53 protein-coding genes are annotated in these 55,198 nt (G+C 62.1%); 23 read left to right on the top strand and 30 right to left on the bottom strand.

From position 1 onward, the window contains the following. Positions 1–829 precede the first annotated feature (829 nt). The 4 genes from P775_RS24785 to P775_RS24770 are packed head-to-tail and all read left to right on the top strand — an operon-like array spanning position 830 to position 5,205. Positions 830–1,774, top strand: a complete 945-nt coding sequence (locus P775_RS24785; RefSeq protein WP_099913490.1) for an ABC transporter permease — start codon at positions 830–832, stop codon at positions 1,772–1,774. After that, complete coding sequence (locus P775_RS24780) at positions 1,771–2,586, top strand: ABC transporter permease (protein WP_099913489.1); 816 nt, start codon at positions 1,771–1,773, stop codon at positions 2,584–2,586. The genes P775_RS24785 and P775_RS24780 overlap by 4 nt, the downstream gene beginning before the upstream one ends. Further along, positions 2,583–4,175 (top strand): ABC transporter ATP-binding protein, encoded by a 1,593-nt coding sequence (locus P775_RS24775; protein WP_099913488.1) that lies wholly within the window; start codon positions 2,583–2,585, stop codon positions 4,173–4,175. The genes P775_RS24780 and P775_RS24775 overlap by 4 nt, the downstream gene beginning before the upstream one ends. Positions 4,176–4,197: 22 nt before the next feature. After that, positions 4,198–5,205, top strand: a complete 1,008-nt coding sequence (locus P775_RS24770) for a P1 family peptidase (protein WP_099913487.1) — start codon at positions 4,198–4,200, stop codon at positions 5,203–5,205. 106 nt (positions 5,206–5,311) lie between these two features. Here P775_RS24770 and P775_RS24765 read toward each other — a convergent pair whose 3' ends face one another. The 7 genes from P775_RS24765 to P775_RS24735 all read right to left on the bottom strand — a co-directional run bounded on the left by P775_RS24765 (position 5,312) and on the right by P775_RS24735 (position 11,155). Further along, a complete protein-coding gene (locus tag P775_RS24765) occupies positions 5,312–6,103 on the bottom strand; it encodes an SseB family protein (RefSeq protein ID WP_099913486.1) in 792 nt (263 codons plus the stop codon). Between the two features lie 169 nt (positions 6,104–6,272). Next, complete coding sequence (locus tag P775_RS24760; protein ID WP_099913485.1) at positions 6,273–6,848, bottom strand: c-type cytochrome; 576 nt, start codon at positions 6,846–6,848, stop codon at positions 6,273–6,275. After that, entirely contained in the window at positions 6,845–8,098 is a 1,254-nt protein-coding gene (locus P775_RS24755) for a PQQ-dependent sugar dehydrogenase (protein ID WP_099913484.1), read from the bottom strand. Before P775_RS24755 ends, P775_RS24760 begins: the two co-directional genes overlap by 4 nt. Before the next feature lie 74 nt (positions 8,099–8,172). After that, positions 8,173–9,744 (bottom strand): GMC family oxidoreductase, encoded by a 1,572-nt coding sequence (locus P775_RS24750; RefSeq protein ID WP_099913483.1) that lies wholly within the window; start codon positions 9,742–9,744, stop codon positions 8,173–8,175. A 15-nt stretch (positions 9,745–9,759) separates the two neighbouring features. Next, a complete protein-coding gene (locus P775_RS24745; RefSeq protein WP_099913482.1) occupies positions 9,760–10,287 on the bottom strand; it encodes a Twin-arginine translocation pathway signal in 528 nt (175 codons plus the stop codon). A gap of 74 nt (positions 10,288–10,361) precedes the next feature. Then, positions 10,362–10,757 carry a VOC family protein gene (locus P775_RS24740; protein ID WP_099913481.1) on the bottom strand — a complete coding sequence of 132 codons (396 nt, stop codon included), beginning with the start codon at positions 10,755–10,757 and terminating at the stop codon, positions 10,362–10,364. A gap of 92 nt (positions 10,758–10,849) precedes the next feature. Further along, complete coding sequence (locus P775_RS24735) at positions 10,850–11,155, bottom strand: ribbon-helix-helix domain-containing protein (RefSeq protein WP_099913480.1); 306 nt, start codon at positions 11,153–11,155, stop codon at positions 10,850–10,852. A 211-nt stretch (positions 11,156–11,366) separates the two neighbouring features. Between P775_RS24735 and P775_RS27775 the strand changes: the two genes are divergently transcribed. From P775_RS27775 to P775_RS29515, 4 genes are all read left to right on the top strand, one after another. Next, positions 11,367–11,708: a hypothetical protein gene (locus P775_RS27775; protein ID WP_143520995.1), complete on the top strand. Its 342-nt coding sequence runs from the start codon at positions 11,367–11,369 to the stop codon at positions 11,706–11,708. 105 nt (positions 11,709–11,813) lie between these two features. Continuing rightward, positions 11,814–11,966, top strand: coding sequence for a hypothetical protein (locus tag P775_RS28275; RefSeq protein ID WP_180287570.1), 153 nt, complete (start codon positions 11,814–11,816; stop codon positions 11,964–11,966). Positions 11,967–12,035: 69 nt separating this feature from the next. After that, positions 12,036–12,293, top strand: coding sequence for a type 2 periplasmic-binding domain-containing protein (locus P775_RS24725; RefSeq protein ID WP_245875850.1), 258 nt, complete (start codon positions 12,036–12,038; stop codon positions 12,291–12,293). Between the two features lie 248 nt (positions 12,294–12,541). Next, entirely contained in the window at positions 12,542–12,673 is a 132-nt protein-coding gene (locus P775_RS29515; protein ID WP_281256120.1) for a hypothetical protein, read from the top strand. 189 nt (positions 12,674–12,862) lie between these two features. On the opposite strand, the gene P775_RS24710 is transcribed toward P775_RS29515, so the two are convergent. The 10 genes from P775_RS24710 to P775_RS24665 form a co-directional block, all read right to left on the bottom strand. Next, positions 12,863–14,509 (bottom strand): hypothetical protein, encoded by a 1,647-nt coding sequence (locus P775_RS24710; protein WP_099913478.1) that lies wholly within the window; start codon positions 14,507–14,509, stop codon positions 12,863–12,865. A gap of 185 nt (positions 14,510–14,694) precedes the next feature. Next, on the bottom strand, positions 14,695–16,488 hold the full coding sequence (locus tag P775_RS24705) for a PhoX family protein (protein WP_099913477.1): 1,794 nt from the start codon (positions 16,486–16,488) through the stop codon (positions 14,695–14,697). 193 nt (positions 16,489–16,681) lie between these two features. Next, a complete protein-coding gene (locus P775_RS24700; RefSeq protein WP_099913476.1) occupies positions 16,682–17,977 on the bottom strand; it encodes an alpha/beta hydrolase family protein in 1,296 nt (431 codons plus the stop codon). Between the two features lie 167 nt (positions 17,978–18,144). Next, entirely contained in the window at positions 18,145–19,536 is a 1,392-nt protein-coding gene (locus P775_RS24695) for a M20 family metallopeptidase (protein ID WP_099913475.1), read from the bottom strand. After that, complete coding sequence (locus P775_RS24690) at positions 19,533–21,110, bottom strand: gamma-glutamyltransferase family protein (RefSeq protein WP_099913474.1); 1,578 nt, start codon at positions 21,108–21,110, stop codon at positions 19,533–19,535. Before P775_RS24690 ends, P775_RS24695 begins: the two co-directional genes overlap by 4 nt. Positions 21,111–21,113: 3 nt before the next feature. Further along, complete coding sequence (locus P775_RS24685) at positions 21,114–22,100, bottom strand: ABC transporter ATP-binding protein (RefSeq protein WP_099913473.1); 987 nt, start codon at positions 22,098–22,100, stop codon at positions 21,114–21,116. Further along, on the bottom strand, positions 22,097–23,095 hold the full coding sequence (locus tag P775_RS24680; protein ID WP_099913472.1) for an ABC transporter ATP-binding protein: 999 nt from the start codon (positions 23,093–23,095) through the stop codon (positions 22,097–22,099). Before P775_RS24680 ends, P775_RS24685 begins: the two co-directional genes overlap by 4 nt. A 4-nt stretch (positions 23,096–23,099) precedes the next feature. Then, a complete protein-coding gene (locus P775_RS24675) occupies positions 23,100–23,996 on the bottom strand; it encodes an ABC transporter permease (protein WP_099913471.1) in 897 nt (298 codons plus the stop codon). A gap of 1 nt (position 23,997) precedes the next feature. Further along, the gene (locus P775_RS24670; protein WP_099913470.1) at positions 23,998–24,915 is read right to left on the bottom strand and encodes an ABC transporter permease; all 918 of its coding nucleotides are present in this window, start codon (positions 24,913–24,915) and stop codon (positions 23,998–24,000) included. Positions 24,916–25,023: 108 nt separating this feature from the next. Next, positions 25,024–26,541 carry an ABC transporter substrate-binding protein gene (locus P775_RS24665; protein WP_099913469.1) on the bottom strand — a complete coding sequence of 506 codons (1,518 nt, stop codon included), beginning with the start codon at positions 26,539–26,541 and terminating at the stop codon, positions 25,024–25,026. Positions 26,542–26,697: 156 nt separating this feature from the next. Between P775_RS24665 and P775_RS24660 the strand changes: the two genes are divergently transcribed. Next, a complete protein-coding gene (locus P775_RS24660) occupies positions 26,698–27,474 on the top strand; it encodes an IclR family transcriptional regulator (protein ID WP_099913468.1) in 777 nt (258 codons plus the stop codon). A gap of 45 nt (positions 27,475–27,519) precedes the next feature. Here the strand turns inward: P775_RS24660 and P775_RS24655 are convergent, their stop codons facing one another. Continuing rightward, entirely contained in the window at positions 27,520–28,134 is a 615-nt protein-coding gene (locus tag P775_RS24655; RefSeq protein WP_099913467.1) for a response regulator transcription factor, read from the bottom strand. A gap of 235 nt (positions 28,135–28,369) precedes the next feature. On the opposite strand from P775_RS24655, the gene P775_RS24645 reads away from it, so the two are divergent. From P775_RS24645 to P775_RS24635, 3 genes are all read left to right on the top strand, one after another. After that, positions 28,370–29,221, top strand: coding sequence for a sugar transferase (locus P775_RS24645; RefSeq protein WP_099913465.1), 852 nt, complete (start codon positions 28,370–28,372; stop codon positions 29,219–29,221). A gap of 239 nt (positions 29,222–29,460) precedes the next feature. Next, positions 29,461–29,967: a putative pterin-binding protein gene (locus P775_RS24640; protein WP_099913464.1), complete on the top strand. Its 507-nt coding sequence runs from the start codon at positions 29,461–29,463 to the stop codon at positions 29,965–29,967. A 58-nt stretch (positions 29,968–30,025) separates the two neighbouring features. Next, entirely contained in the window at positions 30,026–32,602 is a 2,577-nt protein-coding gene (locus P775_RS24635; RefSeq protein ID WP_099913463.1) for an ATP-binding protein, read from the top strand. A 221-nt stretch (positions 32,603–32,823) separates the two neighbouring features. Here the strand turns inward: P775_RS24635 and P775_RS24630 are convergent, their stop codons facing one another. Together P775_RS24630 and P775_RS27770 are read right to left on the bottom strand one after the other, a co-directional pair. After that, positions 32,824–33,183 carry a DMT family protein gene (locus P775_RS24630; protein ID WP_099913500.1) on the bottom strand — a complete coding sequence of 120 codons (360 nt, stop codon included), beginning with the start codon at positions 33,181–33,183 and terminating at the stop codon, positions 32,824–32,826. 4 nt (positions 33,184–33,187) lie between these two features. Beyond that, on the bottom strand, positions 33,188–33,409 hold the full coding sequence (locus tag P775_RS27770) for a hypothetical protein (RefSeq protein WP_143520994.1): 222 nt from the start codon (positions 33,407–33,409) through the stop codon (positions 33,188–33,190). Positions 33,410–34,110: 701 nt separating this feature from the next. On the opposite strand from P775_RS27770, the gene P775_RS24625 reads away from it, so the two are divergent. The 5 genes from P775_RS24625 to P775_RS24605 all read left to right on the top strand — a co-directional run bounded on the left by P775_RS24625 (position 34,111) and on the right by P775_RS24605 (position 39,311). After that, entirely contained in the window at positions 34,111–35,136 is a 1,026-nt protein-coding gene (locus tag P775_RS24625; protein WP_099913462.1) for a LacI family DNA-binding transcriptional regulator, read from the top strand. A 3-nt stretch (positions 35,137–35,139) separates the two neighbouring features. Continuing rightward, a complete protein-coding gene (locus P775_RS24620) occupies positions 35,140–36,348 on the top strand; it encodes a winged helix-turn-helix domain-containing protein (RefSeq protein WP_099913461.1) in 1,209 nt (402 codons plus the stop codon). Between the two features lie 155 nt (positions 36,349–36,503). Then, positions 36,504–37,190, top strand: a complete 687-nt coding sequence (locus tag P775_RS24615; RefSeq protein ID WP_099913460.1) for a DUF1045 domain-containing protein — start codon at positions 36,504–36,506, stop codon at positions 37,188–37,190. Between the two features lie 109 nt (positions 37,191–37,299). Then, positions 37,300–38,007, top strand: coding sequence for a phosphonate metabolism transcriptional regulator PhnF (gene phnF / locus P775_RS24610; protein WP_099913499.1), 708 nt, complete (start codon positions 37,300–37,302; stop codon positions 38,005–38,007). A 185-nt stretch (positions 38,008–38,192) separates the two neighbouring features. Beyond that, positions 38,193–39,311 (top strand): amidohydrolase family protein, encoded by a 1,119-nt coding sequence (locus P775_RS24605; protein ID WP_099913459.1) that lies wholly within the window; start codon positions 38,193–38,195, stop codon positions 39,309–39,311. Between the two features lie 402 nt (positions 39,312–39,713). Here the strand turns inward: P775_RS24605 and P775_RS24600 are convergent, their stop codons facing one another. The 7 genes from P775_RS24600 to P775_RS24570 all read right to left on the bottom strand — a co-directional run bounded on the left by P775_RS24600 (position 39,714) and on the right by P775_RS24570 (position 46,671). Then, complete coding sequence (locus tag P775_RS24600; protein WP_099913498.1) at positions 39,714–40,691, bottom strand: ABC transporter substrate-binding protein; 978 nt, start codon at positions 40,689–40,691, stop codon at positions 39,714–39,716. 34 nt (positions 40,692–40,725) lie between these two features. Beyond that, a complete protein-coding gene (locus tag P775_RS24595) occupies positions 40,726–41,571 on the bottom strand; it encodes an ABC transporter permease (RefSeq protein ID WP_099913458.1) in 846 nt (281 codons plus the stop codon). Next, complete coding sequence (locus P775_RS24590; protein ID WP_099913457.1) at positions 41,568–42,428, bottom strand: ABC transporter permease; 861 nt, start codon at positions 42,426–42,428, stop codon at positions 41,568–41,570. The genes P775_RS24595 and P775_RS24590 overlap by 4 nt, the downstream gene beginning before the upstream one ends. Continuing rightward, entirely contained in the window at positions 42,425–43,012 is a 588-nt protein-coding gene (locus tag P775_RS24585; RefSeq protein WP_245875849.1) for a GNAT family N-acetyltransferase, read from the bottom strand. The genes P775_RS24590 and P775_RS24585 overlap by 4 nt, the downstream gene beginning before the upstream one ends. Positions 43,013–43,054: 42 nt before the next feature. Next, positions 43,055–43,849: an ABC transporter ATP-binding protein gene (locus tag P775_RS24580; RefSeq protein WP_099913456.1), complete on the bottom strand. Its 795-nt coding sequence runs from the start codon at positions 43,847–43,849 to the stop codon at positions 43,055–43,057. A 14-nt stretch (positions 43,850–43,863) separates the two neighbouring features. Next, a complete protein-coding gene (hydA, locus tag P775_RS24575) occupies positions 43,864–45,318 on the bottom strand; it encodes a dihydropyrimidinase (RefSeq protein WP_099913455.1) in 1,455 nt (484 codons plus the stop codon). 102 nt (positions 45,319–45,420) lie between these two features. Beyond that, positions 45,421–46,671, bottom strand: coding sequence for a Zn-dependent hydrolase (locus tag P775_RS24570; RefSeq protein WP_099913454.1), 1,251 nt, complete (start codon positions 46,669–46,671; stop codon positions 45,421–45,423). 190 nt (positions 46,672–46,861) lie between these two features. Here P775_RS24570 and P775_RS24565 point away from each other — a divergent pair, with 190 nt between their 5' ends. Together P775_RS24565 and P775_RS24560 are read left to right on the top strand one after the other, a co-directional pair. Beyond that, positions 46,862–47,488, top strand: coding sequence for a TetR family transcriptional regulator C-terminal domain-containing protein (locus tag P775_RS24565; RefSeq protein ID WP_099913453.1), 627 nt, complete (start codon positions 46,862–46,864; stop codon positions 47,486–47,488). A gap of 137 nt (positions 47,489–47,625) precedes the next feature. Continuing rightward, positions 47,626–47,817, top strand: coding sequence for a hypothetical protein (locus tag P775_RS24560; RefSeq protein ID WP_099913452.1), 192 nt, complete (start codon positions 47,626–47,628; stop codon positions 47,815–47,817). Between the two features lie 85 nt (positions 47,818–47,902). On the opposite strand, the gene preA is transcribed toward P775_RS24560, so the two are convergent. Next, complete coding sequence (gene preA, locus P775_RS24555) at positions 47,903–49,210, bottom strand: NAD-dependent dihydropyrimidine dehydrogenase subunit PreA (RefSeq protein WP_099913451.1); 1,308 nt, start codon at positions 49,208–49,210, stop codon at positions 47,903–47,905. A 12-nt stretch (positions 49,211–49,222) separates the two neighbouring features. Next, positions 49,223–50,557, bottom strand: coding sequence for an NAD(P)-dependent oxidoreductase (locus P775_RS24550; protein WP_099913450.1), 1,335 nt, complete (start codon positions 50,555–50,557; stop codon positions 49,223–49,225). 336 nt (positions 50,558–50,893) lie between these two features. Here P775_RS24550 and P775_RS24545 point away from each other — a divergent pair, with 336 nt between their 5' ends. Then, positions 50,894–51,115 carry a DUF1127 domain-containing protein gene (locus P775_RS24545; protein WP_099913449.1) on the top strand — a complete coding sequence of 74 codons (222 nt, stop codon included), beginning with the start codon at positions 50,894–50,896 and terminating at the stop codon, positions 51,113–51,115. Positions 51,116–51,240: 125 nt separating this feature from the next. Here P775_RS24545 and rpsD read toward each other — a convergent pair whose 3' ends face one another. Beyond that, the gene (gene rpsD / locus P775_RS24540) at positions 51,241–51,861 is read right to left on the bottom strand and encodes a 30S ribosomal protein S4 (protein ID WP_099913448.1); all 621 of its coding nucleotides are present in this window, start codon (positions 51,859–51,861) and stop codon (positions 51,241–51,243) included. Positions 51,862–52,140: 279 nt separating this feature from the next. On the opposite strand from rpsD, the gene P775_RS24535 reads away from it, so the two are divergent. The 3 genes from P775_RS24535 (at position 52,141) to phbB (ending at position 55,157) form a co-directional block, all read left to right on the top strand. Continuing rightward, positions 52,141–52,962, top strand: coding sequence for an EAL domain-containing protein (locus P775_RS24535; RefSeq protein ID WP_099913447.1), 822 nt, complete (start codon positions 52,141–52,143; stop codon positions 52,960–52,962). A gap of 123 nt (positions 52,963–53,085) precedes the next feature. Continuing rightward, positions 53,086–54,261: an acetyl-CoA C-acetyltransferase gene (locus tag P775_RS24530; RefSeq protein WP_099913446.1), complete on the top strand. Its 1,176-nt coding sequence runs from the start codon at positions 53,086–53,088 to the stop codon at positions 54,259–54,261. A gap of 173 nt (positions 54,262–54,434) precedes the next feature. Then, a complete protein-coding gene (gene phbB / locus P775_RS24525) occupies positions 54,435–55,157 on the top strand; it encodes an acetoacetyl-CoA reductase (protein ID WP_099913445.1) in 723 nt (240 codons plus the stop codon). Positions 55,158–55,198: the final 41 nt, after the last annotated feature.

Here is a 55,198-nt window from a genome sequence, read left to right as displayed (position 1 = left end):
GCTCAGTTACCACATTGGATTAACCTAGTGAATCCCACGCAGGATTTGTGCAACAAGGCCGGTCCACCCAGAAAAGAGATCCCGAAATAACGTGCCGACAATTGCGCAAAAGACTGTAAAAAAGATACCCCGAAAAAAAGCGAGGCCAGAGCGCACAGCTCCGGCCTCGTCGGCACGATAAGGGTCCGGGCTCCTCTCCCATTCCCTCTCACACGCCGTATCCTCTGCGAATTGACGACTCGGGCTGCTGCCACGCTGTCGTTTCCGCGATATCACCGTGTCAGTTCGGACCGGTTTCCAAAACCGATCAACCCGCTTTGGCTGACTGGCCAGTTTAACCAGATCCGTTTACATAACGGTTACATTTTGGACATGCGCACATCAACCTGTCAAAATAAATCTCACTTTAACGGCAATTTAATTTTCAAGGCGGCGCGTTGAAATAAATGGCTTGCACGAGATGCGGAAATTTCAATCAAACGCCCGCATTTCAAGCGCCATTTCGCGCAAAATGACCGGGTGTTTTCAGCGGCCTGTCCGTCGCTCGCGCGCGGCACCTTTGCGTTTGTATGCCGTCGAACCCCGCCGAGTCGAGATATCTTGCAATGATTCTCCTGGGCGCCCCGCAGCGGTGCGGAGTGCGCTGCTGACGCCTGCGCAAATTGAAACCGGCACGGCCCTTTGCCACAGCTGCGGACAGAAAGGCCGCATTCCCGGCTCGGCGGCCCCATACCAGCCAGCCATACGCAAACCATACGCTTTCCATACGCCTTCCATATGGCGTTTTCCGCCTCTGGACCGCCCCGCCGAAGCCCCCTAACGTGCCCTCATGTTGCGCTATGCCCTCACCCGCCTGACCTCTCTTGCGATCAGCCTGCTGGTCGCCTCGGTGGTCATCTTTCTGGTGGTCGAGGTGGCCCCCGGCGACCCCGCCAGCTACATGCTCGGCCTCAATGCGCAGCCCGATACGCTAGCCGCGCTGCGGGTCGAACTCGGGCTGGATGTCCCAAAAATAACGCGATATTTCAATTGGATAACCGGTATGGTGTCCGGCGATTTCGGCATGTCTTACACCTATCGCACGCCCGTTTCGCAGATGGTGGCAGACCGGCTTTGGGTCTCTCTGCCCCTCGCGCTCTACGCTCTGGGTCTGGCCGTGGTCATTGCCTTTCCCGCCGGACTGTTCGCCGCCGCCCGTCGCGGAAAACCCTGTGATATCAGTGTGATGGGCGCCACGCAGCTGGGCATCGCCCTGCCGAACTTCTGGTTCGCCATGCTGCTGGTCCTGCTGTTTGCGATCAACCTGCGCTGGTTCGGTGCCGGCGGCTTCCCCGGCTGGTCCGATTTTCCCATTGGGATCAAGGCGCTAACCCTTCCCGCCGTGGCCCTCGCCTTGCCACAGGCCGCCATCCTGACCCGCGTTCTGCGCTCTGCCCTGCTCGATACACTGGACGAGGATTACATCCGCACCGCCCGTGCCAAGGGCCTGTCCCGCCGTCAGACCCTGTGGCGCCACGCCCTGCGTAACGCCTTGATTCCAGTGCTAACTATCATAGGCTTGCAGTTCTCATTTCTCCTAGCCGGGGCCATCATCATCGAACAGGTCTTCTACCTCCCCGGCCTTGGACGGCTGATTTTCCAGAGCATCAGCCAGCGCGATCTGATCGTCGTGGAATCCGTGGTCATGCTGCTGGTGTTTGCGGTGATCCTCGTCAACTTCCTCGTCGACCTCGCCTATGCCCTCGTCGACCCCCGCCTGCGGTCCCGCGCATGAGGCTGTCCCTCATCCTCGGCGCCACGCTCACCACGCTGTTTCTCGGCGCCGCGCTGCTGTCCTTTGTCTGGACACCCTACGGCATCACAGGGGTGGACATCGCCGCCCGCCTGCACCCGCCGGACATGACTAACCTCTTGGGAACAGATCATTTTGGCCGCGATATCCTCAGCATGATCATGGTCGGCGCGCGCACCTCCATCGCCGTGGCACTGGTCGCCGTGGGCATCGGCATGGGGCTTGGCGTGCCTCTCGGCCTTGCCGCCGCCGCCCGCTCCGGAGGCCTTCTGGACGAGCTCATCATGCGAGGCAACGACCTGATCTTTGCCTTTCCCAGCCTCGTGATCGCCATCCTGATCACCGCCGTTTTCGGCCCCGGCGCTGTGAATGCGATCATCGCCATCGGCATTTTCAACATCCCGGTCTTTGCCCGCCTGACGCGCGGCGGTGCCCTGTCGCTCTGGCAGCGCGACTTCATCCTCGCCGCCCGGGTGGCCGGCAAATCTGCCCCGCGGATCAGCCTCGAACATATCCTGCCCAACCTTGCCAACCTGTTGATTGTGCAGGGAACCATCCAATTCTCGCTGGGTATTCTGGCCGAGGCTGGCCTGTCCTACGTCGGCCTTGGCGCGCAACCGCCGATCCCCTCCTGGGGCCGGATGCTGGCCGATGCGCAGACCATGGTGGCGCTCGCTCCGCATGTGGCGATCATCCCCGGCATGGCGATTGTGCTCATGGTCCTGGGCCTCAACCTGCTGGGCGACGGGCTGCGCGACGCGCTCGATCCACGGCTGAAGGCCCGCGCGCCATGACCCTGCTCGACATCCGCAACCTGACCCTGTCGATCAGCGGCACACCCATCCTGCGCGATCTGTCGCTGACCATCGCCCCGGGCGAAATCCTTGCCCTCACCGGAGAATCCGGCTCGGGCAAGTCGATGACCGCCTTCGCCACCATGGGCCTTCTGCCGCAAGGCTCTGAAACCACGGGTGAAATCCTTCTCAACGGCACTGACCTGCTGGCCCTCACAGAACCGCAAATGTGCGCCCAGCGCGGCCGCAGGATGGGCATGGTGTTTCAGGAACCGATGACGGCGCTGAACCCGCTGCAGACCATCGGCCAGCAGGTGTCCGAAACCCTGCGCCTGTCGCGCAAGGGCGAGGCCGCGATGCCCCGCGCCGAGGTCAAAGAGCTGCTGCACCAGACCCTGACCCGCGTCGGCCTGCCCCCGGACAAGGTGCCCGCCACCCGCTATCCGCACCAGCTTTCGGGCGGTCAGCGCCAGCGCGTGGTCATCGCTATGGCCATCATCCGCCGCCCCGCCCTGCTGATCGCAGACGAGCCGACAACCGCGCTGGATGTCACCACACAGGCGCAGATCCTCGACCTGCTGCGTGATCTGGTGCAGGACTTCGGCATGGGCCTGCTGATGATCACCCATGATCTGGCGGTGGTCAGCCAGCTTGCCGACCGCATCGCGGTGATGCGCAAGGGCGAGATCGTCGAACAGGGCGCGACGCAGGCGGTGTTTGCGCAGCGCCGCCACCCCTACACCCGCGCCCTGTTCGACGCCTCGCGCCACCGCGCACAGCTTGACGAAATTCCGGCGCAGGCACCGCTTTTGCAGGTCCGCAACATCAGCCGCAGCTACCCGATGAAACGCCCCGGCCTGTTCCAGCCCCGCCCGCTGTTTTCTGCGCTCAAGGATGTGAGTTTCGAGATCCGGCGCGGCGAACGCCTTGGTCTTGTTGGAGAAAGCGGTTCTGGCAAATCCACCCTCACCCGCGCGATCCTTGGTCTCGATCCCATTGACGCGGGGCAGATCACCCTCGATGGCACCCCGGTCAGCGGCACGGACCCCACGACCCGGCGCAAGATGCAGGTGGTGTTTCAGGACCCCTACAGCAGCTTCAATCCCCGCCACCGGGTCGCGCGGCTGATCACGGAACCCTTCCATCTGATCGACGACGCCCCCACCGGTGCGGCGCGGAACACAGCTGTGGCCGAGGTGCTGACCGCTGTCGGCCTGTCCCCACGGGACGGTGACAAGTACATCCACGCCTTCTCGGGCGGGCAGCGCCAGCGCATCGCCATCGCCCGTGCACTGATCACCCGCCCCGATCTGATCCTGTTTGACGAGGCTGTCTCGGCACTTGATGTCCGCGTCCGGGCGCAGATCCTTGACCTGATCGCGGATCTGTCGCGGCGCTATGGCCTGAGCTATCTGTTCATCGGCCACGACCTGTCGGTGGTGCGCGGGATCACCGACCGTGTGATGGTGATGCAGGCGGGCCAGATCGTCGAACAGGGGCCGACCGAGCAGGTGTTTGACGCACCCACCCATCCCTATACCCGCAAACTGATCGCCGCCGCCCCGCGCCTGCCCGACTTTGGCGCCTGAACCCCACGGAAAGACCCCCAAGATGCAGCCCGGCCCCCTGAACCTGATCACCGACATCCCCGGCCTCAAGGTTGGCAATGCACAGGACGCGGCGCTGAACTCTGGCACCACGGTCCTGACCGCTGATGCGCCCTTTGCCTGCTCTTACGCCGTGCTGGGCGGTGCCCCAGGCACGCGCGAAACCGATCTGCTGGAACCCGACAAATCCGCGCCGGGGGTAGATGCGCTGGTCCTGTCGGGGGGCAGTGCCTTTGGCCTCGCCGCCGCACAAGGGGTGATGGACGCACTGCACACCGCGGGGCGCGGTTTTGCGGTGCACAGCGCCCGCGTGCCGCTGGTGCCCGCCGCAATCCTGTTTGATCTGCTGAACGGTGGCGACAAGGCCTGGGGCGAAAACCCTTATCCTGCGCTTGGCCGCGCGGCGCTGGCGGCGGCCCATACGCGCTTTGCCCTGGGCACAGCAGGCGCCGGGACGGGCGCGCAGACGGCGATGCACAAGGGGGGCCTTGGCTCGGCGTCTCTCGTGCTCGACGATGGCACCACCGTGGGCGCGCTGGTGGCAGTAAATCCGCTGGGCAGCGTCACAACCCCCGCGGGGCGAAATTTCTGGGCCGCACCGTTCGAGATGGGCGCAGAGTTCGGCGCTTTGGGCCCCGATCCGGCGCGCGGTTTTCAGCCCCCGCCGGACAGCCGCAAACTTGCTGCCATGGCCGCCCTCGGCAACACCACAATCGGCATCGTCGCCACGGATGCGGCGCTGGACAAGTCCCAGCTGAAGCGGATGGCTGTCGCCGCCCATGACGGCATTGCCCGCGCCATTGTGCCCGCCCACAGCCCGCATGACGGCGATCTGATCTTTGCCGTCTCGACCGGGGCTGTGGAGCTGACGGCTCCCCCCACGCAGCTGACCCAGATCGGCCATGCCGCCGCAATATGTCTGGCCCGAGCCATTGCCCGCGCGGTCTGGGAGGCGGTGGCAGCGCCCGGCGATCTGCTGCCGACTCTGCGGCAGGATCTTGGGCGGGTCTGAGGCGGGCGTGCCCTACTTTCGGTGTCGCGTTTCATGTGGCGCCGCGCGCAGCGCGCGCGTCGCTGTGCCTCCGGCGGGGATATTTAGGGACAGATGAAGGCGGGGCTCAGCGCAGGATCGGCGGTTTTTGCGGGTCCGATCCAGGGGCGGCCGGGGATAGGGTGTTGCGTTCCGCAGGCTGTGGCAGATCAAAGCGCAGCCCAACCCGGGCCAGCTTGGCCGTCAGCGGATCGCTGTCGGACAGGAAAACAACATCCAGCGCGCCCGCTTCGATCCCTGAAAAAACCAGCGCCTCGTTCACCGCCCGGGCCAGTGCGGATTCCGCCCCGGGCGCGGTGCCGGTCAGACCCAGCAGGTGACCCCGGCTGTCGTCGTCATAGACCACGGCGGCCAGATAGGCCTTGCGCGCAAGGCCCGAGGCGAGGCCGAGCTTTGTGTCGAGCGCGGTGATCAGACTGTCTGGCAAGCCTTTGGGGGCCAGCACCTCGACCGGTCTGGCCTCAGATTCCTCAGGCCCCTCACCCAGAGTCTGCACCAGCCAGTCGACCGCTGATCCCGGGATCAGGAACGAAGATGGCGCAACGTCGAGGTTCAGACCAAGGCCGATGTCCTGCCCCGTGAGCATACCGGCAATCGCGCGCCCCGACAGGGCAGCATAGGGCGCGGCATGGCCGGTGAAGGCGGTCAGGCGCTCCTCGCGGTCGAACACCAATACAAAGCGGCTGTCGGACAGTTCGAACAGCTCCGGCGTGACATTGTCGCCCTCGGGTTCCTGCGCCAGCAGCAGGAACAGTTCGCCATCTGCCAGCCGTTCATAAAACCGTAGGCGTGCCGAGGCATCCTCGGGCGCGGCCTCCATCGCGGCATGGGCCACATCCAGCGGGGTGTCTTCGCTCATCACATCTCTCCAAGTGCCACATTCACCAGGATGCGCGGATAGGTTCCGCGCCATCTTGCTTGGCCCCTGCGGTATTGTGTCAGGGCGGAGCCGGCAAGGGCGAAGGCACGGTCAGATGGTCACGCCAGCGGACCGTGACCGGATCGTCTGCGCGACGATGCCTGCCTGCTCACTCCGCCGCCGTGATCTCGACCCTGACCGAGGCATACCAATCCGCAGCCGCCCGGATGTCCTGATCCGTCAGATCGGCGGCGATGGCCGACATGACAGGATGCGTGCGTTTACCGCCGCGAAACGCCTTGAGCTGGGTGTCGATATAGATGTTCGTCTCACCCGACAGATTCGGCACATCCTCGGCCAGACCGATGCCGTTCTCGCCGTGACAGGCAACACAGACCACGGGCGCGCCCGCCGCATCTGCGGTCAGTGTCGCGGTCACAGTATGATCTGCATACCAGGCGGCCAGATCAGCAATCTGCTGGTCGGTGAGGGACTTGGCAACGACGCTCATCATTTCGTGCGTGCGGGTGCCATCGCGAAACGCGGTCAGTTGAGACATGATGTAGGGGGCCGGTTCCCCGCCGATATGCGGCGCGATGGGGATCTTGGCATAGCCGTCGATCCCGTGGCAGGTGCGGCATTGCCCCGCAAGCTTGCGCCCTTCGGCAGGGTCACCGGCCGTCTGGGCGGACACGGCCCCGGCGAGAAGAATCCCGCCGAGGCTGAACAGGGTTGCGCGGATCATTGGCCGTAGCTGATCCGATAGAGCGCGCCGGTCAGGTCGTCCGAGACCAGAAGCGAGCCATCGCGCAGGTTCGCCACATCGACGGGGCGGCCGAGGTATTCGCCGTTCTCGTCGATCCAGCCTTCGGCAAAGGGTGCGGTGGTGGCGTTGCCATCCGCATCAAGCGTTGTCACCATGACCCGTGCGCCAACCGGCGTGGTGCGGTTCCAGGACCCGTGCTGGGCCGAAAAGATCGCGCCCTGATACTTTTCCGGAAACGCCTTGCCCGTGTAGAACACCATGCCCAGATCGGCCGCATGGGCCACGGTTTGTGACGCTGGCATGGTGACCTCGACAGGCACCTCTTCGCCCTTGTATTCGTTCGTGCGCGTGTCGCCGCCGCCAAACCACGGATGGCCATAATGCAGGCCCACGGCGGTCATGTGGTTGATCTCGCCCGGCGGGATGTCATCCCCCATGCCGTCGACCTGATTGTCAGTGAACCACAGATCGCCCGTGGCGGGGTCAAAGTCCTGGCCGACCGAGTTGCGCACGCCCTGTGCGATGACTTCGCGGCCTGTGCCGTCGGTGTTCATGCGGATGATCCCGCCGATGCCGGTGTCCAGATACTTCTGGATCTTGTCGGGGGGCGTCACGTTGTGCGGCTGACCAAGCGAGATATAGAGCTTGCCATCCGGGCCGATGTCACAGACCCGCGCTGTGTGGTTGAAGCTTTCTTCGTCGGTCGGGATCAGATCGCCCTGTTTCACAACCTGACCAACCGCGACGTCGGGGGATTCATAAAAGAACTCGGCTGCCGGGAAGACCAGAACCCGGTTCTGCTCGGCGATATACAGGAACCCGTCCGGGCTGAAGCAGACACCGTTGGGGATGGTAAAGGTCAGCGAGGGCGCGAAATCCTTGACCTCATCGGCGATGCGATCCTTGTTGCGGTCGGTGACGGCCCAGACCTTGTCCTTGCGGGTGCCGACAAAGGTCACGACACCCTGCGGACCCACGGCGATGTGGCGGGCATCTGGAACGATGGCATAAAGCTCGATCTTGAAGCCATCGGGCATCTTGATCCGGTCGAGCGTCTTCTTGATCCCGTCGGCATAGGCGCCGGTCTGGTCGACCATGGTGAAATCTTTCACGCCGGTCGACTGCATGCTTTGCAGCCGTTCTATATTGGGTGGCAGTTCCGCGCTTTGCGCGGCGGCATAGCCAGTGGTCATCGCCAAGGCCGCGATGGACGAAAGCAGTTTCTTCATTTGTGTCTCCTCCCAGAGTTTCTGGCGGCGGGCCGGTTCGCGCGGCCCGCCGCCGCTGCAGATCGCCCCGGGGGTTACAGGTTGCCCCTGGTCATTTCCCCGGCGATATGGTCAGCCTGCCGGATCGCCAGCGCCACGATGGTCAGCGTCGGGTTTTCCGACGCCCCCGTGGTGAACTGCGATCCGTCCGACACGAACAGGTTGTCGATGTCATGGCTGCGCCCATTGCGGTTCACCACGCCATCACGCGCATTTTCCGACATCCGGTTGGTGCCAAGGTTGTGCGTCGACGGATAGGGCGGCGTCGGCAGGGTGCGTGTGGCCCCCATCGCGTCATAGATCGACTGCCCCAGCGCATAGGCATGGGCACTCATCGCCTTGTCATTGGCATGGTCGGAATAGTTGACATTGGCCACCCCCATCCCGAACTGGTCGGTGACGTCACTGTTCACGGTGACGCGGTTGGTTTCCTGCGGCATATCCTCGCCCACGATCCACATGCCGGCCATGTTTTCGTAGGAATCCAGCGCCGTGGTAAACTCACGCCCCCAGCCGCCCGGATCAAGGAAGGCCGCCATGAACGGCAGGCCCAGGCTCAGAGTTTCAAGCTCGTAGCCGCCGACGAACCCGCGCGTGGGATCCAGCCGCGCTTCGTCCTGAAGGATGCCCGCCATAGTCGTGCCGCGCCACATCTTCACCGGCTTGTCAAAGATGCCATAGACCGAACCGGTCAGGTGGCGCATATAGTTGCGCCCCACCTGCCCCGAGGAATTGGCAAGGCCATCGGGATACATCGCAGAGGCCGAGTTGAGCAGGATGCGCGGGCTTTCGATCGAATTGCCCGCAACGCAGACGATCCGCGCCATCTGCTTGTGTTCCACACCGTCCTTGTCAGCATAGACCACGCCGTTCACGCGGCCATCGTCACCATGTTCGATGCGCAGCACATGGGCACGCTCGCGCACCTCAAGGTTCCCGGTCGCCTCGCCGCGCGGAATGTCGGTATAGGCCGACGACCACTTGGCCCCCCATTTACAGCCCTGAAAACAGAACCCAGTCTGCTGGCAGGCCATCCGCCCGTCATAGTCGGACGAATTGATCGCCATGCGCCCGGTGTGGACCTCCTTATAGCCCAGCTTCTTGGCGCCCGCCTCGAACACCTTGAAGTTGTTGTTGCCCGGCAGGCCTGCGCGGTCGCCGGTGCGGGTCACACCCAGCTTGGTTTCGGCCTTTTCATACCAGGGCGCCATTTCTGCGCCGTCGATGGGCCAGTCGAGCAGATTGGCCCCCTGCACCGCGCCATAATTGGTCTTGGCCTTCCACTCATGTTCCTGAAACCGCAGCGACGCCCCGGCCCAATGGGTTGTGGTGCCGCCAACGGCCTTGACGATCCAGGCGGGCAAGCCGCTGAAATCCTTGGCCACACGCCAGTCACCCGACGTGGTGCGCGGGTCAAGCCAGGCCAGCTGACCAAAGCTGTCCCATTCGTCGTTGATGAAATCCTCGGGCAGATAGCGCCCCCCGGCCTCAAGCGAGACAACCGAGATGCCTTTCTGCGCGAGTTCGTTGGCAAGGACCCCGCCGCCCGCGCCGGTGCCGATGATGACAACAACGCTGTCGTCGGTCTTGTCAAAAGGTGCAGCCATTTTTGTCGTCCTCCCTCAGCCGATCCACGAAATGTCGTCAAAGCCACGATTGATATAGCCGCCCTTGGAATAGGACTCGCCCTCGTAGCCAAAGATCGGCCAGACCGCCTTCTGGTTATAAAGGCCGGTCACCAGCCCGCCGCGTACCTTCTGGAAAAACGCGCTGTCCTCGATCGCGCGCAGGACATCCACGCGATCACGTTCCCAACCGATATCAATGTAAGAGCCATGCCCCTTGCCGCGTGCGACACCATTCAGCATCTCGATCCCGGCTTCGGTGTCATCAACGGCGTCGGGCACATCATAACCCTTGACCGCGGCGGCATAGAATTCATCCGCAACCTTGTCATGGGGATAGATATCGCGCGCCATCTGGATCAGCGTCGCCATCGTGTCGGGTTTCAGGGCGTTCATCTCGGTCGCCCAGGCCGCGTCAGCGCCAGACACAAAGTTCACACCGATCACAAATCCCGCCCCCGCCGCCACGCCGCGCGAAAGAAGCTGACGGCGCGAAAGCCCCTTCAGGTTCGTTGTTCTGGTCATCTCCGGTTCCTCCCTATGACCTTTATATGACCGGGCGTGATCCTCCTTCGCGCCCGGCTTCGTCTATCTTTGGCTCATGTGAACCGTCCCGACCGTTCCAGCACCTCGATCTGATAGCCATCGGGATCGGCCACAAAGAAAAAGCGCCCGACCAGCGTGCCGCTGGGAGCAAATTCAACAAGTTTGCGGGGGTTCAGGCCCTCGGCCTCGAAACGCGCATGTTCCGCGTTCAGATCCTCGACCGATACGGCAAGATGGCCATAGCCATTGCCCAGATCATAGGGCTCGGTCTGGGCCTTGTTCACGGTCAGCTCAAGTTCAAAGCCGGTTTCAGAATTGGACAGATACACCAGTGTGAATTCGTCGAAATCCAGCCGATCCGCGACGGTCAGGCCAAATGCCTTTTCGTAAAATGCACGCGAACGATCCTCGTTCAACACGCGGATCATGCTGTGGATGGCCTTTGCCATGTCACCTCCTGCAAAGAATGGTCATTTCGGATCAGGATAGGAGGGATGAAAACCAGCCGGGTAGTAGGGCGTTACTACATCGCGCTTTGCCGCTATTCTGCCGCCATCAGGACCTCTTCATGCGCTGTCTGCGTCGCGGCCTGCTTGGATAGGAAAATCAGGCAGGTGGTGCGCAGAACAGAGGTAAAGTTCTGCGGCTCTCCCTTCAGCTGAAGGATCTCACTGTGCAGCGTCGACAGGAACTGCGGGGTCGAGGCCCCGTCACCCTCTGCAATTTCGTCTAGAATGGCCCAGAAGGCGTTTTCCAGCCGGACAGAGGTGCTCTGACCGTTCAGCCTCAGCCGCCGCGTGGTCGAAGCATAGCGTTCGGGATCCTGTCCCGCAAAGACCTGGCACATGAATGTTCCTCCTCCTTCGTGTTTCCGGTTGTTGACGTGATCCACTGGAAAAGGAGTATGAAGCAGTCGGCAAATCTTGTCTTTGCGACCAAATGTGAATGGCGGGGCCTACACTACCCCTCCATAACCCGGGAACATGCCTCTCAGCCCTACACCCCGGGCGGCATGAAACTCGTGCGCGGCGTCAGGCCGCGTCCAGCCGAATCCGGCTGTGACCATCGAAATAACGCAGATCGCCATAGCATGTCTGCCGCTGGTGACGCCGATCCTCAGCCGGTGTCTGGTGCACAACAACCGCTACAAGGTCCTGAATGCGCCCCCCAACCGGTCGCTGGATGAAACCGCCGAACGGCATGTCCCGATCCTCGCAGCGCCTGAGGCGCGGGATGTGCCCCGGCTGCACGACCTTCTGTCCCAAAACATCGCCACTACTGTCGATGCCGTCCCGGACCTGACAGCCCAGATGCAAAGGATCAGACATGAGCCTCCTCAGCAAGACCATTGCAGATACTGGATCGTCTGGAGATTGAGGATAGGGGACTGGCGGATCTGACCCTGCCTTGCCCCGCTGCCGGCCGGGGATGACGCCCTGTCGCACCTGCGGTCGCTCTACCTGAAAGCCACCGCGCTGGACCCTTTGCGCTCGGATACAGATCTAATGATCGCGCGGCTGCGCGCCCTCTGGCGCAGGGACCGCTTTGATCTGATGGGCGGTGTCGTGCACGGCTTCATGCAGATGGGCGCCGCACTGCCAGAGGCCCGGGAAGCCTTTTCCAACTGCGGGGACGTTTTCAAGACCACGACCGTCTGAGCAAGGCTGACCTCGGATGCGGGTGTCGCTGGGACAGAATGCGTCGCGGATCTGTTCCAGAAGGACAAGGTGTTCCCGCCCTCGGCCCCCAATGAGAGCTTTCAGGAAATCATCGGCGCCTTCAAGGCGGGCAATACCGCAATCACAATCCACCACAGCGGATCGGCCAACGGCATGGTCAAGGCATTGGGCGGCACGGTCGCTGCGGCCATCGTGCCAGAATGTGGCGGTGGCCGCTGGAGCGCCTTTGGCGACGCAAGGACCGCCGTGATGCCCGGCGCCGAAGACAATGAAGACGCCTGGAAATGGATCAGCTTCCTGTCCTAGCCCGGAAACAACACTTGGTTCAACGAGGCGTCAGGGCAACTGCCGGTGATCAAAGCCGACACCGAAAGCTGGACACCGCAACCGCAGCGCTCTGTCAGGCGACGGTCGACAGCCTGCCGCTTTATGCCTTCGTCAATGCGCACTAACCCCGACTTTGGATATGAATCAGCCATCACAGTGCTCTTCACGCTGAGGCTCATGCTGATTGTCGTCTTCTATGTCCGCCGCATCGGAAAGGCGGTGTCTTGATGGCCCTGCACAAACGCTGTCCCGTCAAACGCATCCTGAGCGTCTATCTGCCCATGCTGGTGATCCTCACCTTCACCCTCGGCCCGTATATCGGCTGCGGTCGTCATGCCCGCCAGATGCTGCCGCCGTAGCTGGGGCGCAACTACATCAGGATTGCCGCCCTTTGCGACCGTGACGCCGCAGCACACCGGGGCGGAACACGGTGTGACGCAGCTGTCTGACGACTTCAACGTGATGATCCGCGCACCGGGGCTGGACGCGGTCGGCCTGGATCTGTACCGCGCCGCCAGCAGGGCCGCTCCCAGCGAAAGCGGAACGCTTTAGCGGCGCGCGAACCAGGCGGGTTCGGGCGTTTCAATGCCGGTCGGCTGCTCGTCCTCGACCTTGCGCCAGACGGTCTTGTCCATGGGCGTCACATGCGCATCCCGCCCCTTGGCAAAGCTCTGACCGTGCACGATGTCGCGGTACGCTGCGTTCAGTGCCATGGCACGACCCTGCGACGGGATGATCAGCGGTGCGATATCGTCGTGGATCTGCGCCGCCTTTGCGTCGCTCAGCTTGCGGTTTCCATCCAGCCAGGCCTCGATCACCTCGCTATTGGCGCGATATTCGTCGCCTGCCCCGTTGGTGCGCAGGTAATGGACGTAATCGCCCATGCCATCCGCGCGGATCAGATCCGGCGTGCCGGACAGGCTTTTCTGGCTCCAGTGATACCAGCCATCGCGCAACGATCCGGCGGCCAGCTTGCGGGGAAAGGCAAAGGTAGAGTCATCCACCGTCCCGACGCCCCCGTGGCAGCCGGTGCAAAACACGGTTTCCTCGAAACTCTGCGGGCGCAAGTCACCTGCGGCATCTTCGATGAACCCCTGCAGACGCCAGCCATTGCCGGTGGGAATGCCAGCCTCGGACGAGCCAAAGAACTGCTTGGTGCGATCGGGAAAATCGCTGTCCTCTTTCTTTTCGCCCAGCGCGCTGTCTTCAAGGTCGGCATAGGTCTGCCAGCGCGATTTGCGCATGTAACGCAGCTCTTTCATCCGGGGCGCCATGGCCACCGTGTCGCCCTGCGGATCAAGGTAGCGCACGGAATGCAAGAATTCGGTCCCATAGGGATAGAGCCCGGCGGCAAGCGGTGCCTCTGCGCCAGACAAAGTCCCTGCAAGGCCCGCCCAATACATCATCTCACCATCAAGGGGCGCAAAGGAAAACACCACCTCTGTCGCGCGCCCCATAACGCCATCCCGGTCCAGATCGACCCCCATGGCGGTCTCATCCGTTGGCTCGATCGCCACATCGGCCCGCCGGATCAGCGCCTCAGTGATCGACAGGTTGGTCTTGTAGACCTCCAGATCTACAGCCCCCGACGCATCCTGACGATAGGCCTGAGGCAGGCGGATCAGCACATCATCACCCGACCCGTTGGTGGGCCAGAACCCGCCCGGCAGCGGCTGATAGGCAAAGGCGCGCCAACCGCTCAGGCGTCCATCCGGAGCGTGATCGAACCCTTCCTCGTCAAAGGCGAAATAGCTGTCGGGCACATAACCCGCCCATTGACCATCGCCATTGCTGTCCCAATCCACCGGCACCTCTGCCAGCTTGGCAGCCAGGATCGGCTGGCCATCCGTACCCAGATAATTGTCCTGCTCCACATAGGCCTTGATCTCTGCGGGGTCGGTTGCGGCAACAACGCCAGTGCGGTCCACAAACAGGTTGGTCCAGGGATTGACCAGCGCGGGCCCCGGCATCGCATAGCTTTGCTGCAGGACCGGATCATTGACGAAATTCGGGCGGCGCGCGCTCACATGGCAGGTCTGGCAGGGGTTGTGGGCGACACCGGCGTCATCCAGCGTCTTGGTATAGCACTGCGGCGGAATATAGGCCGTCGGATTGTCCAGAGTGGTGGTTGTCAGATCAACCGCCATAGACGACCCGGAACTGAGCAAAAACGCAAAGACAGACAAACGCAGCATATTTTTTCTCCGCAGAAAAGATCCTCAAGAAAACGGGGCCCAGAAACCCGGGCCCCGAACTGTCAGCGGTTTAAAACGCACGCTTACAGCGTTTGGGATTAAATTTGGATCGGATGTTCGCTGTCTCTCCCTTTGGTCGAACGCGAAATCCGATGCCCATTGTCTGAGGTTAAATCCGAAACGCTTTAGTTGCCGAGGGCCGGGAACGGCCCGATGTAGCCGACATAGGCGCGGGCATCGGCCGCATCCGTCAGCTTGTCTTCGTCGGATTCACCATAGGGGTGCTGGATCACGGCCATCAGATAGCCGTGGCCGTTGACGTCCGGGTACCAGTAGGGCGACGTGGTTTCGGAACCGTAAGGTGTGGACAGGATGCGAGTCAGCGATCCGTCCTCAAGGTTCATCGACCAGATCACATCGTTCTGATGGCCCGAACCGGTGTCTTCACCGATGATCACCGTGTTGTAGCCCGGGATGTAGGTCACGTTGTCCGGGTTCGCGATGCCGTCGATGTCACAGGTGTTCACCTCGGCCGCAGCACCACACATGTTGTGGGCCGGATCGCAGGACGGATCTGCCGCAGCGGCAACCGCTTCCTTGCTCATCGGAATGCCGGCAACCAGACCCTTCATCGATGTCGCTTTATAGTCCTCGTCAAGGTCAAGCTGATAGACGGCACCGCAGCTGTTTGCCTCAAGCTGGATGTCGTCACGGCCACCCTTGTCGCCTTTGGAACCGGCTTCCATGGCTTTGCCAACTTCCGAAATCGACAGATAGACCTTGTTGTGATCAGGATCGTAGGCAATGCCTTCCATCTTGCGGAACTCGGTGGTGGCACCCATCATCGACGCGAACCGGCGGGTTTCCAGACGCGAGGCAAGCATCTCCATGCCCGGCTGCACCTTCAGGCACTCGGCAGCGCCTTCGGCATTCGACGACAGGAACCCTTCGGGGCAGGTGCCATCTTCGTTTATGTCGGCAGTTTCGAACAGGTCCGAAAATTTGGCATCCGCTTCGATCCCGGCCTGAACATCCGCGTCTTTCGCATGACCAAGGTCAACCCATTCCAGATCCGCTTCGCCCACGCCCTCTGCCGAGGTCTGAACCCATTTCGCGGCGTAAAGCCTACCAGCGCTCAGGTCCGCCTCGGTGTCCGCGACAAAGCGGAACAGACCCACGTTGGTGCCATCGTCCGAAATATACGCCGTTTTCTGGTCGGGCATGACTTTCGCCAGTTCGACAGCCACGCGACCCATCGAGAAATGCTTGTGCGCGGTGGCAGAACCATCTTCGGTCACGGTGATTTCGGTGGGGTATCCATAGCGATAGGGCTTATAGGTAGCGCGGAATTCGTCCAGCGTCATCTTGGAAGGATCGACACCTTCATAACGCACCATCGGAAAATCGTAATCGTCGATATCGTCCAGGCTCGTGGCCGCTTCGATGCTGCGCGCATCAGCAGGGTATTCTTCGGACCCCAGATGGGTGTTCCATGGGGTCACGGATCCGGCGCAGGGCACCCAAAGACCGCCATAAGCCGAGAAATCAACCGGCTTGGTCGAGATGGCTTTCAGATTGCCGTCGGCATCCTGCGACAGCTCGCTGATATACATCGCACCGGGACGCGATTCAAAATGGGTGACCGAATACAGCTTGTCCCCCACCGGCAGAAGCGAGGTAAAATCGGCATCCGCCGAGATATGCTCAGAACCATCTTCGGACATCACGATCTTGCCGTCGCGACCGGTCAGCCCGGCAAAGGTGTTGCCGGCGATCTTGTCGCCAGAGCGTGCCAGCACATGATACGCAATCGGATAATCCTTGCCATCTATGGTCACGCTGTCGGTCGCGATCGCGGCGCGTTTGGCCGCATCTTCAGCGGCAAAAGGCACGGGGCTGAAGGCAAGCTCGCCCGCATGTGCAAACATGGGCATCATGACAAGGGCGGTGGCGCAGAGGAATTGGCTACGAAAAGACATGGCTGATCCTTGACTGGGTGATCCTGCCTTCTGTTAGTCCCGCGATGCGACAGCTCTGTGAACGTCCCCGCTACTGTCACGAAACACGCGCCCGAACGCAGCCCGCGTGCCCCGTGACGGGATCAAATGCCGTCCTTTCAGGCGCTAAACCCTTGAGGATGCGCCACAGTTTCCTGCGGCGCATCTGGCATGATCACTCGGCCTCAAGTGTTTCAAAACGCAGACCCTTTGCGCTGCGCTTGGAAAATCCTTCCCAATAGGAATGCGCGGCCGCTGGCACGCCGTCTTCGGATGTCGCCCAGACGCCGTCCTCCGCCGCCTCGACAAGGGACAGATAGCGCGCCTTGTCGCTGTCACCCTTCAGGTGCAGATCAAGGAAGGCCGTCGTGAAATGCTGCAGGATGTTGTTCATCCGCGTCGTATCCCAGACCGCATCGGCGTAGTGCTCGAACGGCGCCCAGCCCAGGCTTTGTGACACCGCCCAGGAATTGTCCGGCGCGGGCATTGGTGCGGCGGCATTGTGGTTTGCGGACGCAAAGGTCAGCAAATGCCGCCGGGTGCCGATTGTCTCGTGAAAGATCTCGCGGATCGCCGGGTATTCGGACACATCATCCGCGCTGCCCGCAACCAGCATCAGCGGCTTCTTGAACTGCGCCAGCCCTTGCGCATCCCAGAAATCCCGGTTCCGCCCCCAGGGGCCGATGGCAACAACGGCCTTCACTCGCGGATCGACCAGATCGCCGTGGGATGCGCTGCCCGACAGGTGCCGCCGCAAAAGCTCCTCCGGCGGGGCATAGGCCGCAGGCTCGGTGCGGCTCACCGCTGTCTGGGACAGACCCGCGCCGCCATAGATCAACGCGCCGTAGCCACCCATGGAATAGCCGACAACACCCGTGCGTTCGACATCGGTGATCGCGCCGATCTGATCCTCAAGCGCGGCCATGCTGTCCACCAGAAACGCCTGATCTATCGGCCGGTTCACCAGCGTCGATCCAAAGACGCCAAGATCGGAATAGGTGCTGTCAGGGTGATCCGCAGACACTGTGACAAACCCTTTGGAGGCCAGATTTTCGCCCAGATGGCTCATCAGGTACCGGTTGCCCGGATAGCCGTGCGAAATCAGCACCAGCGGAAAGGATCCCTTGGCCGGGGCCGCATCCCGTGCGGCCATGCCCGTCAGGGTGACCGGCGTTTTGCCATCACGCAGAACCGTCTGATAGGTGCCGCCCGGCTGGGTGCCCTCGGCCGCCGGATACCAGACCTCGACCGTGATGTTGCGGTCATACCGCAGCGGTGCGCCGTCTTCGGTGGCGTTGACCACATCGATCCGTCCGGGATCGGTAAAGGTCATCGTGCGCACGCCCACGGTGTAATCGCCATGCGCCGCCAGCGCGGGTGCGTCCGGACGTACCAGATCAATGCGGTTTTCTGCCTGCAGAAGGGATGGGATACCTGCCGCAAGTGCCGCGACGATGGTGGGGAATTTCATGCAACCTCTCCTCGTATTCACGAAGATTGGTACCGGCTCGGATCGGGCACGACAACCAGATCCACACGTCAAAATTGCGCCATTGCCAGCACGCAACAACGCTCGGAACCTGATTTCTGACAGAAAAGGGCCGAAACCGGTGGTATCGGCCCTCTTTTTCGCTCGGCTCAGCGTGTTGCGGTCTTTTCGCCCACATCCCAGAACACCCCGGCCATGACGCGCAGTGCATCGCGGCAGACCGATTTCAGCACATGCTCGTTCGGCGCATGCTGCGAACAGCCGCGATAGGAATGCGGCACCCAGATCGTCGGCAGCCCCAGGATATCGGTAAAGCTGTCATTGGGCAGCGATCCGGCCAGGTTCGGCAGCACATGCAGCGCGCCGCCACTGGTCTTGCGGATCGACTGGCCGACAAACTCGGCCCAGGGGTGCGCCGGATCCAGCCGCGTCGCGGCAAAGAACCCCCGGTCATGCGCGGTGATCTGCACATCCTCGAACCCGTTCGCATCCAGATGACGGCGCAGCGCGGGCACCACATCCTCGGGTTTCGTGCCCACGACATAACGCAGCTGACAGGTGGCGCGCGCCCAGCCGGAAATCGCATTCACCGGCGCGTCGGGCACACCCGACACCATGGCCAGCACCGCAAAGCTGTTCCAGCCGAATACCCGTTCGGCCGGTGTCAGGCTTTCTTCGCCCCAGTCGGGATTGACCGCCGGCCCCTCTCCGCCCGCGACCGGCAGATCCTTCAGCGCCGCGCGTACAGATGCGGTCAGGCTGTCGGGGCGCCATTCCGGCACCTTGATCTGTCCGCGCCGGTCGGTGATCACCGCCAGCGCATGGGCCAGGATCATCGCAGGATCGGACAGCAACCCGCCCCAGTTGCCGGAATGATGCGCACCCTCATGTGTCTCCACCAACAGATCAAAGGTCGTGCCACCGCGCGAGCCCATGAACATCGTCGGCACATCGGGCTGCAGGCGCGGCCCGTCCGACGCAATCAGCACATCCGCCGTCAGCCGGTCCTTGTACTGCGTGAACACCTCGGGCAGGCCGACCGATCCGACCTCTTCGCTCATCTCGATCACGATGCGGACGTTGAATCCCAGACTGCCGCGCTCGGCCAGAACCGCCTCAAGGGCTGCGATGTTGATCAGATGCTGGCCCTTGTTGTCCGCCGCACCACGACCAAACAACCGCTCCCCCTCTTCGATCAGCACCCAGGGTTCGATCCCCTCGCGCCACATGCCCTCTTGCCCGCGCACCGTGTCGCCATGGCCATAGGTCAGCACCGTGGTCAGCCCGTCACCCTCGTGCCGTTCGCCAATCAACAGCGGGCCACCGCGCGGGTCGGGATTGGCGATGATCTCGCAGGTGAACCCCATGGCATCCAGACGCGGCAGCATCGCAGCCTCAAGATAGCGGCGGCATTCGGCGCGCGCCGCGTCGGCGGGGTTCTGGCTTTCGGAACGATAGGTCACGAGGTCAGAAAGCTCCGACTGGAACGTGCCCCGGTCGAAATAGTCACTCACATGTGCAATGGCAGCATCGCGGGTCATTCTGTCTTTTCTCCGTCTTCCAAAGCGGCATCGCCCCAGGGCGACATGATTTCCGTACAGCCGCTGTTGCGGCCCGCATCGCGCAGCACACCCGCCGGGCAGGCAAAGGCATAGGGCAGCACGCTGCGGCGCGTGGTGCGCAACGGCGCATCCGCCGCCAGCCGCTCGAGTACTGCCGCGGACAGCGTGTCATCCGCTATGACAGCGTCCCCACCCGACACATCGATGCGCGGATGATGGAATGCCTGCTCTAGGCTCATGCCCTTGTCGACCATGAACGACGCAAGCTGCGCCACCGCCCCGACAATCTTGCGCCCGCCAGAGGCGCCGATGGCAAAGCGGCGCCCACCCTGTTCGCCCAGGATCGGACAGACATTCATCAGGCACGCCTTGTCCGGACCCAGCGAATTCGGCTTGCCCTGTTCGGGATCGAACCACATGATCCCGTTGTTCATCAGGAACCCGGTTGTGGGCGACACGACACGGCTGCCAAAGATCGAAAGCAGGGTCTGCGTGTGCGACACCATGTTGCCCGCGCGGTCCACCACCGAAAAATGCGTGGTGCAGCCGGGCGCCTCCGGCACCTCTCCGGTGTCGCCCATCTTGCCCAGACGGGCGGCATACGCGGCGCGCAGGCCATTGGCATAGGCGGCATAGGTGGCCGGATCACTGCTCAGATCGGCGCCTTCAAGCTCGGCCATCACATGGGCAAAAGTCGGCCCGGCGGTCAGCCCCGGCATGACGTGATAGGCCGCATCGCGGTAATCAACCCGCAGCGGTGCCCCCATCCAGGCGCGATAACCCGCCAGATCCTGCGCGCTCAGCGAACCGCCCTTGTCCTGCACATCCCGCGCCATGGCCTGCGCCAGATCACCCTCGTGGAACGCCCGCGCACCACCGCGTGCAAGGATATCCAGACTGTCGGCCAGCCGCGACTGATCCAGCCGGTTTTCCGGGATCGCGGTCCAGCCGGACCCCTTGGGCCACTGCCCCTCATCCAGAAACAGCGCAGCCGCATCCGCATCCTTCGCCAGATCCCGGGCGCTCGACGCGATGAGAAGTGCGGCGTACCAGTCCACCAGCATCCCCTCTCTGGCGCGGGCAATCGCGGGCTGCAGCAGATCAGACCATGGCATCCGCCCCCACCGGTCATGTGCCTGGCCCAGACCATCCACCGTGCCCGGTACGGCAATGGCTTTTGCCCCCTGCACGTTGCGGTCTTCCGTCACCCGCTCCCAGGGGAACAGATCGCCTGCCTTGCCTTCGCCCGACAGCGGATAATCCTCGATGCGCAGGCCCTTGGGGGAGCGCATCCCGAAATTGATCGCCACCGCCTCACCCGTATCCGCACGCCAGTGCAGCGCCGCACCACCGCCCGCAGGGCCGCTCATCCAGGGTTCAAGCACCCCCACAACAAAGGAACAGGCCACTGCCGCATCCACCGCATCCCCCCCGGCCCGCAGCACCTCGGCCCCGGCCTCGGCCGCCAGCCGGTGTTGCGAGGCGACAACGCCGCCTGCGGTTTCGATCACGGTCTTGCGGGTGCTCTGGGTCAGCGACAGGGAAGAGGTCATGGGTCAGGCGGCGTCCTTTTGGTACATGGGGCTTTCGGGGTCGTGCAGATGGCATTCGACGCGCCCACCCTCGGTGTCAACCGGACGGGGCGCAACCTGTTTGCAATGCGCCGTCGCCAGCGGGCAGCGCGGATGAAAGGCACATCCCGACGGCGGATTGATCGGGTTGGGATAAGCCGTGCCAAGCGAGGTTTCGGGAACCCCCTTGCCCGGCTCCGGCGTCAGCACCGAACTCAGCAGCGCCCGCGTATAGGGATGGCGGGGCCGCTCGAACAGATCCGCCACCGGCGCCTCTTCGACGATCCGGCCCAGATACATCACCGCCACGCGCGTGGCGAGGTGTTCAACCACCGCCAGGTCATGGCTGATGAACAGATAGGTCAGGCCAAAATCGCGCCGCAAATGCGCCAGCAGGTTCAGGATCTGACTTTGCACCGACACATCCAACGCCGAGGTCGGCTCGTCACAGATCACGATTTCGGGCCGCATCACCAGCGCGCGGGCGATGGCCACGCGCTGACGCTGCCCCCCCGACATCTGGCTGGGATAGGTGTTCATCACCCGCTGCGGCAGGCCGACAACCTCCAAAATATCCTTTACCGCCTTGCGCTGGCTTGCACGGTCGCCAACCCCATGCACCCGCAGCGGCAACGAGATGAGGTCATAGATCGACTTTCGCGGGTTCAGCGACGAATAGGGATCCTGAAAGATCGGCTGCAACCGGCTGGCCAGCGCGCGCCGGTCCAGCCCATGCAGCTCTTTGCCCTCGACCAGCACCTGGCCCGAGGTCGGCTTTTCCAGCCCCAGCAGCAGCTTGGCCAGCGTGGACTTGCCACAGCCGGATTCCCCGACCAGCCCCAGCACCTCGCCCTTTTCCAGCGACAGCGTCACATCGTTCACCGCCGTCAGCGGCTTGCGCGCACCGAACAGCCCCTGCTTGATCGTATAGGTCTTCTTGACCTGATCGAGCTTCAGAATGGCGTCGCTCATGCGGTTTCCCTCTCGGCAGAGATCGCCCCGTCGGCATGGACGCAGCGGAATTGATGGGGAACCTCGCCGCGCACCGGGATCTGCTTGCGGCAGGTCGGCTGCGCATGGGCGCAGCGGGTGCGAAAGGCGCAGCCTGTCACATCACCGATCAGCGACGGCACGATGCCCGGAATGGTGCCCAGATCCGCCCCCCGTGCCGTCTTGCCCGGCTGCGGAATGCAGCGCAGCAAGCCGCGTGTATAGGGATGACTGGGTCGGGCGAACACCGGCCGCGCCGGTCCGGTTTCCACCAGCTCGCCCGCATACATCACCGCAACCTTGTCCGCGACCCGGGCCACGACCCCCAGATCATGGGTGATCAGGATCATCGCCATGTTCATCTCGCGGGTCAGTTCGACCAGCAACCGCAGGATCTGCGCCTGAATGGTCACATCCAGCGCTGTGGTCGGCTCATCCGCAATCAGCAGATCCGGTTCGCACATCAGCGCCATGGCAATCATCACCCGCTGACGCAACCCACCCGACAGCTGATGCGGATACTGGCCCAACCTGCTCCCAGCCGAGGTGATGCCGACCTTTTCCAGCAGCTCGACCGCCCGCTCCCGCGCCTTGGCCCGCCCGACGCGGCGATGCAGCAGCAGCGCCTCCATCAGCTGATCGCCGATGGTATAGGCCGGGTTAAGCGAGGTCATGGGTTCCTGAAAGATCATCGCCATGCGGTTGCCGCGCAGGCTGCGCATGGTCTTGCGCGATGCCGTCAGCAGGTCGATGTCATCAAAGCGCATCACATCGGCGCTGCGCTTGATGCTGTTGCCCAGCAGCCCCATCAGCGCGAGCGAGGTCAGCGATTTGCCCGACCCGCTTTCGCCTACGATGGACAGCGTCTCGCCGCGTTTCAGATCAAAATCGATCCCGCGCACCGCATGCAGCGTGCCGCCGCCTGCCGGGATATCCAGGGTGAGGTTCCTGACCTCCAATAGCGTGTCCTCGGTCATGGCATCAGCTCCGGTTTTCTGGGGCGGTGACATCGCGCAGCCCGTCGCCCATCAGGTTGATCGCAAGCACCAGCACGAACAGCACCGCGCCGGGGATCAGAACAAGCCAGGGTTCGAACAGCATCATGTTCTTGCCCTCGCTCACCATCAGCCCCCAGGACGGCGTCGGCGGCTGCACCCCAAGCCCCAGAAAGCTCAGCGTCGCCTCAAGCAGGATCGCATGGGCCATTTCCAGCGTGATCACCACGATCAGGTTATTGAAGATGTTGGGCATGATCTCTGTCAGAAGGATCCGCGGCGTCGATGCCCCGACCGCCCGCGCCGCGGCGATATAATCGCGCCTGCTGATCTGCAGGGTGGACGCGCGCATGACAACCGCAAACCGGTCCCACAGCAGCAGACCCAGCACACAGATCACGACGGTCAGCGACCCGCCCAGGATCGCGACAACCGCCAGCGCCACCAGCACCACCGGCATGGCCAGCCGCACGTTGATCAGGAACGTCACGAACGCATCGACCTTGCCGCCGAAATAGCCCGCGGCCACCCCCATCGTCGTGCCGATCACCCCCGAAATCAGCGCGGCAATCGCGCCGATCATCAGGGACACCCGCGCGCCATAGATCAGCCGGGACAGGTAGTCGCGGCCCAGATGGTCGGTGCCCAGCGGATGGTCCCAGTCACCACCCAGAAACACCGGCGGCTCCATGCGTGTCATCAGGCTTTGGGCATAGGGGTCGTGGGGTGCCAGCAGTGGCGCAAAGATCGCAACCAGCGCCAGCAGGCCGACAATGCCCAGACCCGTCAAAAGGCCCAGATGCCCCTTCGCGCGTTGCTTGAGCATCTCGCGCGGGCTCGGGGCCTGAAATTCCTGGGTGAGGGGATCGGTGATGTCACTCATATCAGGCGCTCCGCATCCGGGGGTCCAGCCAGGCGTTCAACACGTCGGCCAGAAAGGTGAAGGTGATGTAGAACATCGAGAAGATCAGGATCAGCGCCTGCACCGTGGGCAAATCGTTGCGCGCGATGCTTTCCCAGGCCAGATAGCCCGCGCCATGCAGCGCAAAGACCGATTCAACCACGATCGAGCCGCCCAGCATGAATCCCATCTGCACTGCCGCCAAGCTGACCACCGGAATGATCGCATTGCGCAGCGCGTGTTTGAACAGCACTCGGCCCTCTCCGGCGCCCTTGGCACGGGCGGTGCGGATATAGTCCGAATTCAGCACATCCAGCATCCCGGCCCGCGTCAGGCGCATGATCGCCGGCATGGCGTAATAGCCCAGAACGATGGTGGGCATGACAAAATGGCGCCAGCTCTCGGCCCCCGAAGGCGGCAGGATCTGGAACTTGATCGAAAACAGGACAATCAGGATCAGCCCGAACCAGAAGGATGGCAGGGCCTGCCCCGCGACCGACAGAAACAGCGCCAGCCGGTCGATCATCGAATTGGGCCGGATCGCCGCCGCCACGCCCAGCGGCACAGCCGTCAGCAGCGCAAAGGTGATCCCGCACAGCCCCAGCAACATGGTCACCTGCAACCGGTCGGTGATCAGGCTCGCCACAGGCAGCTTGAAATAATAGCTTTCGCCGAAATCGCCCCGCACCGCCGAAAACAGCCATTCGCCGTATTGCACCATCATGGGACGGTCAAACCCGTAAAGCGTGCGGATCGCCTCGATATCCTCGCCACTGGCGGTTTCACCGGCAAGGGCCGCAGCGGGATCTCCCGACAGGAACAAAAGCGAAAAGCTGATGAAACTGACGGTAAAGGCCACCAGCAGCGCCAGCCCCAGTCGTTTCAGAATGAAGGGAAGCATGGGATATACCTCGGGCGTGCCACGGAAATGGGTCCGGGCCAGACGCGTCTAGGGTTTCGGTAAACGGTGGGGTGGGCAGGGCACGCAGGCGCCCTGCCCCGTCAGATCTCAGTTCCAGCTCATGTCCACGAACCGCAGCACTTCATCGGCTGTCGGCTCATAGGCGACTTGCTTGGTAAAGACGTAGTTGGTGTTGTAGCTGAACATCGGCGCCCAGAAGGCTTCGTCCGCGATCCGCTGCAGCGCAAGCTTGTAGTTTTCCTTGCGCACGTCGGGATCGGTCGAACTGTCGGCAATGTTCAGCCATTCCAGCACCTGATCGTCCCGCGTGCTGTCCAGTGAGCCGTGTTTGAAGAACTGGCTGACCATGGCAGAGGCATCGTTGACCGAATAGCTGCCCCAGGTCTGGAACGACAGCGGCGTCTTGCCGTCCATGTTCAGCTCGCGCAGCGCAGAATACTGGAGCATCCGGAAATCGGTCTTGATGCCCACGGCGTTCAGGTAGCTTGCAATCGCTTCGGCATATTGCTGGTCGCGATAGGCATAGAATTCGGTCGTGAACCCGTCCGGATACCCGGCTTCCGCCAGCAGTTCCTTGGCGCGTTCGGGGTTGTATTCGAACTGGCGCACATCCTGCGCACAGCCGAACTGGCTGGGAAAGCAGGCGGTATAGATGACTTCGCTTTCGCCCTTCAGCAGGGCATCCACCAGCTCCTGGCGGTTGATCGCATAGTTGACCGCCTCACGGACTTTTTTGTTGGTAAAGGGGTTATCGGCGCCCGAGCGGCCCGCCGAATCCATATCCAGATAGCCCACCCGCATGGTCGAGGCATTGGCGACGGTGAACTGATCCATTTGCGCCAGCTTCTCGGCCTGATCGGTCGGCACCTGCCAGATGAAATCCAATGAGCCTGAAAAGATTTCGGCCATCTGCGTGTTCACATCCGGGATGGTGCGGATGTCGATCTTGGCGATCTGGGCCTCACCCTTGGGGCTGTCGTGGTAGTTTTCGTTCTTTTCCAGAACAAAGTGCTGGCCCGGCACCACGTCTACCACCTTGTAAGGGCCGGTGCCGACGGGCTTCAGCCCCATGCCGGACGGGCCAACCTCGGCGTAATACTCGTTGGGGTACATGGACACCGGACCCGACAGGAACTCGATCGCCGCCGGAAACTTTTCCTTCAGATGGATGCGCACCGTGTAGTCATCGATCTTTTCGGCCGATTCCATCCAGTTCACGTTGCGCTGCGTCTTCACGCCGTTCTCTTCTTTCGCGACGTAATTGACGGTGAACACCACATCATCGGCGTTGAACACTTCGCCGTTGTGAAAGGTGACACCTTCGCGCAGCTTGAACTCCAGCGTGGTGTCGTCGATCCAGTCCCAGCTGGTGGCCAGATTGCCGACATATTCATTTGTCGCGGGATCGCGATAGATCAGGCCATCCCAGACCGCGCGCTGCATCACCACGCCTTCGCGTGACGAGTTGAAGTAGCTGTCGACGTTTTCCAGTTCCTTCGTGAAGGCGACATTCAGCGTGTCGTCAGCCTGGTTCGCAAAGGTCGGCATGGCAAGGCTGGCGGCAAAAGCAGCCAGAGCGGTTGTCTTGAGCAAAGTCCGGGTCATCTGTCTTCCCTGTTGGTGAACAACTCTTTGTCTTGCCGCTCGCATTTTATTGTATCACTATGCGATACGGCATATCGTCATATGATCAGTCTAAGCGCAAGGACCGGGGCGACGTCAACCCTGCTATGCCTGCGAATTTGAAGGAAGGACCAAAGCGTGCCCGATAAAGACGCAGACAAAAGCCAGAACTCGCTGTTTGTCGGCACCTTGTCGAAAGGCCTGCGCGTGCTGCGCGCCTTTGACGAATCGCACACCTCCCTGTCGCTGGCAGAGCTTGTGGCCCGCACCGGCCTGGACAAAAGCGCGGTACAGCGGCTTGCCTATACGCTGCATGTGGAGGGGATGCTGGACAAGGACCCCACCTCGCGCCGCTTTCGCCCGTCCCATGCCTGGCTTGAACTGGCCTATGCTTACTACTGGTCCGATCCGCTGATCGCGCGGGCCATGCCCAAGCTGGTCGCACTCAGCCGCTCCATCGGCGAAACAGTGAACCTTGCGCAGATGTCGGGTGATCACATCATCTATGCGCTGCGCCTGCCCAACCAGCGCACACAGTTTGCGGCCAGCATCGTCGGGCGCCGCCTGCCCGCCATCGCAACCGCCGCAGGGCGCGTGATGCTCGCCACTTGGCCTCAGCCCGAATGGGAAACCGCGGTCGCCACCTGGCCCATTCAGGCGGTCACTCCAAAAACCGTGACAGACCGCGAGGAGATCCGACAGGATGTGGAACAGGCCATGCGCAACGGCTTCACAATCACTGCAAACCAGATGATCCTGAACGAAATCAGCGTCGCTCTTCCGATCCGTGGGGTGGACAGCCGTGCACAGGCCGCCGTTCAAGTGTCGGTCTCGGCCCACAGCTTTGATTTTGACCGCGTCAGACGAGAGATCCTGCCCGCCCTGCAGGATACGGCAAACGGCATACTCGCCTGAACTTAGCGTAACTTGGCCCCTAAATATCCAAACGGGCAGCCCGGATCAGAACAAACCGGCTTCGCGCGCAATCAGCGCGGCCTGCGTGCGGTTGCCCGCGCCGACCTTGCGGTACAGCGTCTTCATGTGCAGCTTGACCGTCGGTTCGGTGATCTGCAGATCGCGGGCGATTTCCTTGTTGGACTTACCCTCGGTCAGACCCCGCAGCACCTGCAATTCGCGTGGGGTCAGCTTGCCCGCCAGCGGATGCGTCGGCGTTTCATCCACCGCTGTCATGAAATCGATCGGAGCATATTGTTCGCCCATGGCCATGAACTTGACCGCGTTGATCATGGATTTCGCGGGCAGCGTCTTTGGCACGAACCCGGCGGCACCGGCTTCGAGCGCCAGTTCGACGATCTCGCGCGTTGCGCTGCCAGACAAAAGGGCAACCCGTTGCCCACCCTTCAAGGCAAGCGCCGTCTTCAGCCCCTCCAGCCCGTTCATGCCCGGCATGTTAAGGTCCAGCAGGACAAGGTCATACCGCTCCTGCGTTTCGATCAGCTTACAGGCACCTGCAAGATCTGCCGCTGTGCTGGTTTCAATGTCCCCGTGTGATTGCAGAAACAGAACCAGCGTGTCGCGCAGCAAGTCGTGATCATCAGCAATCAATACGCGCATCGTTCTCTCCATAAGTTTACTGATTGGTAAACCCTGCACCGGGCCGGTGCACGTCGAAAATCCGCAAAGCCGCTACAGCACTTTCGATAGACCTTATATCCTCTAGGATAGCCCCCAGTCCCACAAGTAAGGAATCGTTAACCAAAGTCCCCTTCGGCTGTCCGTCCGCTTCGTTGAGCGAAATGGCGCCACGCGTCACCTTGAGCATACAGTATATGTCTCAGGGACTTAGCCAATGAAACACGCCGCACTCTCCGCTCTCGACGACCAATTTGACACCGTTGAACTGGGCCACGTCACCAGCCTCAATCTGGCGGCACGCGACATCGATCTGCTCACGCCCGCAAACCGCCCGGATGCCCCGTCCGCAGTGGCCGAACTCTTTGGCTTTCCGGTCCTGAACTCCGTAACGGAACTGGCACCTGTCCGCCCGACACGGATGGCGCGGATCTGGCGTGCGGTGAAAACCTCCCTGACCCGGACTTCCGTCGCCGATCTGCAGCAACGCTTTCTCGACATCACCGTGTCGGCAGGCGCACTGCTGCTCCTCTCACCGCTTCTGGCCATCACGGCGCTGGCCATCAAGGCCGACAGCCGCGGCCCGGTGTTGTTCAAGCAGACCCGCGTCGGCCGCAACGGCACTGCCTTCACGATCTTCAAGTTCCGCTCCATGTCCACCGATGCCGAAGCACGCCGCGCCGCGCTGATCGCGACCTCGGACCGCGACGGCGTCTGCTTCAAGTCGCGCACCGATCCGCGCGTGACCCGCGTCGGCCGCTTCATCCGCCGTTTTTCCATCGACGAACTGCCGCAGATTCTGAACGTGCTGCGCGGCGACATGGCCATCGTCGGCCCGCGCCCCGCCCTGCCCTGCGAAGTGGCCGCCTACCCCCAGCGCGCCCATGGCCGTCTGGCGGTCAAACCCGGCATCACCGGTGTGTGGCAAGTGTCTGGCCGCGCAACCATCGGCTTTGACCAGATGGTCGAAATGGACCTGTCCTACGCCGCCACGCGCACGCTGCAACTGGACCTGTTCCTGATCGCAAAGACCTTCGGCGCGGTCTTTTCCGGGCGCGGCGCCTACTGACTTTCGGGCCAAAGACCAGCATCCCGCCCAACGCAAGCAGCCAAAACAACCTGCTTTGGGCGATGTTCTGCGCATCTGTCAAAGATCTGACTCTCTGGCCTGTCAGGTAGCGTATAATCCCGCCATTCTATGTCTAAAATTTCGCAGCCTATACCAAAGAGTATGAGGCTATTCGTCTGACCCAATGCGCAAGAAACATTTTCGTGTTATGATGCCGTCATAGAATAAAGGATGCTCCGATGAACCGAGCACTATTTTACGCCGTTGTCATGACAGTTTTCACTGCCATCGCTGCCACGGCCCAGGCTCTTCCCGCACCTGCAGGACCGGTCATCCTGACCGTTTCCGGGGACATTGATGTCACAAATGTAGACGACACCGCACAGTTCGATCTGGCCATGCTCAACGCCATGGACAGCACGACATTCAGCACCTCGACAATCTGGACCAAGGGCACGCGCAGCTTCAAGGGCGTCCCCTTGAACGTTCTGGTCGAAAGCCTCGGCATCGAAGGCGAAACGCTGCGTGCGACGGCCGTCAACGATTATGCCATCGACATCCCGATCTCCGACGCTGTCCAGAACGGCCCTATACTGGCCTATGAAATGGACGGTCGCACAATGACCCTGCGCGACAAGGGTCCGCTGTGGCTCGTATATCCGTATGATCTGAATGCGAACTACAGAACCGAAGTGATCTACTCCCGCAGCATCTGGCAACTCGACCGTATCACGGCTCTGAAGTAAGCCCGACGCCACCCGGCCCCACGCCGGGTGTCCTTTATTTTAGCAAGAGCACTTTGTGATGCCGATCCAGAAGACGCAGATATCCCGGTTCAAGCTGCTGCTCGGCGCGGTGGTTGGTATTATCGGGCTGTCCGTTCTTTTTCTTCTGGCAATGAACGTCGTGCGGGACTTGCGTTTGCTGACATCGGCCAACTCGGACAACGTGCAGTGGACCCTGTCACAGGCCGAGGTGGAGTTTCTGGAATACAGGCTGGCCCTGGGCATTGCCTCGGTTCGAAAGGAACCAGATCTTGACCAGATCAGGCAGGAATTCGACATATTTTACAGCCGGATCATCACACTGGATCAGGCGTCGAATTATGAGGGGCTGCGCAGCCTGCCTGAATTTTCCAGAAACCTGGAGATTGTGAAAGCCTTCATTTTTCGCGCCGCCCAAGTGATCGACGGCACCGATGAAGAATTTGCTCAGGCCCTGCCCGAGCTGCTGATCATAACACGTGAGGCACGCGCCGGTGTGCGCACGATGTCAAATTCCGGGCTGGTCTTCTTCGCACAGGATTCAGACATCCGCCGGACCAAAATCGCTTTCACCCTGATCCAGATGGCCCTCGTCGTGGCCTTTCTGCTGGCAGCGCTTGTGGTGCTTGTCGTCTACCTCAACAATCTCAACATCCAGAACATCCGCAGACGCAGCGAAGTCGTGCAGATCAATGATCGAATAAAAGTTGTCACGAGCACCGCCCTGGACGCGGTCATTGTCACGGATTCTCATGGCCGGATACGTGATTTCAACTCTGCCGCCGAACAGATCTTCGGCTATGCGGCAAATGATGCCATCGGAAATGATGTCGGCGCACTGATCGTGCCCGACTATCTGCGCGAAGCGCACAACAAGGGCATGCAGCAGTTGCGTAAAAATGGCGAAAGGCATGTCGTCGGCATGGGCCGGATTAAGATGGATGGCAAGCGCGCCAATGGCGCGATCATTCCCCTGGAATTTGCCGTCCAATCCGCCATGACCGAAGAGGGCGAGATCTTCATCGCCTTCCTGCGTGACATTTCCCATCGGGTGAAGGCCGAACAGGATCTGGTCTCCGCACGCGACCGCGCCGTTGCGGGGGAAAAATCCAAGACGGATTTCCTCGCCACCATGAGCCACGAGATTCGCACCCCCCTCAACGGTCTTCTGGGCAATCTGTCCCTGCTGCGCGAAACCCGGCTCAGCGCAAAACAGTTCCGCTATATCCGGAATATGGAAACCTCTGGCCGGCTCCTGATGAGCCATATTTCGGACGTGCTGGACATCACCAAATACGACGCGGGCAAACTGCGCCTGCGCCCCATCTCGATGAACATCTCCGCCCTGCTGCAGGACATCGTCGACAGCCAGAGCGGCGCCGCCATCGCCAATGACACAGAGTTGGACTGGAACTGGAACGGCCCGTCGGTCGACTGGATCAGCGCGGATCGCGACCGCATCCAGCACATCCTGATGAACGTCGTCGGCAATGCAGTGAAATTCACCCGCAACGGCCGTGTCACCGTCGAGGTTGAGATAATCAATGACTCCGCTGATGTGTGCGAACTTCAGTTCATCATCAGCGACACCGGCATCGGCATGGATTCGGAACTTCAGTCCCAGATCTTTGACGATTTCATGACCGGCGACAGCTCTTATGACCGCGAAGTAGGTGGCACCGGTCTGGGTCTGGGTATCGCGCAGCGCTTCGTAAAGGCGCTTGGGGGCACCATCGAGGTTGAAAGCATCCTTGGCGAAGGCAGTGCCTTCTGCATCCGCTTCCCGGTCAAGGCGATCGCGCCGCCAGAAGCCGTGATGCAAAGCATTGCGCGCGCACGGAAATCCCCTGCAAGCAACATCCTTCTGGTCGAAGACAACGAAATCAATCGCATGGTCGCCCGGGAAATGCTGACCGCCGCCGGTCACAAGGTCACAGAGGCCCGCAACGGGCAGATTGCGGTAGATCTGGCAGAAACCGAACACTTCGATCTGATCCTGATGGATATCAGCATGCCGGTCCTTGACGGGCGCGAAGCCACGCGCGCCATCCGCGCCGGGCAAGGCCCATCGTCGCAGACCCCGATCATCGCACTCACCGCCAATGCGATGGCCGAAGAACAGGCCGCTTTCCGCAACGATGGCATGAACGATATCCTTACAAAGCCGCTGACCCAGAAGGGCCTGATCCGCATCGTCTCGAATCACGTGGCGCACAAGATCGGCAAGACACAGACGTTGGCACCAGAGAGTCCCGAACTGTCCCAGACGATTTCAACCGCCTATCTGGAGGATCTGCGCGCCACCCTTGGCGTCAAACCCCTGCAGTCACTGCTGGACCGTTTCATCACCGAAACCGACGAAATCATGGATGAGCTGTGCGATCATGCGCACCATCCCCTCGCAGAGATCGCCGCCACAGCCCACCGCCTTGCCGGAAGCGCGGCAGCCCTGGGGGCCCTTGATCTGAGGACAGCACTGGTCACGGTCGAACAAGCTGCCAAGGCGCATGACACCGCCCGCTTGGTCGCGGCAATAGACACCCTGCCCAAGATCTGGACCACAACGCGCCCCCTGATGCAGGCCGAACGCCGCCGCACCTCCCGCACCGACGCCTGATCCGTTTTCGCCCCCACGGCAGGCACCATCTGCCTGCCCAGCCGCCCGAAGGCAGAGGCCAGGGACATCCCGGCAAAGTCAGGCAATAAACGCTTCTGGAGCGTCCCACCTTTAACCTGAAACAGACTCATCGCGTGTTCGCGTCGCAGGCGCAGCCCACAGGCAGCGAACAAGCGATGAAAGTTTAAGGCGGGACGCTTCAAGTCCGCGATGTCTCGTGCTCAGCTCGGAATTGGGGCCTTGAACACGAAAAACACACCCGCACAGATCAGGCTGAAACCGACCAGATGATTGAGGGTCAACCGCTCGCCAAGGTAGAACACGGAAAACCCCGCAAACACACACAGCGTGATGACTTCCTGCATGACCTTGAGTTCGGCAGTCGAATAAACGGCGTGTCCGATCCGATTGGCAGGAACGGCAAGGCAATATTCGAAAAACGCAATCGACCAGCTGACGATGATGACCAGAAGCATCGGGCGGTCGGTATATTTCAGATGCCCGTACCAGGCGAAAGTCATAAAAATATTCGACCCGATCAACAACAGGATGGGCACAAGCGCGGGGGGAAGGAGGGTCATGTCGTCATCTTTCTGCTGCCGTCCACAGATGCCGCGCGGCTTGCCGCCGCGCGCAACCAAACAGAACCGCCAGTCCGGTCGGGAAATGACCGGAAGGCCCACCTGCAAAACACCCCATATCCCGCCCCGGCCCATGCGCCACCAGCGTCGCGGCGCGCACGCGAACCGGGCTGGAGGTTACGAGAATACGGAAAATAGCGGTCACGACGCTGTAGGGATCTGGCATGCTGCGCGGTCTCTGGTTCCGCAGACAGAAATATCACCATATCTCGGCTTGAAAAGCCCGCAAAACGCCTGATCCAGATCGTCGCCAAATCCGCGCATCACAGCCGCCTGAGGAAGAAAAAGAGGATGGTGTCCACGGCGGGATTCGAACCCACGGCCCCAGGATTCATACCACTTCGGCTTTCACCGCCGCCTTTGCGGGCGTTCGTGGTCTGGACTGTCCCTTCACCCTAGACATGGCGTCCTTAGGTGCTGCCCATCCAGTCTCTACACCTTCCCCTTGCGGGGCTTGGCTCGGGATTGGCAAGGTGCAAGCGCACCGTAGCGTTCCCCGAATTTGAGCAGATCCATTGCGTCGTTTCCGGTCGCAACGCCCAATTTATAACTAGGAATCCTGTGCTCTATCCAGCTGAGCTACGCAGACACAATCCTCTTGGGCGGTGATATACAGGCCTTACCCTCTTCCAGCAATACCCTATAGCGCCTCGCCTTTCACCTGAAACACACTCATCGCTTTTCGCGTTGGCGGCGCAGCCGACACACAGCGAACAGGTGGTCCCGTTTAAGGCGGGATGCCCTAACGCCCCTCCGCTGCACCCGGATGCCCCCGCCGGGCATTCGCCCCCGGCGGACGGATTATCTTGTGCCCGCGCAACCCAGTACGTTAACGTCACGCAACACCAGCAACAGGACACTTGCCCCTTGGCACACGACGATCATCGCCCCCTCACCCTCCGCGACGTGTCCGAAGCTTCGGGCGTGTCCGAAATGACCGTCAGCCGCGTGCTGCGCAACCGCGGCGATGTCTCGATCGCCACCCGCGAAAAGGTGCTTGAGGCGGCAAAAACCCTTGGCTACGTGCCCAACAAGATCGCAGGCGCGCTCGCCAGCCAGCGCGTGAACCTTGTCGCGGTGATCATCCCGTCGCTCTCCAACATGGTCTTTCCAGAGGTGATGACCGGCATCAGCCATGTGCTGGAACAGACAGACCTGCAGCCGGTGTTCGGAGTTACCGACTATCTACCGGAAAAAGAAGAGCGTGTGCTTTACGAAATGCTCTCCTGGCGCCCCTCCGGCGTGATCATCGCCGGTCTGGAACGCACCGATCCGTCCCGCGCCATGCTCAAGGCCTCCGGCATCCCGGTGGTCGAGATCATGGATGTCGACGGCACGCCAGTCGATGCCATGGTCGGAATCTCGCACCGCCGGGCGGGGCGGATGATGGCGCAGGCGATCATGAAGGCGGGCTATGAACGCATCGGCTTCATGGGCACCAAGATGCCACTTGACCATCGCGCGCGCAAACGCTTCGAAGGCTTCACCGAAGCTCTGGCAAAAGGCGGTATCGAAATTGCCGACCGCGAATTCTACTCCGGCGGATCGGCCCTCGCCAAGGGGCGCGAGATGACACGCGAGATGCTCGAACGCACCCCGGACCTCGACTTCCTCTACTATTCCAACGACATGATCGGCGCGGGCGGGCTGCTCTACCTCCTGGAACAGGGCATCAACATCCCCGGCCAGATCGGCCTTGCCGGCTTCAACGGGGTCGAACTGCTGCAAGGCCTGCCCCGCCAGCTTGCCACGATGGATGCCTGCCGACTGGAAATCGGCACCAAGGCCGCACAGATCATCGCCGACCGCGTCGAAAACCCCGACGCCCCCTATGATAAGATCACCGAACTCACGCCGACCATCACCTATGGCGATACGCTGAAACGGCGCTAGGGCGTGATCCCGACCCTCGACAACCGCGCCGCCCGGCGGCTGTTCCTGCACAAACACGCGCTGGCCGAGGCCCCCACCGGCCCGTCCCGGGGCGCGGATCTGCTCGCCCTGATCCAGCGCCTTGGCTTCGTGCAGATCGACAGCATCAGCACGCTGGAACGCGCGCACCACATGATCCTGTTCGCGCGGCGCGCCACGTACCGCCCGCAAAACCTCGCCCCGCTGCTGGAACGTGACCGCTGCCTGTTCGAACACTGGACCCATGACGCGGCCGTGATCCCCACCGACTTTTTCCCGCACTGGCAGCTGCGGTTCCAGCGCAACGCCACCGCCATGCGCGCCCGCTGGAAATCCGACCGCCGCGCCGGGTTCGAGGAAAAGTTCGACACCATCCTGCAGCAGATCGAAACCCACGGCCCGGTCAGCTCGGCAGATGTGGGCAGCGGAGAGGAACGCTCCTCCGGCGGCTGGTGGGACTGGCACCCGTCCAAGACCGCGCTGGAATACCTCTGGCGCAGCGGCGATCTCGCGATCTGCCACCGCGAAAACTTCCGCAAATTCTTTGACCTCACCCGCCGTGTCATCCCCGCCGCCACGCACGGACACCGCCCCGCGCCGCAGGACAGCATCAACTGGCTCTGCGAGGCCGCCCTCGACCGGCTCGGCTTTGCCACCCCCGGCGAAATTGCCGCCTTCTGGGACACCGTCACCCCGGCCGAGGCCCGCACCTGGGCCACCGAGCAACGCGCCAAAGGCAGCCTGATCGACATCGACGTCGCAAATGCCGATGGCAGCCTGCGCCGCCACCTCGCCCGCCCGGATGTGCTGCAACAGGCCGAACAGGCCCCGACGCCCCCCAACCGCCTGCGCGTGCTCAGCCCGTTTGATCCCGCCCTGCGCGACCGCAACCGCACCCAGCGCCTGTTCGCTTTCCACTACCGGATCGAGGTGTTCACCCCCGCCGCCAAACGCCGCTACGGCTATTACGTCTTCCCGCTGCTCGACGGTGACCGCCTCGTTGGGCGCATCGACATGAAGGCGGACCGCAAGACCGCAAGCCTCGCCATCACCGCCCTCTGGCCCGAACCGGGCCTGCGCTGGAGCGATTCCCGTCACAAACGCCTCACTGCCGAACTCGCCCGCCTGCAACGCTTTGCCAGCCTCGACCACATCACTTTTCACCCGGACTGGATGCGCACACCGCCAAACTGACCCAGCATCATCTGCCCCAAAATATCCTCGGGGGGCCTGGCCGCAGGCCAGGTGGGGGCAGACAGCCCCCTCTGCCCTCAGCCACAGCCACAAACCATTGGCCCCCGCGCCCACCTGTGGCATCCCTGTGCCAACGCATCTGCCAAAGGCCCGCTATGACCTATTCCCGCTACGCGATCTACTACACCCTGCCCGACGGCCCGCTTGCACGCTTCGGTGCAGCATGGCTCGGCTGGGACGCCGCCACCGGCCAGACAACCCTGCCGCCGGACCTGCCCGGCCTGCCCATCCCGGCGCATGACATCACCGCCACACCGCGCAAATACGGCCTGCACGCCACGATCAAACCGCCCTTCCGCCTCGCCGAGGGCATGACCGCAGACCAGCTCCACAGCGCCTTTGCCGCCTTCTGCACAACCCAACCCAAGGTCACTCTCGACGCCCTCGCCCTCACTCACTTGGGCCGGTTCCTCGCCCTGACCCCGACCGGTGACACCACGGCCCTGTCCGACCTCGCCGCGCAGTGCGTGCAGCAGCTCGACAGCTTCCGCGCACCCCCGACCGACGCGGAACTGACCCGCCGCAAGGCCGCCAACCTCAATCCACGCCAGAGCGAACTGCTGGACCTTTACGGCTATCCCTATGTGATGGAGGCTTTCCGCTTTCACATCACCCTCAGCGGCAAACTTCCCCCCGACCAGCTCTCGCAGATCGACGCCGCCCTGCGCGCGCCCCTCGCCCCGCTCCTGCCCGCGCCGTTCGAAATCGACGCCCTCACCCTCTGCGGCGAAGACGCTGACGGGCGCTTTCATGAACTCGAACGCCTCCGCCTGCTCGGCTGAAACGGCAACAGATCAGGCCCGCAAAACCCTGCCCCTTGCCCGGGGCGGGCGAAATACCTACAACCAGACAACTCTGCTCCCTGCCTGCGCCGCAAAGGTCCGCCCCATCATGTCCCGCACCCCGCTCTGGCACGCCATCGCAACCAGCCTGACTCAGGACATCGCCGACACCCGCTACACCCCCGGCGACAAGCTCCCGACCGAGGCAGAGCTTTCCGCCCGCTTTGGTGTCAACCGCCACACCGTGCGCCGCGCCCTCGCGGACCTCGCCGAACAGGGTCTGGTCCATGCGCGCCGTGGCTCGGGCGTCTTTGTCACCCCGCGCCCGACAGATTATCCCATCGGCAAACGCGTGCGCTTTCACCAGAACCTGCGCGCCGCCGGCCGCCTGCCGGGCAAAGAGATGCTCTCCCTCGAAACCCGCCGCGCCGATGCGACCGAGGCCGAGGCCCTCGCCCTGCCCCCCGGCGCACAGGTCCATGTCTCTCAGGGGCTGTCCCTTGCCGATGGTCAGCCCATCGCGCTGTTCATCAGCGCCTTTCCCGCCGACCCGCTGCCCCACCTGCCCGAGGCGCTGCAACGCCTGCGCTCGGTCACCGCTGCGCTCACCGAATGTGGAATCCCCGATTACACCCGCGCCTCAACACGGGTCAGCGCGGTGCTGGCCGATGCCACTCAGGCCCTGCACCTGCGCCTGACCGAAGGCGATCCGCTGCTGCGTTCGGTCGCCATCAACGTCGACCCCGACGGGCGGCCGGTCGAATACGGCCTCTGCTGGTTCGCCGGTGACCGCGTCACCCTGACTCTGTCTGACTGATCCCACAGCGCAGACCTGCACCACGCGCCTTGACAGCCCCGCCGCAGGCCATATCCGGCGGACGCAGGCCTGTGGACAAAGCTGAAAGCCGCAGCATAACGGCCACTTGACGGTCAAAGTGTCATGTTTGCGATACATTCCTGCGTTACCCGTGGGGAAACCTCGCAACCCCCGGGCCGCCTCTGATGATGACCGCTCCGCTTTCCTTTCGCCTGACCGGCGCAACCGTCCTTCGCGACGGGCAGATGCTGGACCGCTCGGTCGCCATCGAGGATGGCCGCATCTCCAAGGGCCCCCTGCCCGAGGTTGATCTGCGCGGCTATTACATCCTGCCCGGCATCGTCGATCTGCATGGCGCGGCCTTCCTGCGCCACATGGCCCCTGATCAGACCCTCCACACCGCCCTGCGCGCCACCGACCACGCCGCCGCCGCCCACGGCGTCACAACAGCTTGGCTCTCGCAGGGCTGGGGCTGGTCCGAACAGGGCCCGCACAGCCCCGCCGCCGCCGAATCCCTGCTCGACGCGCTCGAAGACTACCGCCCCGAGGCGCTCAGCGATCTGCGCATCCAGATCGCCTGCGAAACCCACACCGTTGACACCGCCGAACGCCTGCTGGCCGCCGTGCGACGCCATCGCATCGACCACGTGATCTTTCGCAACTCTCTGCCCGATGCCCTGATGCACAGCGATCTGACCCCCGAAACCCACGCCCGGCTGGCGCAGGCAGAGGCGCAGAAACGCGCCGTGCCGCGCTATCTCTGTCGCTTGGCCGAAGCGTTCGACACCCTCGGCGTAAGCTACGGCAGCTATGCCGATACAGATGGCGAAACCCGCGAAACCTTCTCTATGATCGGGGCGAAGCTCTGCGTCTGCCCCACACGCCGTTCCGCCGCCGCGCTCGCCCATGCTGTCGGTGATCCGGTTGTGCTGCGCGCGGGCGATGTGACCAAAAACACCTCGCCCCTCTCGGTGACGGAACTGATCCGCTCACGGCTCTGTGATGCGCTCGCTTCGGACATCTCCTATCCATCGCTGGCGGCGGCGGCGTTTCACCTTGCGACCTCGGGTGTGATGACACTGCCCGCGGCCTGGGCGCTGATCTCCCAGCGGCCCGCCCAGATCCTGCGCCTGCATGACCGGGGTGTGATCGACTATGGCCGCCGCGCTGATCTGGTGATCGTGAACCGCGACACCCTCGCCGTCGAAGGCACGCTCAGCCGGGGGCGCATCACCCATCTGTCGGGCAAGGCGGCAGCACGTTTCATGGGCTTACGCGCCGATCTGGCCATGGCGGCAGAGTGATCATCCCCCGGCCTGCCACTACCCCCTGAGTGCCCGTAACCGCCCCGCCTCTCTGCACCTATCAGACTGCGCGCGAGCCTCACAAAAGACCCTGCCCCAAAGACGCCCGCCGTTCGCCCGAAACACAGAAGTCTCATCAAACCGTCGCAAAACCGTAACGCTACCGGGCTAGATTTTTCCCGTGGGAATGACCAAGACAAGCCTGCGTCCCACGGGCGAAATCATTTTAAAAGTCCTTTTCCACTGTTCCCATAAAGTCCCCAAGGGGTGGCCTCGGCCACCCCTATTTGACTCCAGTGCCCAAAATCCCCATGCCAGACCCTGCGTGGAGGTGGCGCCATCCGGACAGAAAAAAGGCGGCCCGCAAAGGCCGCCTTTTCCATCTTGCATCCGCAGCCAGGCTCAGTTCAGCGCCTTGTCCGTGATCTCATGGGTGAACGCGCCCTCGGGCATCGCGGTGATCATGCCACCTTCCATCGTGATCTCGGCAGAGCGTTCAAACGCCGCCTCGTCCAGCGTCCCATCCGACCCTTCGGTCAGCTTGGCAATCTCGCCCATCATCCGCTTCTGATGCTTTTCGGTCTGCGCGCCGGTCATGTCGTTCTCAAGCACGATCTCCGCCGCCTCATCCGGATTCTCTTCGGCGTATTTCCAGCCCTTCATCGACGCGCGCACAAACCGCACCAGCTTGTCTACCATTTCGGGATCGGCCAGCTTTTCCTCGGTGGTATAAAGCCCGTCCTCAAGGGTCGAAATCCCCTCATCCTCGTATTTGAACACCACCAGATCCTCGGGCGTCAGACCCGCATCGATCACCTGCCAGTATTCGTTGTAGGTCATGGTGGTGGCGCACTCGACCTGCTTTTGCAGCAGCGGATCAACGTTAAAGTTGATCTTCTGGATCGTCACACCGCCTTCAGAGCCGTCCGTCGCATAGCCCAGCTTGCCCATCCAGGAATAGAGCGGGATCTCGTTGCCAAAGAACCAGGTGCCCAGCGTGTGCCCGGGGAAATCGGCGGGCGAGGTGATGTTATGCTCTTTCAGGCAGGTCAGCATCAGGCCCGACTTGGCAAAGGGCTGCGCGATGTTCACGATCGGCGCACCCTTTTCCCGTGCGGCCAGCGCCGAGGGCAGCCAGTCCACCATCACATCAGCCCCGCCACCCAGCAGCACCTGCACCGGCGCGATGTCCGGGCCACCCGGCTTGATCGTGACGTTCAGGTTCTCTTCGTCGTAAAAGCCCTTGTCCAGCGCCACGTAATAGCCGCCGAACTGCGCCTGCGTGACCCATTTCAGCTGCAGCGTCAGATCGTCCGCCGCCTGAGCAGCCCCAGCCCACAGGCCCAGCGCCGCGCCGGCCGCGATTTTGAGATGTTTCATAAGATCCTCCATGTTGATCCTGTTGTTTTATTAGTCATGCCCGCCCTCTTTGGGACGGATGCCAAAAGGTCACCGCGCGTTCGATCAGCGCGACAGCCCCATAGAACGCCGAACCGGCCATCGCCGCCACAAGGATCTCGGCCCAGACCAGATCCAGCGCAAGCTGGCCAACGCTCGTCGAGATGCGAAACCCCATGCCCCGGATCGGAGAGCCGAAAAATTCAGCAACAATCGCGCCGATCAGCGCCAGCGTGCTGGCAATCTTCAGCCCGTTGAAAATGAATGGCATCGCCGCAGGCAGGCCCAGCTTGATCAGCGTGGTCCAGTAGCCCGCCGCATAGGTGCGCATCAGATCGCGCTGCATGCTCTGCGCCGCCAGCAACCCTTCAACCGTGTTCACCAGCATAGGAAAGAACACCATGACCACCACGATGGCCGCCTTGCTCTGCCAGTCGAACCCGAACCACATCACCATGATCGGCGCCAACCCGATGATCGGCAGCGCGGCCACAAAATTCCCCACCGGCAGCAATCCACGCCGCAGAAACACGAACCGGTCCGCCAGCAGCGCCACACCAAAGGCCGCAAGGCAGCCGATCACATAGCCCGACAGCGCGCCCTTGATCACCGTCTGGACAAAATCCTCCCACAGCACATCGGTCGAGGCGGCAAACCGCACCGCTATGGCCGAGGGCGGCGGCAAAAGCACCGGGGAAATCCCCAATCCCCGCACCAGCGCTTCCCAGATCACCACCAGCGTCAGGCCAAACACCACCGGCACCGCCAGCGATGTCGCCGTCGACTTTGGCCGCCGCGCCAGCCACAGGTTCAGCGACCAGCCTCCGGCCCAGAGGGCAAGACCCACGATAATCCAGATCATGCCATGCCCATCCGTTTCAACACCACCCGCTGCACCACGCCGATCAGCGCTACGGCCAGTGCCGCCAGCACCGCCGCCATGATCAGCGCCGACCAGATCTGGATCGTCTGGCCGTAATAGGACCCCGCCAGCAACCGCGCGCCCAATCCCGCCACCGCCCCGGTCGGCATCTCGCCCACAATGGCCCCGACCAGCGACGCCGCCATCGCCACCTTCATCGAGGTGAACAGATACGGCATCGACGACGGCAGCCGCAGCCGGAAAAACTCCTGCGCGCGCGACGCATTCCAGGTCCGCATCTGATCCAGCTGCATGGCATCCGGACTGCGCAGCCCCTTGACCATGCCGACAACGATTGGAAAGAATGACAGATACATGCTGATCATCGCCTTGGGCAGCAGCCCCGACAGGCCGACCGCGTTCAGCACCACGATGATCATCGGCGCAATCGCCAGAATCGGAATGGTCTGCGATGCGATCACCCAGGGCATCACGCTCATATCCATCACCCGGTTATAGACGATCCCCAACGCCAGCGCGAACCCCAGCACAGTCCCCATCCCGAACCCCAGCAGCGTCGCGCTCAGCGTCACCCAGGCGTGATAGACCAGCGAGCGTTTCGAGGTGACATTCTTCTCCACCACCGTCTGCCACAGCTCGACCATGACCTGATGCGGTGCGGGCAGCTTCGGCTTGTCCTGCGCCCAGGTGTCGGCCACCAGCTGCGCAAAGCTCAACACACGATCCCCCCGCGCCGCCACATCATAGGCCCAGGGCGCGTTCAGCCAGACGGCGGCGGCATACCAGATCACAAGGATCGCCCCGACCACAGTCAGCACAGGCACAACAGATTTCATCGCCGCCACTCCATCCGCAATTCGCGCAGTCCCGTCGGCACCCGCGCCTCAAGCTCTGACAGGGGCGAGGCAGGCCCCGGCTCCACCTCCCCCACCGCGCGGAACCCTTCACGGATATAAAACCTCTGCGCCGCCAGATTCGGCACATGCGTGTTCAGCGACAGAAAATCCCGCCCCGCCTTGACCTGATCCAGCAGGTGCTTGCCCAGCCCCTGCCCCCGGCGCGCACAATAAAATCCCCAGATATGCGCCGTCTCGACCTCGACCGAGATATACCCCTCGACCGGATCGCCACTCACCCAGATCTCGCGCACTGGCATGCCCTTGACCATCAGCGCCTCGATCTCCTCGGGCGGCAGATCCCGCACCATCCAGGGCGTCGCATCAATCCAGCCATTGACGATCCCCGCCATGGCCGGCGCATCCGCAGGCACCGGCCGCCGCACAGGGGCAAGGGCGGCCATCACGCGCCCGTCCCCGGCTTCTTCTCTTTCCAAATACGCAAAATCCGACACGGCAAACCGTGCGACCCCCGCAAACCGGGTGCCGCACCCCGCCCGCCCGCAAACCCAGACCCCAGCCATACGCGTTCCATACGCAAACCATACGGGTTCCAGACGGCGTTTTCAGTCATAGGCATGCCCGGCCCGCAGCCCTTCGCGCACCCTATGCGCCACCTCCAGAAACTCCGCTGAATCGCGGATATCCAAGGGCCGGTCGCGCGGCAGCGGGCTCTCGATCACATCGGTGATCCGCCCGGGACGCGGCGACATGACGACAATTTTCGTGCTCAGATACACCGCCTCAGGGATCGAATGCGTGACAAAGGCGATGGTTTTTTCCGTGCGTTTCCATAGCTCTAGCAACTGCTCGTTCAGATGGTCACGCACGATCTCATCCAGCGCCCCGAACGGCTCGTCCATCAGCAGGATATCCGCATCAAACGCCAAAGCCCGCGCAATGCTCGCCCGCTGCTGCATGCCCCCCGACAACTGCCAGGGGTACTTTTTCTCGAAGTCCGACAGCTCGACCAGCTCCAGCACGCGCTTGACACGTGCCACCTGATCCGCCCGGGAATATCCCATGATTTCAAGAGGCAGGCGGATATTCCCGCCAATGGTCCGCCAGGGATACAACCCCGCCGCCTGAAACACATAGCCATAGGCCCGCGCCCGGCGCGCCGCCTCGGGGCTGACCCCGTTCACCGTGATCTGCCCGCCGGTCGGCGTCTCAAGATCCGCCATCACCCGCAGGAACGTCGTCTTGCCACAGCCCGACGGGCCGATAAAACTGACAAAATCGCCCCTGTTTATATCAAGCGATACATCCTTCAGCGCCTCGACCGACCCATCCCCGGTCTGAAAGGTAAGCCCCAGATTTTGCACCGAAATCACCGCCTCGGGTTGCGCTGTGTCGCTCATGGCCTCAGCGCCTCTCAAACCCCGCTCACCGGGATTCCGCTCCGCTCCACCTTGCGCGGCGCGGTCAGCTCTTTCCAGGACGACAGCGCCTTGCTCACCGGCCCGCTGGGCGCGCGCTTGACGAATGTCCCATGCCCGGACTCGGCCAGCATCTCGCCATCCCTCACGGCAACCATACCGCGTGTCAGCGTATAGCGCGGCAGGCCCTTCACATGCTTGCCCTCAAAGACGTTGTAATCAATGGCAGATTGCTGATTGGCCGCCGTGATCGTCTTTTCCTTTTCCGGATCGAACACGACAATATCCGCATCCGCCCCCACCAGAATTGCGCCTTTTTTCGGGTACACATTCAGGATCTTGGCGATATTGGTCGAGGTGACAGCGACAAATTCATTCGGTGTTAACCGACCCGTGCTAACACCATAAGTCCAGAGCATCGGCAAACGGTCCTCCAATCCCCCCGTCCCATTTGGGATCTTGGTGAAATCGCCCAGGCCATAACGTTTCTGATCGGTGGTGAATGCACAATGGTCCGTCGCCACAACGGACAAGGATCCCGATTGCAGGCCCGCCCACAGGCTGTCCTGATGCTGCTTGTTGCGGAACGGCGGCGACATGACCCGACGCGCCGCATGATCCCAGTCGGGATTAAAATATTCGGATTCGTCCAGCGTCAGATGCTGGATCAGCGGCTCGCCCCAGACGCGCTTGCCCGCAAGTTTCGCCCGCCGGATCGCCTCATGGCTTTCCTCACAGGAGGTATGCACCACGTAGAGCGGCACCCCCGCCATATCCGCGATCATGATCGCCCGGTTCGTCGCCTCGCCCTCAACCTGCGTGGGTCGTGAATAGGCATGCGCCTCGGGGCCATTGTTCCCCGCCGCAAGCAACTGCGCCGACAGCTCCGCCACCACATCACCGTTCTCGGCATGGACCAGCGGAATCGCCCCCAGCTCGGCACAGCGCTTGAACGATGCATACATCTCGTCATCATTCACCATCAGCGCGCCCTTATAGGCCATGAAATGCTTGAAGGTATTGATTCCACGTTCTTTTACAACGGTCTCCATCTCGTTGAACACCTGCTCGCCCCACCAGGTCACCGCCATGTGGAACGAATAATCACAGGCCGCGCGGGTCGATTTGTTGTCCCACATCTGCAGGCCGTCCAGCAGCCCCTGCCCGGGGGACGGCAGGCAGAAATCCACCACCATCGTCGTCCCGCCCGCCAGCGCCGCCCGGGTCCCGCTCTCGAAATCGTCCGAGGAATAGGTCCCCATGAACGGCATCTCCAGATGCACATGCGGATCGATCCCGCCCGGCATCACATAACATCCCGTCGCGTCCAGCACCTCGTCGCCGCTCAGATCCTTGCCGATCTCGGCAATCACCCCGTTTTCGATCAGCACATCCGCCACATAGGTCAGATCCGCGGTGACAATGGTGCCGTTCTTGATGACTGTGGTCATGAAACTCTCCCTCTTCGGCGCCCGCCCCAGGCACCCCTGTCTTCATCTGCCCGTAAATATCCCGGGGGTCCGGGGGCAGCGCCCCCGGTCCGCCCCCCGAACCTACTCGACGATCCCGGCCGTCTCGATCACCGCATGCAGCAGCACATCGGCCCCGGCAGCCGCCCAACCCTTCGATATCTCCTCGGCCTCGTTATGGCTCAGCCCGCCCACGCAGGGGCACATGATCATCGCCGTCGGCGCCACCTGATTGATCCAGCAGGCATCATGCCCCGCGCCCGAAATGATGTCCCGATGTGAATAGCCCAGCCTCTCGGCCGCAGACCGCACAGCAGACACACAGCCCGCGTCAAAGGTCACCGGGTCAAAGCCGCCAACGCTCTCAAAGGCAATCTCCAGCCCCATTTCGTCACAGATCTTCTGGGCGCGCGCCTTCATCTGCGCATCCATGTCCTGAATGGTGGCAAGGTCAGGCGAGCGGAAATCGACCGTGAACACCACCTTGCCCGGGATCACGTTGCGCGAATTGGGATAGACATCGATATGCCCCGCCGCGCCCACGGCATGGGGGCCATGGGCCACGGCAATCTCTTCGACCGCTTCCAGCACCCGCGCCATGCCCAGCCCCGCATTGCGCCGCATCGGCATCGGGGTCGACCCGGTATGCGCATCCTTGCCGGTGATCGTCACCTGTGTCCAGGACAGCCCCTGACCATGGGTTACAACGCCGATATCCGTGCCCTCGGCCTCCAGAATCGGCCCTTGCTCGATATGCAGCTCGAACATGGCATGCATCTTGCGCGCGCCCACCGGCTCGTCGCCGCGCCAGCCGATACGGTCCAGTTCTTCACCGAATTTCAGCCCCTTGGCATCCTCACGCGCCTCGGCCCAGGCCTGGTCATGCACCCCGGCAAAGACGCCTGAGGCGAGCATGGCAGGCGCAAACCGCGTGCCCTCTTCATTGGTCCAGTTGGTGACGACGATAGGATGTTTCGTCTTGATCCCCAGATCGTTGAGCGAGCGCACCAGCTCAAGCCCCCCCAGAACCCCCAGAACGCCGTCATATTTGCCGCCCGTCGGCTGCGTGTCGAGATGCGAGCCGACATAGACCGGCAGCGCGTCGGGATCGGTTCCGGCACGCGTTGCGAACATGTTGCCAAGGGTATCCAGCCCCATGGTACAGCCCGCATCCTCACACCAGGACTGGAACAGCGCACGGCCTTCGGCATCAGCATCGGTCAGGGTCTGACGATTGTTGCCGCCCGCCACACCGGGGCCGATCTGGGCCATCTCCATCAGGCTGTCCCACAGCCGATCGCCATTGATTCGCAGGTTTTCCCCAGCTGCCGCCATTGTCCGTCCCCAGTCTTTGTCATCCTCCACAGCGGAAAGCCTTGCCTCCGCCGGAGATGTTTTTTACCATTTGGTCAAGCCACGATTGCAACGCAGCGACCCCCTGTCAAGGACTGACTAGGACGATCTCCCGGGCATCCCTTGTGCAAATTTTCAGCCTGCCCAATCGGGTGGCACACCGGAGAGCGAGATGCCCCAGACCGCCGCACCTGCCGTGAAAAAGCCCAGCCGCATCCAGCTGCGCAACCGTCGCAAGATCCTGGATGCGGCGCTGGACGTCTTTTCCCAACACGGATTTCGCGGCGCGACGCTGGACCAGATCGCCGAAACCGCCGGGCTGTCCAAACCCAACATGCTGTATTATTTCGACAGCAAGGAAGCCATCCATGTGGAGCTTCTGAACGCGCTCATGGCCGAATGGCTCGCTCCACTGGAAGAGATGCACCCGGACGGCGCACCGCTGGACGAGCTGCTGGGCTACATCACCCGCAAGATGGAGATGAGCCGCACCTACCCCCGCGAAAGCCGCCTCTTCGCGAATGAGATCATTCAGGGCGCCCCGCGCATCCTGCCCGATCTGAACCAGCGGCTGAAACCGCTGTTTGACGAGAAATGCGCGCTGATCCGGACCTGGATGGCGGCGGGCAAGCTCGCGCCGATGGATCCGGGGCAACTCTTGTTCTCGATCTGGGCGATCACCCAGCACTATGCCGATTTCGACGCACAGGTGCAGGTTCTGATGCCCGATGCCGACGCGGCGTGGGAAAGCGCCCGGCACCACGTGGACACCCTGTTTCGAAAACTGCTCACCCCTTGACCGGGCCTTGACCGGGGCCGCACAGTTTACCCCGTGTTTACCATCCCAGGCTCACTATCGTGGACATGCTGGTTCACTCCTCCCCTTCTGCGCAGATCGCGCCCCTCGATCAAGACAGGCCTGTCAATCACGCCTGGATGCGGCGCATCTTCTCCGCCAAGGCGGCGCAGACCGGCGGCGTGGTCCGCCGCAAGATGCGCGATGTGCACCGCGAAGTGGGGCGCGAGGCTTTTGTCGCCGAAATTCAGCGGCGCGGTTTTCACCTGCTCACCTGCGGCGATCAGTATCTGATCATCTGCCACGACGGACATCTCCGCGTGATCTGCTGAGAAAAGAGAAAATTCGAACGAATTTTCTTGTCCGCCCAACCCATGTTGCCCGAGACTTTTCGCACGAAAAGTCTCGGGACTGCGCTTACTCCGCCGCCGTGACCACACCCGGATTGTTCGGATGTGTGGTCCAGTTGGCATACTCCGGCTGCACGGTCCTGCCCGTGCGCGGATCGACCGCGCCTGCCGCCATCTGCTCCATCGTGATGCAATCCTCGACCGGGCAGACATTGACGCACAGGTTGCAGGCGACGCATTCATCGTCCTTCACCGTAAAGGTGCGGTCTTCGGACATGGCAATCGCCTGATGCGAGGTGTCCTCGCAGGCCGCAAAGCACCGCCCGCAGGAAATGCACAGGTCCTGATTGATCTTGGCCTTGGCGATGTAATTCAGGTTCAGATGCTGCCAGTCACTCAGGTTCGGCACCGCCTTGCGCACCAGTTCGGACGTCGCGACCATCCCCTTCTTGTCCATATAGTCGGACAGACCCGAAATCATCTCCTGCACCACCTTGAACCCATAGGTCATCGCCGCCGTGCAGACCTGCACATTGCCGGCCCCCAGCGCCATGAACTCCGCCGCATCCTTCCAGGTGGTCACGCCGCCAATGCCGCTGATCGGCAGATGCGCCATCTCGGGCGTGCGGGCAATTTCCGCCACCATGTTCAGCGCAATCGGCTTCACCGCCGGTCCGCAATAGCCCCCATGCGCGCCCTTGCCATCAATCGTCGGCTCCGGCGCAAAGAGATCCAGATCAACCGAGGTGATCGAATTGATCGTGTTGATCAGGCTGACCGCATCCGCCCCGCCCCGCAGCGCCGCAAGTGCCGGCTGCTTGATATCGGTGATATTGGGCGTGAGCTTGACGATACAGGGCATCCGCGTGTTCTGCTTCACCCAGCGCGTGACCATCTCGATATATTCGGGCACCTGTCCGACGGCCGATCCCATGCCCCGCTCGGACATGCCATGCGGACAGCCAAAGTTCAGCTCGACCCCATCCGCGCCGGTTTCTTCGACCAGCGGCAGGATCGCCTTCCAGGCCGCCTCCTCGCAGGGCACCATAAGCGACACAATCATCGCCCGGTCGGGATAATCCCGTTTGACCGCCTTGATCTCGCGCAGGTTCACCTCCAGTGGCCGGTCGGTGATCAGCTCGATATTGTTCAGCCCCAACAGACGCCGGTCGGCCCCCCAGATCGCGCCATAGCGCGGGCCATTGACGTTGACGACCGGCGGTCCGGCCTCGCCCAGCGTCTTCCAGACCACCCCGCCCCAGCCCGCCTCATAGGCGCGGCGGACGTTGTATTCCTTGTCCGTGGGCGGGGCCGAGGCCAGCCAGAAGGGGTTCGGGCTTTTGATGCCCACAAAATTCGTTGTCAGATCAGCCATATCGTCTCTCCCTCAACCCGCCGTTGCGCCCATCAGCGCGATGTGAATGTCCTCAGCCGCATCGCGCCCTTCGGCCACAGCCGTCACGGTCAGATCATCCCCGCCCGCAGCACAATCCCCACCGGCCCACACCCCGATGACCGAGGTGCGGCCAGCACCCGAAATGGCAATCTTGCGCCCCTCAAGATCCGGCAAGGCGTCACCCTCCAGCGTCTGGCCAATCGCCTTGAACACCTGATCGGCGGCAATGCGAAACCGCTCACCCGTGGGCGCCAGTGCATCATCGGTGTATTCGAACTCGATCTCACGCACCGCGCCGTTGCCATGCACCGCCACCGGGCTCGCGTTGGTGATGATCCGCACACCCTTGGCCGCCGCAAGATCCTGCTCGAACCGGCTCGCGTTCATGCGCGCCCGACCGCGCCGATAGACCATTGTCACATTCAGCGCGCCCAGCAGTTTCGCCTGCACCGCCGCATCCACCGCCGTCATCCCGCCACCAATGACCACCACATCACGCCCAATCGGCAGCCCCGACAGATCTGCAGACTGCCGCAGATCCGCGATAAATCCGACCGCATCCAGAACGCCCTCCTTGTCAGCCCCCGGCGCGTCCAGCCCATTGACCCCGCCCAGACCGATGCCAAGGAAAACGGCATCATGGTCCGCGCGCAGCTCCTGCAGGGTGATATCCCGCCCCAGCGCCTTGCCGGTTTCCAGCTGGATGCCGCCGATCTGCATCAGCCAATCCACTTCGCGCGCCGCGAAATCCTCAGTCGATTTATAGGCCGCGATACCATATTCATTCAGACCGCCCGGCTTGGGGCGGGCATCGAACAACACCACATCGTGGCCCTTCATCGCCAGCCGATGCGCGCAGGCAAGGCCAGCAGGCCCCGCCCCCACAACCGCGACCTTCTTGCCGGTGGCCGCCGCGCGGGTAAAGGGATGCACGCCTGTCGCCATCAACCCGTCGGTGGCGTAGCGCTGCAAACGCCCGATATCGACCGGCTTGCCCTCGGCAATCTCGCGCACACAGGCTTCTTCGCACAGCGTCTCTGTCGGACAGACCCGGGCGCACATGCCCCCCAGAATGTTCTGGCTGAGGATCGTCCTGGCCGCCGCATCCGGTGTGCCCGTGGCGATCTGGCGGATGAACAGCGGGATGTCGATATCCGTCGGGCAGGCCGTGATGCAAGGCGCATCATGGCAGAAATAGCAGCGATCCGCCGCCACCAGCGCCTCGTGATCATCGAGTGCCGGATGCAGATCTCTGAACCCGGCGCTTAACTCCGACGGATCAAGCCGCCCCGCCGTCACCCCTTGTGCATAAGCTTTTGCGTGCATGTCTCACCTCCGCTGTGCTGTTGAGAAAAAGCTGGCACAGGTGATTTTTTTTATCAACTGGTAAAATTTAGGCGAAATGGAAACGCGCGTTGTCTCTCTTCGCGCTGAAAAGCACCGGATCGGGGACTGGCAAACAGAGTTTCTGGGCACAGCCGACCAACCCGTTCACCGCCCAAATAAGATTTGGACAACAACTGAACATGGCCAAAGCTTAAATTTTCACTACTCCAGCCATGCACAAAGCTGCCATCGGCTATTCGAAACCTGGGGTGGTTGCTGCACTGCAGCGAGGTTATCTAGGACTCAACGGGGGGACATACAGTTAGGAATTCAACCATGTCTATCGCAGCAACAACATCGACCTCCACTTCCATCGGCCACTCTGTTGGCAACTTTTTCGAAGGCATTCTGAACTTTCTTGTGCGCATTGCCGAAAGCAACGGTCGTATGAAAGCAGTCGAACGCCTGAACGCGATGAGTGACGCAGAACTGGCCGCACGCGGCCTGCAGCGCGAAGATATCGTGCGCCACGTCTTCCGCGACATGTTCTACGTCTGAGGCATCAAGCCTCAGACCTACCACCGGAACTGAAAAAGGCCGCATCCAGAGGATGCGGCCTTTTCTTTTGTCACGCCCCGCTCACGCGGGAACCGCTGCTGCCCGTGGGCAGCAGCGGGCGCGTATCAGTTCTGTGCGTAGTATTCGATGACCAGATTCGGTTCCATCAAAACCGGGTAGGGAACGTCAGACAGGCCAGGTGCGCGCACGAAAGTGCAAACCAGCTTGGAGTGGTCGACTTCCATGTAATCAGGCACGTCACGCTCGGTCAGGCTCACAGCCTCAAGGATCGCGGCCATCTGCTTGGACTTCTCGCGAACTTCGATCACGTCACCCTCTTTCACGCGGTACGAAGGAATGTTCACGCGCTGGCCGTTCACGGTCACGTGGCCGTGGTTCACGAACTGGCGTGCGGCGAACATGGTCGCAACGAACTTGGCACGGTATACGACGGCATCGAGGCGACGCTCGAGCAGACCTATCAGCATCTCGCCTGTATCACCGCGCTGACGCTCCGCATCCCGGAAGATGCGACGGAACTGCTTTTCGGTCAGGTCGCCGTAGTAACCCTTGAGCTTCTGCTTGGCGCGCAGCTGGATGCCGAAATCGGAAAGTTTGCCCTTGCGGCGCTGGCCGTGCTGGCCGGGGCCATATTCACGGCGATTCACGGGGGACTTCGGACGACCCCAGATGTTTTCGCCCATGCGGCGGTCAATTTTGTACTTGGCAGAGGTGCGTTTTGTCACCGTCTGATCTCCTTCTAACATGTATGCGTGATCCGCCCTTACAGGCGTCTTCAGCACGGGAAGGGCGTTGTCCTTTGGGCCGAAGCCCCGACAGGGTCACTCTTGCGAGAGCCACCAACACCAATGAAAGCGCGCTTATATGCAGGCCCGCGTCAGAGTCAACCTCTGTGCGCCACAGCTGATGCATTCTGCGCGCGATTTGAAGAAAAACAGAGAATTTACTGATCCTTAAAGGCTCGCGCGCGAGTGTACGTCTGAGTTCAAACGGGGCTGTGAACCATGCAAGGCAATAAGAACGGCCCTTTCGTGCCGACGAATGCACTGGACGCAGCTGGTCAGAAACGTGACGAACACACCCTGTCCATGGTCCAAGACGCCATAAAACGCCAAAATGTCATGCTGGCCTATCAGCCAGTCGTGCAAACCCTCCAACCAGATCGCGTTGCCTATTTTGAGGCGCTCATTCGCGTAGTGGACGAAACGGGACGCGTCATCGCCGCGAAAGAGTTCATTGATGAAATCGAAGCCTCCGAAACCGGCCGGATGCTTGACTGTCTCGCGCTAGAAGAGGGGCTGTGCACCCTTGCACGCGAACCGGAACTTCGGCTTGGCATCAACATGTCAGCCCGCTCTATCGGCAATAGGGGCTGGCAGCGCATTCTGGACCATTGGATCGAAAGGGATCCGACTGTTGCCGAACGCCTGATCCTCGAAATCACGGAAAGCTCCGCCATGGGAGCATCCGATCAAGTTGTGCAGTTTATGACCAAACTGCAGTCCTGGGGCATTTCCTTTGCCTTGGACGACTTCGGCTCTGGTTTCACAACCTTTCGGCATTTCAAGCAGTTCACCTTCGATATCCTCAAGATCGACGGTCAGTTCATCCGTGGCATCGCCAATGACACAGACAGTCAGGTCATCACCAGGGCGATGGTGTCCATCGCGCAGCATTTCGATATGTTCACGGTGGCCGAATTTGTCGAACACGCCGAAGATGTCATGTTTTTGACAGATATCGGCATCGATTGCCTGCAGGGCTACTATTTTGGTGCCCCAACCCTCTCGCCTCACTGGGGAAAAGACCTGCGTCATCAGGCGTAACCGGGTCTGCCCCTTGTCGCACCCCACCTCAATGCCCTATTGACGACAGGTAAGCGCAGAGGAATGCTGATGCCCTGAGGCAAGGCTCCAGGCCCTCTGCCATTGATCTGGTGGAGGACACACATGACCAACGTCGTAATCGCATCCGCAGCCCGAACTGCCGTAGGCAGCTTTGGCGGCTCTTTCGCAAACACGCCCGCGCATGATCTCGGCGCAGCCGTGCTCGAAGCGCTTGTCGCACGCGCAGGAATCGACAAGAGCGAGGTGTCGCAAACAATCCTCGGTCAGGTTCTGACCGCCGCTCAGGGCCAGAACCCGGCCCGTCAGGCGCATATAAACGCCGGCCTGCCGCAAGAAAGCGCGGCCTGGGGCATAAATCAGGTCTGCGGGTCGGGCCTGCGCGCCGTCGCTCTGGGCGCACAGCACATCCAGCTTGGCGATGCCGACATCATCTGCGCCGGCGGCCAGGAAAACATGTCCATGTCCGTCCATGCCGCGAATCTGCGTCAGGGCCACAAGATGGGGGACATGACCTATATCGACACGATGATTCGCGACGGTCTCTGGGATGCTTTCAACGGCTACCACATGGGCCAGACTGCCGAAAACGTCGCCGAAAAATGGCAGATCAGCCGTGAAATGCAGGACACATTTGCAGTCGCAAGCCAGAACAAGGCCGAAGCCGCCCAGAAGGCCGGCAAGTTCGACGACGAAGTGATCGCCTTCACCATCAAGAGCCGCAAGGGCGACATCCTGATGGACAAGGACGAATACATCCGCCACGGCGCCACCATGGAAGCCATGGCGAAACTGCGCCCCGCCTTCACAAAAGACGGCACTGTCACTGCGGCGAACGCCTCTGGCCTGAATGATGGCGCTGCAGGCACCCTGCTGATGACCGCCGACAACGCCGAAAAACGCGGGATCGAACCGCTCGCGCGCATCGTTTCTTTTGCCACCGTTGGTCTTGACCCGTCGATCATGGGCGCGGGGCCGATCTATGCGTCGCGCAAGGCGCTGGAAAAGGCCGGCTGGAAGGCCGAAGATCTGGATCTGGTCGAGGCGAACGAAGCCTTCGCCGCTCAGGCTTGCGCCGTGAACAAGGACATGGGCTGGGATCCGGAAATCGTGAATGTGAACGGCGGAGCCATCGCCATCGGTCACCCGATCGGCGCATCGGGTGCGCGCGTCCTGAACACCCTGCTTTTCGAGATGAAGCGCCGCGGTGCGAAAAAAGGCCTCGCCACGCTGTGCATCGGTGGTGGCATGGGAGTCGCCATGTGCGTCGAACGCCCGTAACCCTCTATCGGAATGAATCAAAATCGGGGCGCTCACAGGGCGCCCCGATTCATGCCCGCTCCTTGTTGCCGGAAAAATCCAGAATTGCCGCACTGCGGCGTTGTAATATTATTGCGCACACCAGATCGAACCGATAGCAAAGTTACCAAGACTAGCCAAAACAGGAGGATAATATGGCACGAGTAGCACTGGTCACTGGCGGCAGCCGTGGCATTGGCGAAGCAATTTCCAAGGCGCTCAAGGCCGCAGGATACAGCGTTGCCGCAACCTATGCTGGGAATGACGAAGCCGCAGCAACCTTCAGCGAAGCCACGGGCATCAAGACATACAAGTGGAACGTCGCCGATTACGATTCGAGCGCCGAGGGCATCAAACAGGTCGAGGCAGATCTGGGCCCAATTGATGTGGTTGTGGCCAATGCCGGTATCACCCGCGACGCTCCGTTTCACAAGATGACCCCCACTCAGTGGAAAGAGGTCATCGACACGAACCTGACCGGTGTGTTCAACACCGTCCACCCGATCTGGCCCGGGATGCGCGAGCGCAAGTTCGGCCGCGTCATCGTGATTTCGTCAATCAACGGACAGAAGGGCCAGTTCGCTCAGGTGAACTATGCCGCGACCAAGGCGGGCGATCTGGGCATCGTGAAAAGCCTCGCTCAGGAAGGCGCGCGCGCCGGAATAACCGCCAATGCGATCTGTCCGGGCTATATCGCCACGGAAATGGTCATGGCAGTGCCGGAAAAGGTCCGCGATTCCATCGTTGCACAGATCCCCACAGGCCGGTTGGGCGAACCGGAAGAGATCGCACGCTGTGTGGTTTTCCTCGCGTCGGACGACTCGGGCTTTATCAATGGCTCGACCATCTCGGCCAACGGCGGTCAGTTCTTCGTCTGACAGCACAGCGACCAGATCGCCAAAGACATCGCCCCGGCCTT

Source organism: Puniceibacterium antarcticum (genome assembly GCF_002760615.1).
Classification (GTDB): Bacteria; Pseudomonadota; Alphaproteobacteria; order Rhodobacterales; family Rhodobacteraceae; genus Puniceibacterium; species Puniceibacterium antarcticum.
Note: the sequence above shows the minus strand (reverse complement) of the source record. Positions and strands in the feature narration are given on the sequence as shown.

Coding starts and splice junctions, on each gene's coding strand:
- P775_RS24785 (WP_099913490.1), top strand. CDS start 830: ATGTTGCGCTATGCCCTCACCCGCCTGACCTCTCTTGCGATCAGCCTG.
- P775_RS24780 (WP_099913489.1), top strand. CDS start 1,771: ATGAGGCTGTCCCTCATCCTCGGCGCCACGCTCACCACGCTGTTTCTC.
- P775_RS24775 (WP_099913488.1), top strand. CDS start 2,583: ATGACCCTGCTCGACATCCGCAACCTGACCCTGTCGATCAGCGGCACA.
- P775_RS24770 (WP_099913487.1), top strand. CDS start 4,198: ATGCAGCCCGGCCCCCTGAACCTGATCACCGACATCCCCGGCCTCAAG.
- P775_RS24765 (WP_099913486.1), bottom strand. CDS start 6,103: ATGAGCGAAGACACCCCGCTGGATGTGGCCCATGCCGCGATGGAGGCC.
- P775_RS24760 (WP_099913485.1), bottom strand. CDS start 6,848: ATGATCCGCGCAACCCTGTTCAGCCTCGGCGGGATTCTTCTCGCCGGG.
- P775_RS24755 (WP_099913484.1), bottom strand. CDS start 8,098: ATGAAGAAACTGCTTTCGTCCATCGCGGCCTTGGCGATGACCACTGGC.
- P775_RS24750 (WP_099913483.1), bottom strand. CDS start 9,744: ATGGCTGCACCTTTTGACAAGACCGACGACAGCGTTGTTGTCATCATC.
- P775_RS24745 (WP_099913482.1), bottom strand. CDS start 10,287: ATGACCAGAACAACGAACCTGAAGGGGCTTTCGCGCCGTCAGCTTCTT.
- P775_RS24740 (WP_099913481.1), bottom strand. CDS start 10,757: ATGGCAAAGGCCATCCACAGCATGATCCGCGTGTTGAACGAGGATCGT.
- P775_RS24735 (WP_099913480.1), bottom strand. CDS start 11,155: ATGTGCCAGGTCTTTGCGGGACAGGATCCCGAACGCTATGCTTCGACC.
- P775_RS28275 (WP_180287570.1), top strand. CDS start 11,814: ATGATCGCGCGGCTGCGCGCCCTCTGGCGCAGGGACCGCTTTGATCTG.
- P775_RS29515 (WP_281256120.1), top strand. CDS start 12,542: ATGGCCCTGCACAAACGCTGTCCCGTCAAACGCATCCTGAGCGTCTAT.
- P775_RS24710 (WP_099913478.1), bottom strand. CDS start 14,509: ATGCTGCGTTTGTCTGTCTTTGCGTTTTTGCTCAGTTCCGGGTCGTCT.
- P775_RS24705 (WP_099913477.1), bottom strand. CDS start 16,488: ATGTCTTTTCGTAGCCAATTCCTCTGCGCCACCGCCCTTGTCATGATG.
- P775_RS24700 (WP_099913476.1), bottom strand. CDS start 17,977: ATGAAATTCCCCACCATCGTCGCGGCACTTGCGGCAGGTATCCCATCC.
- P775_RS24695 (WP_099913475.1), bottom strand. CDS start 19,536: ATGACCCGCGATGCTGCCATTGCACATGTGAGTGACTATTTCGACCGG.
- P775_RS24690 (WP_099913474.1), bottom strand. CDS start 21,110: ATGACCTCTTCCCTGTCGCTGACCCAGAGCACCCGCAAGACCGTGATC.
- P775_RS24685 (WP_099913473.1), bottom strand. CDS start 22,100: ATGAGCGACGCCATTCTGAAGCTCGATCAGGTCAAGAAGACCTATACG.
- P775_RS24680 (WP_099913472.1), bottom strand. CDS start 23,095: ATGACCGAGGACACGCTATTGGAGGTCAGGAACCTCACCCTGGATATC.
- P775_RS24675 (WP_099913471.1), bottom strand. CDS start 23,996: ATGAGTGACATCACCGATCCCCTCACCCAGGAATTTCAGGCCCCGAGC.
- P775_RS24670 (WP_099913470.1), bottom strand. CDS start 24,915: ATGCTTCCCTTCATTCTGAAACGACTGGGGCTGGCGCTGCTGGTGGCC.
- P775_RS24665 (WP_099913469.1), bottom strand. CDS start 26,541: ATGACCCGGACTTTGCTCAAGACAACCGCTCTGGCTGCTTTTGCCGCC.
- P775_RS24655 (WP_099913467.1), bottom strand. CDS start 28,134: ATGCGCGTATTGATTGCTGATGATCACGACTTGCTGCGCGACACGCTG.
- P775_RS24645 (WP_099913465.1), top strand. CDS start 28,370: ATGAAACACGCCGCACTCTCCGCTCTCGACGACCAATTTGACACCGTT.
- P775_RS24640 (WP_099913464.1), top strand. CDS start 29,461: ATGAACCGAGCACTATTTTACGCCGTTGTCATGACAGTTTTCACTGCC.
- P775_RS24635 (WP_099913463.1), top strand. CDS start 30,026: ATGCCGATCCAGAAGACGCAGATATCCCGGTTCAAGCTGCTGCTCGGC.
- P775_RS24630 (WP_099913500.1), bottom strand. CDS start 33,183: ATGACCCTCCTTCCCCCCGCGCTTGTGCCCATCCTGTTGTTGATCGGG.
- P775_RS27770 (WP_143520994.1), bottom strand. CDS start 33,409: ATGCCAGATCCCTACAGCGTCGTGACCGCTATTTTCCGTATTCTCGTA.
- P775_RS24615 (WP_099913460.1), top strand. CDS start 36,504: ATGACCTATTCCCGCTACGCGATCTACTACACCCTGCCCGACGGCCCG.
- phnF (WP_099913499.1), top strand. CDS start 37,300: ATGTCCCGCACCCCGCTCTGGCACGCCATCGCAACCAGCCTGACTCAG.
- P775_RS24605 (WP_099913459.1), top strand. CDS start 38,193: ATGATGACCGCTCCGCTTTCCTTTCGCCTGACCGGCGCAACCGTCCTT.
- P775_RS24600 (WP_099913498.1), bottom strand. CDS start 40,691: ATGAAACATCTCAAAATCGCGGCCGGCGCGGCGCTGGGCCTGTGGGCT.
- P775_RS24595 (WP_099913458.1), bottom strand. CDS start 41,571: ATGATCTGGATTATCGTGGGTCTTGCCCTCTGGGCCGGAGGCTGGTCG.
- P775_RS24590 (WP_099913457.1), bottom strand. CDS start 42,428: ATGAAATCTGTTGTGCCTGTGCTGACTGTGGTCGGGGCGATCCTTGTG.
- P775_RS24585 (WP_245875849.1), bottom strand. CDS start 43,012: ATGGCTGGGGTCTGGGTTTGCGGGCGGGCGGGGTGCGGCACCCGGTTT.
- P775_RS24580 (WP_099913456.1), bottom strand. CDS start 43,849: ATGAGCGACACAGCGCAACCCGAGGCGGTGATTTCGGTGCAAAATCTG.
- hydA (WP_099913455.1), bottom strand. CDS start 45,318: ATGACCACAGTCATCAAGAACGGCACCATTGTCACCGCGGATCTGACC.
- P775_RS24570 (WP_099913454.1), bottom strand. CDS start 46,671: ATGGCGGCAGCTGGGGAAAACCTGCGAATCAATGGCGATCGGCTGTGG.
- P775_RS24565 (WP_099913453.1), top strand. CDS start 46,862: ATGCCCCAGACCGCCGCACCTGCCGTGAAAAAGCCCAGCCGCATCCAG.
- P775_RS24560 (WP_099913452.1), top strand. CDS start 47,626: ATGCGGCGCATCTTCTCCGCCAAGGCGGCGCAGACCGGCGGCGTGGTC.
- preA (WP_099913451.1), bottom strand. CDS start 49,210: ATGGCTGATCTGACAACGAATTTTGTGGGCATCAAAAGCCCGAACCCC.
- P775_RS24550 (WP_099913450.1), bottom strand. CDS start 50,557: ATGCACGCAAAAGCTTATGCACAAGGGGTGACGGCGGGGCGGCTTGAT.
- P775_RS24545 (WP_099913449.1), top strand. CDS start 50,894: ATGTCTATCGCAGCAACAACATCGACCTCCACTTCCATCGGCCACTCT.
- P775_RS24535 (WP_099913447.1), top strand. CDS start 52,141: ATGCAAGGCAATAAGAACGGCCCTTTCGTGCCGACGAATGCACTGGAC.
- P775_RS24530 (WP_099913446.1), top strand. CDS start 53,086: ATGACCAACGTCGTAATCGCATCCGCAGCCCGAACTGCCGTAGGCAGC.
- phbB (WP_099913445.1), top strand. CDS start 54,435: ATGGCACGAGTAGCACTGGTCACTGGCGGCAGCCGTGGCATTGGCGAA.